The following is a 57,671-nucleotide window of genomic DNA, read 5'->3' as shown; positions in this document are numbered from 1 at the left end:
AGTCTGTTGTTTGCAGCAAAAGATAGCAAACATAATAATGCGGTGGCGTTACAGGCCTATATCGAAAAACAGCTGAAAGGAAACACCAGCAATTAACTGGCTGATATGGCGCGATATTATGCAAAATATGACCAAAAAATAACCTTTACCACCTTGCATATTTTTTGATTGACCACATTTATTAAATAAGTATTTTTAATTATTTGAGGATCTTTTATGCAACAAAAAATGACCGCACGCTTTCAAGAAGCGATTGCCGCTGCGCAGTCTTTAGCAGTCGGCAAAGATCATAATCAAATCGAGCCTGCGCATATCCTGCATGCGCTGCTTAATCAACAAGGTGGCGCGAGCGTTTCTATCTTGCGTCAAGCAGGGGTAGACATCGCGACCTTGCGACAAAAACTTGATGCGTTGATTGCTGATTTGCCGACTGTGGGCAACCCTACTGGACAGGTCAATGCGTCGCCAGAAACGATTCGTTTATTGAACTTATGCGATAAAGCAGCGCAGCAAAACGGCGACAGTTACATTTCATCAGAATTGTTCTTGCTCGCCATGCTTGAGGCCAAAGGGCCGCTAGCGACCGTTTTAAAAGACAGTGGCGCACAAAAAGCCAAGCTCACTGAGGTGATTAATGAATTGCGCGGTGGTGAACCAGTCACCGATGAAAATGCTGAAGATAAACGCGAAGCACTGAAAAAATATACCCTCGATGTTACTCAGCGCGCTGAAGACGGCAAAATCGACCCAGTGATCGGTCGTGACGAGGAAATTCGTCGTGCGATGCAGATTTTGCAGCGTCGCAGCAAGAATAACCCAGTGTTAATTGGTGAGCCTGGCGTGGGTAAAACCGCGATTGTTGAAGGGCTCGCACAGCGCATTGTTAATGGAGAAGTGCCCGAAAGCTTGAAAGGCAAACGTCTGTTGTCATTAGACCTCGCTGCATTACTCGCAGGCACCAAATACCGTGGTGAGTTCGAAGAGCGCTTAAAAGCGGTATTGACCGATATTGAAAAATCCGATGGGCAGATCATTCTGTTCATTGATGAGATTCATATGATGGTTGGTGCGGGTAAAACCGAAGGGTCGATGGATGCCGGCAATATGCTCAAGCCTGCGTTAGCGCGCGGTGAATTGCATTGTATCGGCGCGACGACGCTTGATGAATACCGTCAGCATATGGAAAAAGATGCGGCATTGGAGCGTCGTTTCCAGAAAGTGATCATTGATGAGCCGAGCGTGGAAGATACGATTGCGATCTTGCGTGGTTTGCAGGAGCGTTACGAAGTCCACCACGGGATTAAGATTACCGACCCGGCGTTGGTGGCGGCAGCGGTGTTATCGCATCGCTATATCAGCGACCGTAAATTGCCGGATAAAGCGATTGATTTGATCGATGAGGCGGCGGCGCAAATCCGTATGGAGCTTGATTCTAAGCCGGAGAGCATGGACCGCATCGATCGCCGTTTGATCCAGTTGAAAATGGAGCGTTTGGCGCTCGAGAAAGAATCTGATGATGCGTCGAAAAAACGTTTGGCGGATATTGAAGACGATATCGCCGAACTGGAAAAAGAATACGCGGATTTGGAAGAAATCTGGCAGGCTGAGAAGGCCAATATTCAAGACGGCGCGAGCATTACCGAGGAAATCGATAAGCTGCGCACAGAATTGGAAGCTGCGAAGCGACAAGGCGATTTTGCGCGAATGAGCGAAATCCAATACGGCGAGCTGCCCGCGTTAGAAAAACGGCGCGCAGAAGCAGAAAGCGCTGAAGACGTTCCAGAGAACCAATTGGTGCGCAGTGAAGTAACCGATGAGGAAATCGCCTACATCGTTTCGCGCTGGACGGGCATTCCAGTGAGTAAAATGATGGAAAGCGAACGCGAAAAACTGCTGCAGCTAGAAAGCGTACTCAATCAGCGTGTGATCGGTCAGCAGGCCGCTGTTGAGGCGGTATCGAACGCGATTCGCCGTAGCCGCGCGGGTTTGTCCGACCCGAACCGTCCGATTGGCTCGTTCCTGTTTTTAGGTCCAACTGGCGTCGGTAAAACCGAATTGGCACGCACCTTGGCGCAGTTCCTCTTTGATAGCGACGAAGCGATGATTCGTGTGGATATGAGCGAATTTATGGAAAAACACAGCGTCGCACGTTTGATTGGTGCGCCTCCGGGCTATGTGGGGTATGACCAAGGTGGGTATCTCACCGAAGCGGTGCGCCGTAAGCCGTATTCAGTGATCCTTTTTGATGAGGTGGAAAAAGCGCATGGTGATGTGTTTAACATTCTCTTGCAGGTGCTCGATGATGGCCGCTTGACCGACGGACAAGGGCGCACGGTGGATTTCCGCAATACCGTAATCATCATGACTTCGAATCTTGGTAGTGATCTGATTCAGGCGATGAGTGAGAAATCGTATGAGGAAATGAAGGACGCGGTGATGGAAGTGGTTGGCAGTCATTTCCGTCCGGAATTCATTAACCGTATTGATGAAGCGGTGGTCTTCCACGGATTGGGTAAAGAACATATGGCTGATATTGCGCGCATCCAGTTGGCACACCTTGAGCGCCGCTTACAAGAGCGCGAATTACAGCTCAAGATCAGCGATAACGCGCTCGATGAATTGGTGGAAGTGGGGTATGACCCATTGTTTGGCGCACGACCGCTCAAGCGCGCTATCCAGCAATATTTGGAAAACCCATTGGCGCAGGATATCCTCGCTGGCAAGTTTGCCCCAGGAAGCGAGATCCATATCGACTACAACGCCGATCAAGGCTTCACATTTACTAACTAACCGCGTTTATCAGCACAAAACAAACGCCCCGCAAGGGGCGTTTTTTAGAGATTAACTATTTTATTAAGCAATGTATTAAATGGTATCAAAAGATAAAAATAACAACGCTTGAATCATCTATTTTTTGTGGGTGAGAATAAGCTTGCTATATCACTATAAGTTGACTATAATAACTGCGAATCCGCCCCTCTGGAGTAAGTGCATCGCAAATCAAGATGTAACCGAAACTTGGGGCTTTTTTTTGGATAAAGTGTATGAAAACTGCGGTATTGATAGATGGTGGTTTTTTCCTAAAAAGGTACCAAAAACTCAATAAAGGTTGGATTGAACATACTCCACAACAAGTGGCGAAAAATATATATCATCATGCACTTAAAGATGTAGAGAAACTAAATCAATTAGCCAGAAATAATGGATTCCATAAAAGAGAACTTTACAGGATATTCTTTTATGACTGCCCTCCTGAGACTAAAAAAATATGTCATCCTTTAACGGGCGAACAGATTGATTTAAAAATATCTAAAACAGCTGTATTCCGTTCACAATTACATATTGAACTCAAAAAGAAAAGAAAACTAGCTTTGAGGTTAGGAAAGATTGCATCCTATGGAGAATGGCAATTAGGCGAGAAACAATTAAAGAAACTACTATCTAAAAAAATGACTATTGAACAATTAGAAGCCCGAGACATCAAATACAAAATGACACAAAAAGGTGTTGATATGAGGCTTGGTCTAGATATTTCATCATTAGCATATGAAGGTCATATTGATCAGATAGTACTTATTGCCGGAGACAGTGATTTTGTTCCAGCTGCTAAAATGGCACGCAGAGCAGGGATTGATTTTATTCTTGATCCAATGTGGCATGAAATTAGTAGCGATCTTCATGAACATATTGATGGAATTGTATCGGCAGCTATTAATCCACAGTTAAAACACGACTAAAAGAGTAAGAAATAAGACCAAAAGTGTCGGAGAGAGAGGGATTCGAATCCTCGATACGCTATTAACGTATACACACTTTCCAGGCGTGCGCATTCAACCACTCTGCCATCTCTCCGGTTTAAGAAGGGTGGTGCAAATGCGCCACCCTGTGTTTTATCATAAAGATGATACTAACGTGACAAACAGGCGCTTATGCGTGCCTGTCTGGTTGCTGTTAGCGTTAATGGTTAAAAATTAGTCTTATTTGGCGCAAGACCGCTCAAGCGTGCTACCCAACAGTATTTGGAAAACCCATTGGCGCAGGATATCCTCGCTGGCAAGCCTGCTCCAGGCAGTGAGATCCATATCGACTACAGCGCTGATCAAGGCTTCATGTCTACCAACTAACCGCTTTGATTAGTAGAAAGTAAACACTTTGAGGCGAATCGAACCCCATAAGTCAGACAAAACTTATGGGGTTCATTTTTTTATAGTAAAAGGTTGTTTTTATGTTTATGACAGGCGTAAAGGCCGAGTCTGCATCTTCGATATAAGTAACTAGCAATACCATACTTGCGGCATAGCTCTTTAGCAGGTGCTACTTCTACTTCTTTTTAATCAACAATATTTTTGTCTCAGTTATTCATTTGGCCATTTCAAAACTTCTTATAGGTAATTTAGAAGAAATTCTACAATTGAGTTGTGTTACTTTAGGGGTATGTAAGAGTTATTAGTCACGTTTTCTTTAATACCTTTTAGACTTGCGTTCAAAGAATGGTTTGTTAGAAGGTTGATTTTTATATGCTATTGGTATTCATGTTGTGATATAAGGTAACTTCGGTTTATATATATTAAATTGTTAGCCGTTATAGATTTTAGAAATTAGTGATATTGAGGAGAAATGTAATATGGCAAATGGGAATGCATCTTTTCCAAAAATAGCTGCTGCCAGCTGGTGGAAGCTTAGAGATCTTTTCAAACAGAAAGTACCAGCCATAGTCACTCCTACCTATTTGGTATCAACGCTTTCAATGAGTGAAGCGTCAGCAAAGTCGAACTTGATTGGCCCGTTTAAAAAAATCGGGATAATTGATGGCGATGGTAAGCCCACGGATAGAGCATATGACTGGAGAGATGACCAAAAATATAAAGCGGTATGTGAGAATCTAATTGAGGATTATTATCCTCAGGAAATTAAAGATATATTTCATTCACCCGATACCGATCTACAACAGCTAACAAATTGGTTTATGAGCCATGCTAGGTGTGGTGAGCCTGCTGCGAAAATGTATGCGCGTTTCTATATTTTATTGCTAAAAGCTGATCCTTCAGAAGCAGAAGAGGCAACGGGAAAAAAGAAAACCATAAAAAAAGCATCTGTTAAGCCAAAGCAAAAGGAAGTAAAAACTGTTAAAAAGCTAGAGGCTGAGGTTTCTGAGAGTGATCCTAGTATTCAAACCCCTGTTACACCTATTCCAGCACATGCAGCACAGCCCGTTCAAACAGTTTTAAATAATGCTCCTGAGCTACATATAAACATACAGTTGCATATATCACCAGAGTCTTCAGCAGAACAGATAGACAAAATATTTGAAAGTATGGCGAAGCACTTAAAGGATTTTAATAAATAAGCTTATGTTTTCTTCAAATGACATCAAGGGGTTAGTTTCAGCCATTGAAAAAGACTGTGAAGATACATTACTACCCCCTGAAGGAGGTTTAGAAGCTATTGGGCAGCCCATCATCCCTTTCGAGCTCATAAGAGGAACTCGAGGATATCTAGAGCGTATAACCCATCAGATAAATGGCACTTATATAAATGGATGGTATGACGCTTGTGCGGTAATGATTAGGCGGCTTATTGAAACATTGATCATTGAGTCATTTGAGAATAATAACATTGCTCAAAATATTAAAAACTCTATGGGTGATTTTTTCTATCTCTCAGATTTAATTTCTAAAACTCTCGACGAGAAAATATGGAATCTAAGCAGAAATGCACGACAAGCTCTGCCAAAACTCAAAGATATCGGTGATAAATCCGCTCATAGTAGGAGATTTAACGCTGTCAGAAATGATATCGACAAAATAAATGCTGAAATTAGGGTTGTAGTACAAGAGTTGATGTATTTGGCAGGCTTAAAGTAAAAAGCGTTAACAAGCGCATGTGTTATCGGACTGGTTTTTCGCTGTGCTCTAAACTAGCCTCAAATGCGGGCTTAATCCTTATGATTCATGCGGCATAAAGCTGAACAAGAGGCTAAAAATTTGGACTATAACAATAAAGATTAAGAAAGTAGCTCAACCAGTATTTGCTCATAAATGGTAGTGAGTTTTCCTACTTCATCAATGTTAGCGAACCCAAGTAACTTTTACATAGTGTGTAAGTCACAACTACCCGACAGCAAAAGTGACGCAAAAATAGTATTACGTATCGCTTGGTAGTATTTCACATTCAGCCATTTCGAGCGAAAGTGAAAAGTGGCGGAGAGAGGGGGATTCGAACCCCCGATACGCTATTAACGTATACACACTTTCCAGGCGTGCGCATTCGACCACTCTGCCATCTCTCCGGTTTAAGAAGGGTGGTGCAGACGCGCCACCCTGTGTTTCATCATAAAGATGATGCTAACGTGACAAACAGGCGCTGAGATGCGCCTGTTTGGTTGCTATTAGCGTTAATGGTTGTCTTAGTCTTGTTTGGCTTCTTTGATCGATAAGCGAACGCGACCTTGGCGATCAACTTCAATCAATTTAACCTTAACTTCCTGACCTTCGCTAAGCTCGTCACGCACGTTTTCAACGCGGTAATCAGCGATTTGAGACACGTGTACCAAGCCTTCTTTGCCTGGCAGGAACGCAACAAATGCACCAAAGTCAGTGATTTTAACCACTTTACCGTCGTAAATACGACCAATTTCTGGCTCAGCGGTGATTTCTTCAATGATACGACGTGCTTCATCAGCAGCAGTTTTATCGACAGCGGCAATCTTGATGGTGCCATCGTCTTCGATTTCGATTGTAGCGCCGGTTTCTTCGGTGATCGAACGAATCGTTGCCCCACCTTTACCAATCACATCTTTGATTTTGTCGGTGTCGATACGCATGGTGCTAAAGCGCGGTGCGTATTCAGAAACCTCATCACGATGGTGATCAATCGCTTCGTTCATGATTCCTAAGATATGCAGACGGCCTTCTTTGGCTTGCTCTAGCGCTTGGTTCATGATCTCGCGGGTGATCCCGTTGATCTTGATGTCCATTTGCAGCGCAGTAATGCCATTAGCTGAACCGGCTACTTTGAAGTCCATGTCGCCAAGGTGATCTTCGTCGCCCAGGATGTCGGTTAAGACAGTAAAGCGCTCGCCTTCTTTAACCAGACCCATCGCAATACCCGCTACAGGCGCCTTGGTTGGCACGCCAGCGTCCATTAACGCCAAGCTTGTGCCGCACACAGAGGCCATTGAGCTAGAGCCATTAGATTCGGTGATTTCAGAAACCACACGCATCACATAGGGGAAATCCGCTTCGTCGGGTAACACGGCTTCAATACCACGACGCGCCAAGCGACCGTGACCAATTTCGCGGCGTTTTGGCGAACCAACACGACCGGTCTCACCGACAGAATACGGTGGGAAATTGTAGTGAAGCATGAACGGATCTTTGACTTCGCCACCCAAAGTGTCGAGCAATTGCGCATCGCGGCCTGTGCCTAACGTTGCTGCAACGATCGCTTGTGTTTCACCACGGGTGAATAATGCAGAACCATGTACGCGTGGCAGAATACCGGTGCGTACAGTGATCGGGCGAACGGTTAAGGTGTCGCGGCCATCAATGCGTGGCTCTTTAGCGAGCACACGATCACGCACAGTGCGGTATTCCAAGTCATGCACATAGTTGCCAACTTGTTTGGCGTTCCAGCCACCGTCTTCATCGCTAGCGAGCGCTTCGACCGCATCGCTGTGAATACCGGCGATGGTTGCCTGGCGAACTTGCTTATCAGGGATCTGATATGCTTCAACCAAGCGCTTGCCATAAGCGTCTTTAATTTTCTCATCGAGCGCGCTATCGCGGGCTGGCGCTTGCCAATCCCAAGCAGGTTTCGCTGCTTTATCGGCTAATTCGTTAATCGCGTTAATCACAGCTTGCATTTGCTCATGACCATACATCACAGCGCCAAGCATAACTTCTTCTGAGAGTTGATCGGCTTGCGATTCAACCATCAATACCGCTGATTCAGTCCCAGCAACCACTAAATCCAAATCAGATGCTTTAAGAGCGCTATCAGACGGGTTGAGCAAGTACTCACCCGCTTTATAGCCAACGCGCGCTGCACCAATCGGGCCGCTAAATGGTACGCCAGCGAGTTTTAACGCAGCCGATGCACCAATTAACGCCGGGATATCAGCGCTGACTTCAGGGTTATACGACATGACGGTCGCAATAATCTGAATTTCGTTGAAGAATCCTTCAGGGAATAATGGGCGAATAGGACGGTCGATTAACCGCGAGGTAAGGGTTTCAGCCTCACTAGGACGACCTTCACGCTTGAAAAACCCACCAGGGATTTTGCCCGCTGCGTAGGTTTTTTCTTGATAATCAACGGTTAGCGGGAAAAAGTCTTGTCCTTCCGCGACGTCTCGTTTTGCCACAGCAGTTACTAAAACGACTGTGTCATCCATATTTACCAACACAGCGCCATCAGCTTGACGGGCGATTTCGCCGGTTTCAAGCGTGACGTTGTGTTGTCCGTAAGCGAAAGAGATTGAATGTTTCACGCGATATCCTTAATTCTAATATTAGCGACGCAGACCTAAATCAGCGATCAATTGACGGTAGCCGTCAAAATTGGTGCGCTTGAGGTAGTCGAGAAGGTTACGACGGCTGCTAACCATTTTCAGCAGGCCGCGACGTGAGTGAAAGTCTTTTTTATTGCTTGCAAAATGGTTTTGCAGGTCAGTAATGCGCGCAGTCAATAGCGCGATTTGTACTTCTGGTGAACCAGTATCGCCTTCGGCGCGCTGGTATTTCTTAACAATTTCTTGTTTTTGTTCAAGGGTTAACATGTGTTGTTCTCCAAAATAGTTTACGCAAGCCGATGGCGTTAGGCTGTGGCGAAAGGCGCGAATTGTACGCTGATTTCTCTAAAAAGGCAAGTTTGCCAATAGATTACGCCACAAACAAAGCATCTTGTTCGTGGCGTAATCGGTGAGGTTAAGATTAGGCGGCAGCGCGGTGTTTTTTCCGAAGCTGATGCGCTGCGCTGACCATATGCTCTAAAGCGGCTTTGGTTTCAGGCCAGGCGCGGGTTTTTAGCCCACAATCCGGGTTGACCCATAGGCGCTCAACCGGGATTTTTTCCGCCGCTTTATTAATCAGCGCAACCATAGAATCGACAGTCGGCACATTGGGTGAGTGGATGTCATAAACCCCGGGGCCGATTTCGTTTGGATAATGGAAGTTCTCAAATACCTCGAGTAATTCCATATCCGAACGCGAAGTTTCGATGGTGATTACATCTGCGTCCATCTCGGTGATCGCAGCGATAATGTCGTTGAATTCGCTGTAACACATATGGGTGTGGATTTGCGTTTCGTTACGCACGCCATTCGCGCTTAAGCGGAATGCTTCAACTGCCCAGTCGAGATAAGGCTGCCAATGTTCACGTTTGAGCGGCAGGCCTTCACGTAACGCCGGTTCATCGATTTGGATTACATTTAGCCCGGCGGCTTCTAAATCGAGCACTTCATCACGAATCGCGAGGGCGATTTGTCGACAGGTGTCGGCGCGCGGCTGATCATCGCGCACAAACGACCAGTTGAGAATCGTGACCGGGCCGGTGAGCATCGCTTTCATATGGTGTTTGGTTTGCGCTTGTGCGTAAGCACTCCATGGAACGGTCATCGCTTTTGGCCGCGATACATCGCCGTAGATAATCGGTGGTTTGACGCAGCGTGAACCATACGATTGTACCCAGGCAAAACGGGTGAAGACATAGCCATCAAGCTGCTCGCCAAAATATTCGACCATGTCGTTACGCTCCGCCTCACCATGGACTAAAACATCCAAACCGAGTTCTTCCTGAATGGCGACACATTGATCGATATCAGCATGCATTGCGGCGATGTATTCTGCTTCGCTGATCCGTCCGGCGCGGTAATCGCTGCGGTATTTACGGATTTCTGCGGTTTGCGGGAATGAGCCGATGGTGGTGGTCGGCAGTAGCGGCAGCCGCAGGTGTGCGTGTTGTAATGGGGCGCGTTCGGCATAAGGCAGTTTGCGTGTGCCCATATCGGCATTCACCGCCGCACAGCGTTGCGCTACGGCGCTATTATGAACACGCGTTGAGGCGCGTCGGCTTGCCAGCGCAGCAGTGTTAGCATCAAGCTCATCACGCACGGCTTCACGGCCTTCTTCCAGCGCGACTTTCAGCACATGCAGTTCGCTGAGTTTCTGCTTGGCAAAGGCCAACCAGCTTTTGATTTCCGTATCGAGCGTGTCTTCTTGGCTTAGATCAACTGGCACATGCAGTAATGAGCTTGATGGCGCTAACCATAGGCGATCACCTAGGCGATCAGCAATCGGTTCGAGTTTGTCCAAGGTGGCATTCAGATCGGTTTTCCAGATATTGCGTCCGTCAATCACCCCCAGCGACAACACTTTCGTATCGCACCAATCGATCAAACGAAACACCTCGTGTTCTGCGTGCACGAGGTCCAGGTGAAACCCGTCAACGGGCAGTTCACGCAGGATATCCAAATTCGCGCCCAGATCGCTGAAATAGCTGGCGAGCAAGAGCTTGGGTTTGCTGCGGTGGAGTTGGTGGTAGGCGATATCAAACGCGTGTCGGAAATCGGCATCGAGTGTGGTGACCAAGCACGGCTCATCAATCTGCACCCACTGCGCGCCCGCGTCAGCGAGCTGATTGAGCAGGTCGTCATAAACCGGCAACAACTGTTCCAATAAATCGAGTTTATTGCTGCCGTCCTTTTCTTTACCCAGCCATAGGTAGCTCACCGGGCCAATAATCACCGGCTTGGCGTTAACACCAAGCGCTTGTGCTTCAGCGAGTTGCTCGAGCAGACGCTCTGCGTTCAAGGTGAAGGTGGTCTCGGCACTAAACTCCGGCACAATGTAGTGGTAATTGCTGTTAAACCATTTGGTCATTTCCCCAGCAGCGACGCCACCAGCGCTCTGATCAGCTGGGCTGCGTCCGCGAGCAGTACGGAAAAAAGCATCTAATTCGCTGCCCGGTAACTCGGTGACGCGGCTTGGCAAATTGCCCAAAGTTACGCTCATATCCAGCACTTGATCATAGAGCGAAAAATCACCGACTGGAACAAAATCAAGCACTTTTTGATCTTGCCAGTGGATGCTGCGTAAGCGTTTGGCGGTTTCTTGTAAGCTTTGTTCGCTGCTTTCGCCGCGCCAATAAGCTTCTTGAGCGAATTTAAGTTCGCGCTTTGCGCCAATGCGTGGATAGCCAAGATTGTGGATGGTAATCGTCATGAGATGCTCCTAAGTAAATGGGCGTAGGAGTACTATAGAGTGATCTATTTATGAATGGCAGTGATTGTTTTGCATAAGTATATGATTAATTGTCATGATTTGGGTGCGGTATATGTCTGCCAGACGATAAATTGATAGACGATCTTGTTTTTCTGTCACGCTAATATGAGCAAGATAAGCACGGTTTTTGTTAATTTTACGGCTGACTATTCTTTTCTGTGCTTTTTCTTCGTATCATGGCTCGTTTTACACCAAAAAAGGAGTCCGCGGATGGCAGCATCCCCACAAAATATTGGCATGACCACTGATGCTGAAGGTGTTGTTCCTCGTGGTATTCGCAACGGTTTGCTGACGATAGCGATTGCCGCAGTTTTGTCTTTTGTGTTGTACTGGTTACTGCCTTATGACGAAGCGGCCAATCGTGGTTTGGCGTTATTGCTGTTTGTGGCAATTTTGTGGTTTACCGAGGCAGTACATATTAGTTTAACCGCGTTGATGGTGCCGCTGTTGGGTGTGGCGCTATTTCTTCCTGGTACGGGGCCGGAAAATATGCCCACGTTCTCTATGGCGCAAACGCTCAATAATTTTTCCAACCCGATTATTTTCCTTTTTTTGGTGGATTTGCTTTAGCAACGGCGCTGCAAGTACAGCGTATTGATTACAAAATTGCCCGCCGCATCATTCAATTAAGTGGCTCACACTTACTCTATGCAACCATTGCCTTATGTCTTGTTACGGCATTTCTTTCCATGTGGATTTCGAACACTGCTACTGCCGCGATGATTTTGCCATTGGCGCTGGGTTTGTTGTCGAACATTGACCGTAATGACCACCATACGCGGGTGTTCATGCTTCTGGCGATTGCCTATTCGGCGAGCATCGGTGGGATTGGTACGCTGGTTGGTTCACCGCCAAATGCGATTGCTGCCAAGGCGTTAAACATGCATTTTGTTGATTGGATGCCCTATGGAATACCGATTATGTTGGCAATGCTGCCGCTGATGTTCGTGGTATTGATGCTGGTGTTTCGTCCTAATCTGAACCAACGTGTCAATCTGGCTAACGATGAGCGTTTGCCGTGGACCAGGCCGCGCATCATAACCCTGATTGTGTTCATTACCACCGCCACTCTGTGGATTCTCGGTGCCCAATTGAAAAAACTCGGCATCAGTAGTCCGGATACTTTTGTGGCTATTGCTGCGATTGTCGCAGTGGTTACTTTGGGGTTGGCAAGCTGGAAGGACGTGGTCAATAATACCGATTGGGGCGTGTTATTGCTGTTTGGTGGCGGAATTACGTTGAGCGTTATTTTGCGCGACTCCGGGGCGTCACTGGTTTTGGGTCAACAAATCGCGCAAACCTTTGGCAACATGCATCCATTATTGATTATCTTAATCATCGCCGCGTTCATTATCTTCCTTACCGAATTCACCAGTAACACCGCGTCTGCTGCGTTGCTGGTTCCGGTTTTTGCCACTATCGGTGTTGAGTTGGGGATGCCACAGGAAACGTTGGTGTTGGTGATTGGTATTGGGGCATCATGTGCCTTTATGCTACCGGTCGCTACCCCGCCAAACGCGATTGTCTTTGGTACGGGTGAAATTCGCCAGCGCGATATGATTCGTGGCGGTGTGGTACTCAATATTGCCAGTGTCGCTTTGGTAGCACTTTTTGCCTATTTCTTCATTCACTAAGGCGTGTGTAACGTGGGCGAAATGTTATTTCTCCCACGTTTTAACAGCTCAGTGGTAAGCGCTTTGTAAGGTGGCGAGGCGTTCGGGGGTGCCAACATCCTGCCAATCGCCAATATGGTGTTCGCCGCTGACCGCTCCTTGAGCGACTGCTTGGTGTAACAGCGGTGCTAAGGGGCGAAAACCGGGAGCGCTTCCGGCAAAAAAACGCGGATTAAAGCGGGCAATGCCGGCGTAGGTGAGCGTTTCTCCGGCGATCACTCGTCCACCGGATAAGCCGAAATCGCCGCGTGCTTTCCACACCGGGTTATCGACTAATAAGAGGTGCGCGTCGCTGGTGGTGTCGTTGTGGGCAAAAGTGCGGTAATCCACATCGCACCACACATCAGCGTTGACGCATAAAAACGTATCATTGCCTAATAATGGCAGCGCTTGAATGATGCCACCGGCGGTTTCTAAGCCTTCTTCGGGCTCGCGCGAATAAGCAATGCGCACGCCATGGTCGCGTCCATCACCTAAAGTGGTGCGAATTTGTTCACCATGATAGCCGAGGTTGATCACTAAATCGCTAAAACCATATTGTGCTAAACGCTGGATTTGCCATTCAATCAGGCTATATTGGCCAACGCGCAGTAGTGGTTTTGGCTGATCATCGGTGAGCGCCTGCATGCGTTTGCCGCGACCGGCCGCAAGAATCATTACTTTCATGCAAAATCCTTGAATATGTTTCGTTTGTTCATGAGGCAGCCGCGTCCTCAGCAACGCGTAACCGCTCAGGTAAACGCTGTTGCGCTTCGTTGAGGAGTGAAGCGAGCACAGGGTGATCTGCTTGAAAAAACGCCACTTCAGCGCAGGCATAATCCAGCACGCGTTCAAGATCTTTAAGATAGCCTTGTTTACCATCGCGTACCGCCAAGCGAACAAAAATACCTAATACTTTCACATGCCGCTGCAGCGCGGTTTGTTCGCAGGCCATGCGCCACGCTTCTTCATCCATCGTGGTTGGTGCGTGAGTGCGAAACGCGCTTTCCCAAGCCTGAACGTCGGCCTGTGGGTAGCGAATATAGCAATCGCGGGTCAGTGAAATAAGGTCGTAACACACGCTACCGGTGACCGCATCTTGAAAGTCTAACAGGCCAAGCTGGTTATCACCGCGGTTCATGATGTTGCGGCAGTGAAAGTCGCGATGCACACACACGCTATCGTGGCGCGCAATCGCTTGTGCAAGCGCCTGGTATTCTTCGCTAAGTTGTTTGTGTTGCGCAGCATCTAGTGGCGTGTCGAATATAAATGGTACAAACCAGGTATCAAACAGGGTTAATTCTTTAACGAGCAAGGCCTCGTTATACGCGGGTAGTTGCGGGCATAGATCTTGTTGTTGGCTTTGCCAGTCATGCAGCAGCGCCAGCAGGCGTGGCATGGTGTTTTCTGGTTCGCTATTAAGCGCGTGGGCAATCCAATCATCGCCAAAATCTTCTAATAGCAACAAACCCTGTGCACTGTCTTGTGCGTAGACCTTGGGCACTGGCGCGCCACGTTCGGCAAAATCGCTGGCGAGTTGGGCGAAGCGTTGCGCGGTTTCAGGGTGTGCTTGATCGTCCATCACAATATAGCTGATATCTTGGTCATGAACGCGCCAATAACGCCGTGTGCTGGCATCGCCGGCAAGTGGCGTCATGGTTTTTGCGGGTTGATTGGTGTAGTGATAAAAAAAACGGGCGATGCTTTGTGCTCGCCCGTCTGATACAAAAGGTTGGCTCATGAACTATTCTTTGAGGTTGGCGACATAGTCCAGAATATCAAAAAACCGTGCATCATCACCAGTGTAACGAACATCGTATTGCCCGTTAACGATAAACGCTGGGACGCCGCTCAAGCCTGAATCATTGAATAAACGGATGGCGCGTTCCATATCTTGTTTGACGCCAAACGAATCCCAGGCCTTGTTAACGGCTTCTTTATCAGCGCCTTGGCTAACCAAAAACGCCTTCGCTTTGCCTTCGTCAAAAATAATGCCCGGGTTGTTTTTATTATGCACCTGCGCAAAAGTTTCGGCATTAATATTCATGCCTAATGCTTTTGCGGTGTAGAACAATTGGCCACCAGTTGCCCAACGGCTGCTTGGCATCGCCGGGACAAATTCAAACGCTATGTCGTCAGATTTCTGATTCTCAGTTTTCTGCGTTTCAAGTTTCTGGGTCTGAAGTTTTTGGGTTTCGAGCCTTTTGTCTATGGCCGTACCTAACATTTTTAGGGAGGGGAATAATCGACTATTGATTGCCCAGCGGTTGCTTTGTGTTTCTGACGTGGATTCAACCGGTTGATCGTCCGATTCCTGGGGCCCAAGCCATTGTTCCACGACGGGGTAGACACTATTACAGTGGCCACAGCCGTACCAAAAAAACTCAATCACTTTTGGCGATTGCGCGTCGTCAATAACCGCAGGCAGCGTTTCATAATCATTGCCTGCGATATATTTCATCTGCGCTTGCGCTGTGATCGATAAAGCGGCAAAAATTAGTGCCAGACTACTAAACCATACTTTTTTCATACTCTTCTCCTAAAGATCTGTTGTCGGTGGATTATAAAGGCAACCCCCCCCGATTAAGCGCTTGCCATCTGTTAACCTTCTATTTTGGGCCTAAGAAAAGTTGATATGAAAATGCTACACTACGTCTTTTTGTAAGGGCCTCTCTATGATTCCTTCGATTCAGTTTCCTGCAACGCGTAAACGCCGTTTGCGCGCTGACGATTTCTCTCGTCGCTTGGTACGTGAAACCAGCCTCACCCCTGATGATTTTATTCTGCCGGTTTTTGTCTGTGAAGGCGAAAACCAGCGAGTCGCTGTGCCTTCGATGCCGGGCGTTTATCGCCTAAGTATCGACTTATTACTTGAAGAAGTTGGCGAATTACTCAATTTAGGGATTCGTTGTATCGCGCCGTTCCCTGTGATTGAAGCTGATGCCAAATCGCTCGATGCGGCTGCAGCGTATGATGATAACGGATTGGTTCCGCGCGCGGTGGCGGCAGTGAAAGCGCAATACCCGACTATGGGGGTGATGACCGATGTCGCCTTGGATCCCTATACCACCCACGGTCAGGATGGCATCATCGACGATAAGGGCTATATTCTCAACGATGTAACCGTTGACACTTTGGTTAAACAGGCGCTTTGCCATGCGCGGGCGGGTGCGGATATGGTCGCGCCGTCGGATATGATGGATGGGCGTATTGGTGCGATTCGTGAGGCCTTAGAAGCCCAAGGCATGCCGAATGTGCGGATTGTTGCCTACAGCGCGAAATACGCGAGCAGTTTCTATGGGCCATTCCGTGATGCGGTGGGTTCAGCAGCCAACCTGGGTAAGGCGGATAAACGCAATTATCAAATGGATCCCGGCAATAGCGATGAAGCGCTGCATGAAGTCGCGCTCGATATTAGCGAAGGTGCGGATATTGTGATGATCAAACCGGGCATGCCGTATCTCGATATCGTGCGCCGGGTTAAAGATACCTTTGCTGTGCCAACTGCGGTGTATCAGGTTAGCGGTGAATACGCGATGCTGTGTGCGGCCTTTGAACAAGGCTGGTTGAGTCGTGAGGCGATCATCATCGAGTCGTTGCTTTCATGTAAGCGTGCTGGTGCGGATATTATCCTGACTTATTTCGCCAAAGAAGCTGCACAGTGGCTACAACAGCCGCTATGAGCGCGTGTTGTGCGGTAATTGGTAACCCGGTGGCGCATAGCCGTTCGCCAGATTTGCATCATGGCTTTGCGCAAACCTGCGGTATCCCACTGCACTACGAGAAAATCTTAGCCGAAGAAGATGATTTCGCGCATGTGGTGCAGGCGTTTTTTGCCAGCGGTGGGCGCGGGCTGAATATCACCGTACCGTTTAAACAACGCGCGGCTGAACTAGCCGATCATTGCAGCGAAGAGGTGCGTTTATCAGGGGCTGCGAATACGCTGTGGCACAACGAGCAACAGCAGCTGTGCGCTGATAATACCGATGGTCGCGGCTTGGTTAATGCGCTAACGGCTCATGGTGTGACGCTTAGCGGACAACGCATACTGCTGATTGGCGCTGGTGGGGCGGCGCAAGGGGTGTATCATCCTTTGCTTGCCAGCGGCCCAGCGGTGCTCGATATCGCTAACCGTACGCCAGAAAAAGCGGAAGCGATTATTGCCAACCAAGGCGGTGACGGTCGCGCATTTGGCTTAGACGAGCACGTTGACGAACCGTATGACTTGATTATCAACGCCACATCCAGTGGTTTGGATGATAGCGCGCTTAAGGTGCCGGCAAACTGTCTCGCACCAGGTCATAGCGTATGCTACGACATGGTCTATGGCACGACCACGCCGTTTATGCGTTGGGCTGAAGAACAACAAGCTGCAGCGATTTATGATGGTTATTCGATGCTGATTGAGCAAGCACGACTCAGCTTTTCACAATGGTTTGGCGTACTGCCACCCGTTCAATCTTATAACGATAGAGGTTAATTTATGGACGCATTTATTCAGGCGGTCAGCGCCTATCATGACCCGGTTCTTGATTGCCATCCGTTTGCCCATAAAGGCGCCGTCGCGCTGAATGATGGTGTTTTAGCGCTTAATACGCTTTTTCCGTGTGCCCTTGAAGTGGCGCGCTATCAGCAAGCGCTAAATAGTTTGGCGGATGAGCATGGTGTGAGCCTAAACGCAGTCGAGATTACCGCGAGCATCAGCTCACATGAAGTGCAAGGTGGGCTGAAACCGCTACGTGGGGTAAAAAACATCATCGCCGTAGCCTCAGGTAAAGGTGGGGTCGGTAAATCGACGCTAACGGTCAATCTGGCGGTCGCTTTACAGCAACAAGGCGCTGAAGTAGGCATACTTGACGCCGATATTTACGGACCCAGCCAGGCGATGTTGCTTGGTGGTGCGGAAAAGCCGCATTCCTCTGATGGTAAAAGTATGGAGCCGGTGCTACGCCATGGTCTGCAAACGATGTCGATTGGTGATTTGATCGAAGAAGATACCGCGATGATTTGGCGCGGGCCGATGGTCACGCGGACCTTAATCCAACTACTGCAGGAAACGCGTTGGAAAGATTTAGACTATCTGATTATCGATTTGCCACCAGGCACCGGCGATACCCAGCTCACATTATCGCAACAGATTCCGGTCAGCGGCGCGGTATTGATCACCACACCACAAGATATCGCGCTGCTTGATGCGAAAAAAGGTAAAGCGATGTTTGATAAAGTCTCTATTCCGACGCTCGGGCTGGTAGAAAACATGAGCTATTACTGCTGTCCACAATGTGGCCATGAAGATGCGATTTTTGGTGAGGGTGGCGGCCGAGCGTTGGCCAAGCAATATGAGATCAGTCTGCTTGGACAAATCCCGCTACACAGCGAAATTCGCGCGCACAGCGATGATGGTACACCGATTGTTAGCGGCGAACCTGAGGGCGAACTTGCGGGCATCTATCAACGCATTGCCGCAAAATTAACCGCGGAATTATCCACCAAACGTAAAAATTTCACCCAAGCTTTCCCAAAAATTGTTGTAGAATCGTGAGCCTTTATTCTTGGAGCGCAGCATGAGTATTAAGAACGACCGCTGGATTCGCCGTATGGCGCAAGAACACGGCATGATTGAGCCGTTTTCTGAGCAACTGATTAGTCGTAATGAGCGTGATGAACGTATTGTTTCTTATGGTACGTCAAGCTATGGCTATGACGTGCGCTGTGCGCCAGAATTTAAAGTATTCACCAACATCAATTCGGCGATCGTTGATCCAAAATCATTCGACCCCAATGGTTTTGTCGATATTGAGAGCGATGTGTGCATTATCCCGCCAAACTCGTTTGCGCTTGCCCGGACTGTCGAATATTTTCGTATTCCGCGTGATGTGCTCACCATTTGCTTGGGTAAATCGACCTATGCGCGCTGTGGGATTATCGTTAACGTCACACCACTTGAGCCGGAATGGGAAGGGCATGTGACGCTCGAGTTTTCTAACACCACCACCTTGCCGGCGAAAATTTACGCTAACGAAGGGGTGGCGCAGATGCTCTTTTTGCAATCTGATGAAGCGTGTGAGACGTCGTATAAAGACCGTGGCGGTAAATATCAAGGACAGCGCGGCGTTACCCTACCGCGCACCTAAGCAGTTGTACCTTAGCGCTTGGGGTCGGTAAAAATAGCGACAACGAGTAAGACGAAAAATAGCGCAATCGACCAGGTTGGGATGGTAAGGCCCATAAACAGATCGCGGGTCGCGCAATCGCCGGTACCTTGCATCGATTGCCATAGGCCGCTTAAAAAGCCGTTTTGTTCGATGACCCCGTAAAAATCGAGTCCGCAAGCAGGGGTTTGCCCAGCTGGCAGGTTTTGGATTTGAATATGGCGCGCGGCGAGTCCAATGCCAAAGAAAATACTTAAGTATTTGAGCGTTTTCATCACCACCAGTTGTGCGCCACTTTTTGGCCACCACAGAGCGTGTAAGAAAAACATCAACCCGACCACAGCAAACGCCAAACGTTGCATCATGCACAGTGGGCATGGGTTGAGGTAGAGTGTTTTTTCCAAATAAAAGTAGGCAAAAGCAATCATTAGCCAGCAAATCACTGCGGCGGCTAAAAGCGTCAGTCGTTTCGTTTTATCGTGCATGAGGATCCTTAGAGCAAGTCATCATAAGTAAGGATGAGCGGTGCATGATCTGAAAGCTGCTCATCGGTGTAAATGGCGGCATTTTTGACCATTGGTATGAGGTTGTCACTGACGATGTGGTAATCAATCCGCCAACCCACGTTATTCGCGCGTGCTTGACCGCGTTGTGACCACCAGGTGTATTGGTGATCTTCTTGGTTGATTAGACGAAAAGCATCCGTGTAGCCGCTGCTGAATAATTCGCTTAGCCATTCGCGTTCATGCGGCAAAAAACCTGAATTTTTTAAATTACCACGCCAGTTTTTAATATCTTTTTCGGTATGGGCGATATTAATATCGCCACAAACGATCACCCGCTGGCCGTTGGCGGCTTTTTCTTGTAGATACGGTAAAAATTTGGCCATAAAAGCTTCTTTTTTAACCTGACGGTGATCACCACTGGTGCCAGAATGCATATAAAGCGAGATCAGGCTTAAATCGCCATAGCGCGCCTCGATATAACGGCCTTCCTCGTCAATTTCTGGCCAACCGATGCCTTTGATCACCTCATCGGGCTGATGCTTGAGGTACAATGCCGTACCGCTATAGCCTTTTTTGACCGCGTCATGATAATAATTGTGCGCCAACGGGGAGAAAACTGGGTTGGCGCTTAACTGGTGTTCCTGAGCTTTGGTCTCTTGAATGCACACCGCATCAGCGTCCTGCGCAGCCAACCAATCAAAAAAGCCTTTGCGCTCAGCAGCGCGAATGCCATTGGCATTAAACGAAATGATTTTAAACATACCGACAATCTGGATTAAAACAATATGCTCGCAGTATATCAAAAAGACTTTATCAACACGGCGATCCGCGTCCAGGCGCTGAAGTTTGGCGAATTTAACCTGAAATCAGGACGCATTAGTCCATATTTCTTTAATGCTGGTGCGTTTGCTGATGGTGATGCGTTGTGGGCGATCGCGCGCGCTTATGCGAGCAGAATTGTGGCTATGCTCGAGCAAGGGATGGCGATTGAGGTGTTATTCGGGCCGGCCTACAAAGGGATTCCTTTGGTGGCGGCAACCAGTGTGATCTTAGCGCAGAGCCATGGGATCAATTTGCCGTGGGCGTTTAACCGCAAAGAAGCGAAAGATCACGGCGAAGGCGGTGTGTTAGTTGGCGCGTCGGTGACAGATAAGCAGGTGCTTATTTTGGATGATGTGCTCACTGCAGGTACAGCTATTCGCGAATCATTAGCCTTATTAGCGCAGCATCAGGCCAGGCCGTGCGCGGTATTGGTGGCGCTCGATCGGCAAGAGTGCTTGAGTGACAATGATCCGCGTTCAGCGCTACAAGCGGTCGGTGAGGATAGCGCATTGCCTACCGATGCCGTTTTGTCGTTAAGCGATTTGATGCGTTTTATCAGTGAGGATGAGTCGCTTAAACAATACCTGCCTGCGATGGATGCGTATCGCCAGCGTTATGGCAGCGCGTAAGATACTCACCCAAGACTGCTAGAGGATGTCTAGCAGCATTTTCCGGTGGTTACAGTGAGGCGGGTCAGAAATTGTAGCGCGCGCGAGCATAAATATTGCTGTTATCCTTAAATTGCCCCCACTGGGTATGCTGATGCTTGCCGCCAAAAATGTTTGCACCCAGTTCATATTGCCAATGGTCGTTCTGTCGGTAGCTCATTTTTGGCTTGAGGTAGAAATCTTCGCTATCAGGCGAATAAAATGCAAACAATGATAGATTCAGCTTTTGCTGCATGGCTGTCCAGGTTAGGCGCGTGGTGAGTGTATGGTGCCACTCATCTGGTAAATGCGCTGGGTTTGGTGTTGCCGCATAAGTATTATCGTAATTTTGCATTTTTTGTATCATCCATTGACCACCAAGGGTTAGGTTGGTGGCTATTTCGCGTTCGTAGCCTAAAAGCATATTCCACTGATCATTTGGCACGAGTGGATTGGTTCCATCGTGTTCGTCCAAATAATTCCAATAGGCCACCTCAGCATTGGCAATCCCACCCCATAGCGGTCGACGTATACTGCTACCAAAACTGTTTAAACGTGGGTAGATGTTGAGCCCAGCGATGGGATCAAAACCTTGAGGCTGGGTATGGAATCCATGATAGCCATAGAGTGCGTACTCGACGCCATCAATGGTTTTTGCTAATCGCAGAGCAAACTGGCCATTATTGAGTTTTTTATCGGGTTTACGCGCGTTAATTCGTGGTTCAGACACAACGCCGCCAGCCATAGGATTGAAGTAAACGAAGCGTTCACCGCTAATGATTTCATCTTCAGCAAATACGGGTGTCCATACTGCATTGACGTTGGCTAATGGGGTATACCAATTAAGGCGAATAGCGGCTTGTGAGGCTTTGAGATAACTATCTTCACGTCCAGAAAGCATCGATTGCCAATCTTTAGCAAAGAAATCGTTTAGAAACAGATAGTCGCCGGTTCCCCAGGTTAATACTTGCTGACCTGCTCGGATATTTAGATTGTCACTAAGCTTCAAATCGGCGTAGAGCTCGCGCACCTTGATCTGCCATTGATCATCGTCGAGATCATCAGCGAGACCTTCAATTTTGAGGTTAACAAAATGTGGGCCGAGGTAGCGGTTAGCGCCGAATTGCCCACGCAGCTCCATTAAGCTGGCAGTTTTATCGAGCGCATTGTTTCGGGTAAAGCTGCCGATACCTGCTTCGATAAAACCTGTCGTTTGCCATGCGCTAGTGCTATCAGCCAGCTCAGCGGCGTTATCATCATCCCATAGATAAATGTCTTCTGCTGCCGCGTTTTGGACCAATAGGGAGGCAGTGCCAAGCACTGCCCATAAACCAAGTGTGAACTGTTTGATCATTTTAACCACTCGCTAGGCGGCATACGCAATGAACGCTCACTAAATATGTCTGCTGGGATACCCACATCGTATTTAATGCCGCGCATTTGGTTGAGGGTATAGCTACCATCGCGCAGATTCTCTGCCTTCATTTGAGTGATGGTTGGATAGCCTTGAATCGTTTCAATTTTGCTCGCACTAATGCGACGATAGGCTTCCCCACTGTTATCGTAATAGGTTGCTTCTACAGGCAAGTAGTTGTTTTTATCAATTTTTACGGTGAAATATGCAAATTCCACTGCATTTTTTGCTTTAGGAACGGCTTTGAGCAACCAACTATCGCCACTATCTTGCTCGATACTATAGCTGTCAGCAGCCGTGTCACGACCTGAGATGTCTTCGTAGAAGAAGGTTGAGCCAACGAAGCTGGTCCGTTTATCGCCTGCGGTAATACGTTTAACTAAATCCAGCCCCGGCAGATATAACCAACGATCGTCGTCACGGCCGGGATGTTTGTTAACAAGAAAGGTGGTTCTTGCGACATCGGCAGGTTGACTAAACACGACAAGATATTGTTGGTCGCCCCCTTTGCTGACATTGCGGCGCAGGATGTGAAACTGGCGCATTTGTTTGCGCCCTTGGCCATCAACAATCATCATTCTTGCTTCAGTACGGCCATCATCGCCTGGATAAACCGCAGCTAAGTTGGCTTTTTTGATGATCTCATCAGCACTTTGTGCCCATAGCGAAGCGCTGAGGCCCAACAGAGCGATAGCGCTCAATAATTTTTTAGTTTGAAACATGACTTTCTCCTTCATTTTTGAATAACCAGCCGCGCAACTGATAGACCAGCGCGGGTAATACCACCAAAGTAGTGACGCACGAAATAATCATGATCGACGCCATAAAGATGCCGACTGTTTGATAAGGGACCAATGGTGCGAGTAAGAGTGGGGTAAATCCGAGCGCAATAACAATTGCGTTGCGGCTAATCGCTCGTCCGGGCTCTTCATAGACCTCACGCAGACCTTGGCGCCAATTTTTAGGGTCGCTGACCAGTTTGCTTCGTTCAATAAAATGGATGGCAAAGTCGACACTCATGCCCAAGGTGAGCGCAGATAGCACAGCTACAGGCATGTCATAGTTTTTACCGATCAGGCCAATCAAGCCATAGATAAAGGTAATGGTTACAGTGAGCGGTATCATTGCGATCAGCCCCCAGGTGAACGAGCGGAATAGGAAGATCATCATCAACGCAACGATGACAAAAGAAGCTGCTAAGCTACTTAACATCCCGCTTACCATCGCATCTTGCCAAACCATATTGATGTAGGTTAGGCCGCTCCATTGTCGTTCTATACCTTGTGGCACAGGATGCTCGGCAAACCACATATCCATATAATCGATCACTTTGCTCATATCTTGGTTATCACCAGAAGTGAGCTGTAGCCAGATCACCGCAGATTGATAATCTGGTGTAACCATATGCCACACATCATTTGGCTTATGCGAACTTTGTAAGGTTAGAACTGCTTGCGCACCAGCTGCGGCACTTTCAGGCAGGCGATAATCTTGTTCCTCGCCGCTGATAAGCTCGCGGTTGACTGTTTTCAATAAATCAACGACCGAAGATGCTTTGCCTACATAGCCAGAGTCGATCAACGCCTGTTGTACTTGCTCTAAATACGCCAATTGATTGGGCTGGAGGAAGGTTTTTTGTTGGTCGGTGTACTGTCCCACGGCTGCACTCAAAGCCTCCCAGTCCGCTTGTTGGTCTGTCTCACTCATAAAAGCCTCATCAACTAATGCGTTGTTGAGCGCGCAAACATCGAGCTTACCTTCGTCGGTATGCTCTGTGAGTAACTCCTGCCAACGCTCACGTACTGGCTGTGAAACGGCTGCTAGCGGCATATTTACGGCTTTGACAAGTGCATTCTGATCTTGATCGCTAGCTTTGAAGCTCAAAAAGGCTTCATAAGTACCAGCAAAATGCTCGTTAAGCACTTTGTCTGCCTGACGAATAGGGTGCGACGACTCAAACCAATTGATCGGGTTGTCGTTGATGACAATGCGGCTGATGCCCCACGCACTGATACCTAACGAGACCACCATAACGATTAAAATCAACCGGCTATGACGAATGATAGGTGCTGATAGCGTGCGCAGAAAATGTGCCAGTAGCGAGCCTGATTCATCGCTTTTTTGAGCGCGCTCAGCCATTTTGTTTAGTCGCTGATCTGACAGACTCGCAATATAAGCGGGGATAAACGTGATGGTTAATAAAAAGGCGACCGCAATACCGATACCGACAAAGCTACCAAAGACACGTACTGGTGGAATATTGGCGGTGTTGAGCGAAACAAAGCCGACCAATGACGTGATAGAGGTGAATAGCATCGGGCGGAATAAGCGGCGTACGCCATCGCTAATCAGCCTTACTTTATCTACACCACTACGGTAATGATCGCTAAAATCAGAAAGCATATGCACGGCGTCTACTACCGCGATCGGCATCAAAAAGATCGGGATCATCGATGACATGATGTGCACAGGAAAGCCTAAGCCAATCATCAATCCCATGGTGATGATCACGGTAGCCATAGCGACGATCATCGGTGCAGCAACCAGTACAGCGCTACGGAAAAACCACAACATCAGCGCAAAGATTAATGCTGCGGCAGCAGGTGCGGAAATCGCCATTTGGGTGAACATTTCCACACCAAAGGTATCTTCAGCAACCGGCAAACCCGTCACATAATAATCGTCTCCGTTATCGGGCAATAGCGCAATCTGCTCCTGTAATTGCTGATAAATTTGGTAGCTTTGGTCTTTGGCAGTGATCGGAATATAAATCCCTGCCACTTTATGGTCGCCGGAAACCAACGTGTTTTGAATCATTGGTAGACGATCAACCCAACCTTGAATCAAATCAGCCTGTGCTTGATCGGTTGGGGCAGGGTTCATCATCCAGTGAAAAGAGATCGTATTGGTATCAGTCTGGGTGATATTATCGCTTGTTGCCAAGCTCATTAAATCATCCGCTACTACGCCATCAATGGTAGCGATCTCATCAGATAATGTTTTGAGATTTTGTAAGGTTTGCGGGTTATAAACCCCGTTGGCATGATCATTGTTCACCAAGCCGACCACAATCATGTCGGATAAATTAAAGCGCTGTTTGATTTCATCATGGATAACGCGTGCAGGATGGTCGTGTGGCAGCATGTTCTCTGGATCGGTATCAACACTGACGCGTAGCATTAGCAATAAAGAAACCACACACAGCACGGCGGTTAGGGCAAATATCTGTCGAGGGTGGCTGGTTGAAAAGCGGATGAGAGATTGTTTCACGGCAGTATCTTTTATTAATTCATATATTTCTAATATAAATAAAATATTATTTTTGTCAACGGATTCTTAGCGCTTAACAGGCTGTGTTGGGTAATAAACAGTTAGCTAATGAGCTGACTAGAGAAGCTGTCTATGGTTTATCAATTAACTTATGATGGACTAGTGCACATTTATCAAAGATGCTGGTTTTTTATCTTCAAAAAAAACGCTTTACGCTATGATGGTGGTTTGAGCTTTTTATTGTGGTTTCTATGAGCATCATCACTACTCTTGGCGAACAAGCCCAACGCAGCGCACGCAGTCTGGCAATCCTTGGTAATGCGCGTAAACGCGAAGCGCTAGAAGCGATGGCGGGTGCGATAGATTCGGCGCGGGCAAACATTCAATCAGCCAATCAACAAGATGTTGCTGCTGGCCAAGAAAAAGGGTTATCTGAAGCCTTACTTGATCGATTAACGCTGACTGATGCGCGGATCGATGCAATGATCGACGGCATTCGGCAAATTGCCGGCCTGCCTGATCCGGTGGGGGAGATCAGCGGGATGCGCACAAATGATAAAGGGCTACAGATTGGACGGATGCGCGTGCCGCTCGGGGTGATTGGAATTATTTACGAATCGCGGCCGAATGTGACCGCTGATGCAGCGGCCTTGTGTCTCAAATCAGGCAATGCAGCGATCCTGCGTGGTGGTTCAGAGGCGATTCATAGCAACCGAGCGATTATGGCAGCCATTCAAGAAGGCTTAAGCGAGGCTGAACTTTCACCGCATGCCATTCAATTAGTGCCAGATACCGATCGCGCGTTAGTCAGCGAGCTGCTCAATGCCGCGCAATACATTGATGTCGTCATTCCACGCGGTGGTAAAGGCTTGGTACAACTGGTTAGTGAGCAGGCGAAAATGCCGGTGATCAAACACCTTGATGGCCTGTGTCATACCTATATTGACGTGGCGGCAGATCTTGAAAAAGCACTCAGGGTTGCTGATAACGCGAAAACGTATCGCTACGGTATTTGTGGGGCGACAGAAACGTTACTCGTTCACCAAAATATCGCGGCAGATTTTTTACCTAAAATTGCTGAGATTTATCGCAAAAAAGGCGTTGAGATGCGTGGCTGCTCGCAAACCCAGGCGTTGATTAACGAGGCACACGCAGCAAACGAAGACGACTGGAGCACAGAATACTTAGCGCCAATCATCGCGATTAAAATAGTGCTAGATTATGAGGCAGCTTGTGCGCATATTGCACGCTACGGATCGCGCCATACCGAATGTATCGTCACCGAACAACTCGATACCGCGCAGCGCTTTTTGCGTGAAGTCGATGCCGCTTCGGTGATGGTCAATACCCCGACGTGTTTTTCAGACGGCTACGAATACGGATTAGGTGCGGAAATCGGCATCAGCACCGATAAAATCCATTGGCGCGGGCCGGTGGGTGTTGAAGGGCTTACCTGTCAAAAATTTATTGTGCTCAGCGATGGGGTGACTCGCTAGCCCCAGCGGCAGCTCTATGACGACTAGATGCCGTATCGCGCGTTTACGCCCTTTTCATCTCCTTGCGCCTTCTAATAATTGGTTTAAAAACAAGAGATAACCGGGGCTATTTATGCTACCGAGTATGAATGATGCTGCGGCAGCAGAAAATGCTAGATAACGCTTTCTTTATCAGCTTTGTTAAATTATGATATCAATAGACCTGATAAAGCTTAGGAGTTCGTTATGGCAAATGCTTCCCTTGCTGCGATGGCAGTCGATAATATCCGTACCTTGGCCTTGGTTGGCGCGAGTGGTGTCGGAAAAACGACTTTAGCAGAAGCTTTATTAACCCAAGCTGGGGCGATTGCCAGCGCGGGTTCGGTAGCGCGAGGTTCAACGGTCAGCGATTTTGATGCCCAGGAAATCGCTCAGCAACATTCTTTGCATACTGCCTTATTGCATTATCATTATCAGGATGCGCGCGTGCATTTGCTCGATACACCCGGCATGCTTGATTTTATCGGCCACAGTATGGCGGCTCTTGAAGCGGTGGAAACAGCGGCGATTGTGGTTAATGCGGCAATTGGTGTTGATCCACTGGCGCAACGCATGATGCGTTATGCCGCTGATCGACAGATGGATCGCATGGTGATTGTCAATAAAATGGATAGTCATGAGGCGGATCTGCCGGCGTTGCTCGCAGAAATCCAAGAAGTATTTGGTCGTGAGTGTTTGCCGGTTAATTTACCGGTCGATGGCGCTCGTGATGTAGTGGATTGCTTTTTTAACCGCAAAGGGCAAAGCGATTTTGGTGATGTTAGCGCCGCACATAATGCCTTGGTAGAACAAGTGGTGGATGTTGATGAGGCGTTTTTAGAGCGCTATCTCGAGGATGGCGATATTCCAGCCACTGAACTGCACGCACCGCTTGAGCAAGCTTTAGCAGAAGGCCATTTGATTCCGGTGTGTTTTGTTTCGGCTGAAACAGGCGCGGGGGTGGACGCGCTGCTTGAGGTAATCGATAAACTGTTGCCGAGTCCGTGTGAGAGCAATCCGGCCACCTTTTTACAAGGTGAGGAAGAGGACGCTGTGCCATTACTTGCTGACCCCGATCCGGCCGCGCATGTGCTGGCGCATGTGTTTAATATCCGCATCGATCCCTATGTTGGCAAAATTGCTGCGGTTCGGGTGCACCAAGGGACGATTCGCCCGGGCAGTCAGCTCTATATTGGTGATGCGCGCAAGCCGTTTAAAGTCGCCCATCTATATGTGCAACAAGGCAAACAGCAAATCAACTTAGAAGCCGCTGTTCCAGGTGATATTTGTAGTCTGGTTAAGGTGGAAGATTTAGCGTTTGATGCGGTGTTACACGACGCCCCGGAAGATGTTCATATTCGCCTGAAACCGCTGAATTTCCCGATGCCAATGCATGGTCTAGCACTGACGCCACAGCAGCAAAGCGATGAACAGCGGCTGTGGGAAGTACTCAATAAAATGGTCGCTGAAGACCCTTGCTTGCGCTTAACCCATATTGCCAGCACCAATGAGACAGTCCTTTATGGTTTGGGTGATTTACATCTGCGTTCGCTGCTTGAGCGGCTACGCAGCCAGCATCAGTTTGAAGTCGACACCGCGCCACCACAAATTGAGTACCGCGAAACGATTACCCAAGCAGCAGAAGGGCAATACCGTCATAAAAAACAAAGCGGTGGTGCTGGGCAGTTTGGTGAGGTACACCTGCGTATTGAGCCGTTAGCGCGCGGAGAAGGCTTTGAATTTATTGATGCGGTCAAAGGCGGCGTCATCCCGGGGCAATTTATCCCGGCTGTAGAGAAAGGCATTCGTGAAGTGCTTTCTGAAGGCGCGATCGCGGGTTATCCGGTGGTTGATGTGCGGGTAACGGTTTATGACGGCAAACATCATAGCGTTGATAGTAAAGAAGTCGCGTTTGTCAGCGCCGGTAAAAAAGGCCTTTCAGCGCGCGATTCGTGCGGCAGAACCTCAAGTTCTAGAGCCGATTGCGCGCCTGAACATTCGTTGCTCGGAAGAGGCGATTGGTCATATTACCGGTGATCTCGCCGGCCGACGTGGCATGGTCAGCGGCACAGACAGCCACAGTCGCGGCGGGATGAGTATTACCGCGAATGCGCCGATGGCTGAATTGGCCGATTATCAAACCCGTCTTCATGCGCTAACCGCCGGACAAGGCCGTTACACCTTAGCCTTGTCGCATTATGAAGCGGTACCACATGCTATGCAGCAAAGCTTGATGGCTGCCTATCAACAGGTGCCAGAAGAAGAATAGCGCGCATAAAAAACTCGGCAGTGATGCCGAGTTTTTTTGATTAAGATAGTGCTTAGATGCGCTCGTTATAAGTTGCGCTGAGAATATCTTCCAGGTTGCTAATCAAGAAATAGTAGTAGTTTTCCTCGAACTCATCGGGGTTGTAGCCGAATTGCACGTGATAATTGGCTTCAGCAACCATCGTTTCTTCGTCGAGCATAAATAATTTCGGGGTTTTGGTATCTCGATTCCATTCGTTCGCGTATTCAATGAGGTCATCATAACGACTTGGTTTGGTGGAAAATTGTGCGAAAATGCGTAAATTCCAAACCATACCATCGTTCACTTCTTCGGCGATAACGTACAGAGAACCGCCTGAATCCGAAAGCTCGAGAGGGATTTCAATATCGCCATCGACGTCGATTTCATAGCGAACCTGCATTTTATCTAAGGTTGCTTCAACCGCTTTGCGGCTAGGAACATAGAGTTCGCTGTCGTCGAGTTTCTCGATTGAGGGGAGATTCATGGCACTCGCTGTGCCAATCAAACTGAGGCACGCGATTACAAGTAGCAGGAAGCGTTTCATAAGTCCTTCTTATGTAAGGTGAATAATCAGTAACACTTTAGCGCCTTCCTTAAAGTTAATCAAGCACTAAAATTAGCGCCGAACAACATTAAAAAATGTTATCATATCCTTTTAGCATAATTAGGAGGTCGCAATGGCTAAATCACCCAATAGCAAGGCAAACAAAAGTAACGCTAAAATGCCTGAAGATGCATTAGAAGCCATCAACAAACCGGCTGATCCTAATGTAGAAACTCATGAAACAGAGAGCAAGACCGAACGCGCGATTCGTCGCAAAGAAGTCGCGCTCCGTGAACTTATTGAGCGCGATATGAAAGCGGGAAAAGTGAGTGAGGTGGTGGGGCATTTAGATGCTATTTTTGAAGGCGCATCACCGGATGATTTGGAAATTTTGCATAAATTGTTTGTGAAGCATTCGCTAGCCAATGTGGCGCAAACCGGCGTCAAGTCCGATGATGAATTGGTCGATAACTGGCGCGAAGGGGTGTATCCGTATAAAAATCGCATGCGTCGTAAGACCTATGAAAAGCAGAAATATCATTTACAGGTTGAGCTGTTAAAGCTGCAAAAATGGGTCAAAGAAACTGGCCAGAAGGTGGTGATTCTCTTTGAAGGGCGTGATGCGGCTGGTAAAGGCGGTACAATTAAGCGCATGATGGAGCATCTTAATCCTCGTGGTGCGCGGGTTGTGGCGCTAGAGAAACCGACCGAGCAGGAACAAGGCCAGTGGTATTTTCAGCGTTATGTTCAGCATTTGCCGACTAAAGGCGAAATCGTGCTTTTTGACCGTTCTTGGTATAACCGCGCCGGCGTTGAGCGGGTGATGGGGTTCTGTAGCGATGATCAATACAATGAATTTATGCGCCAAGTGCCCGATTTTGAGCGTAACCTCATTCGCAGCGGAATTTTTGTGATTAAATTCTGGTTTTCAGTGAGCCGTGATGAGCAGCGCCGCCGCTTTGCTTCCCGCGAGCAGCACCCACTGAAACAATGGAAACTCAGCCCGATTGATAAAGCCTCATTAGATAAGTGGGAAGACTATACCGAGGCAAAAGAAGCGATGTTCTTCCATACCGATACTGCGGAATCTCCGTGGATTGTGGTGAAATCCGATTGTAAAAAACGTGCGCGCTTAAATGCGATTCGCTATGTGCTGCATAAGTTGCCTTATGACAGTAAAGACGAAGAGCAGATTAGCGCGATTGATCCATTGTTGGTTGGCCGCGCTGGCGCACTCTATGAAATCAGCGAAGGTAAAATTAAAGCCGCTGTGGATATTGCGCCTAAGGTTAAAAGCAAAAAGAAATCAGATTAAGCCCCGATGCGTTTGTTAATTCATGATAATTTCGCATAAGTTCATGCGAAAGGGTTATTGTTGTGCATGAATCTTTGGGTTATGCTGAAGGTTTAACCCAACGATGAGGCCTCTCCATGAAATTTGCAACGACTGCTATCCACGCCGGTTATCAAGGCGACCCCACCACAAAATCCGCTGCGGTGCCAATCTATCAAACCACCTCCTACACGTTTGATGATACGCAACACGGTGCGGATCTCTTTGATCTTAAGGTGCAAGGCAATATCTATACACGGATCATGAATCCGACCAATGCTGTGTTAGAAGAGCGTGTTGCTGCGCTTGAAGGTGGTATTGCTGGATTGGCTGTTGCTTCTGGTATGGCCGCGATAACCTATGCGATTCAAGCCATCGCCAATGTGGGTAGTAATATTATTTCCACCGCGCAACTTTATGGCGGCACATACAATCTTTTTGCCCACTCTTTTCCAAATCAAGGCATTGAAGTGCGCATGGTTGCCCATGATGACTACGATAAGATTGAAGCCTCAATCGATGATAAGACCAAAGCGCTTTATTGTGAGTCGATCGGTAACCCAGCAGGGAATGTGGTCGATATTGCGCGCTGGGCTGAGATTGCTAATGCGCACGGTATCCCGCTGATCGTTGATAACACCGTGGCAACCCCTTATCTCTGTCGCCCGTTTGAGCATGGCGCGCATATTGTCGTTCATGCACTGACCAAATATATTGGTGGGCATGGTACAACCATCGGCGGCATGATTGTCGATTCAGGCACCTTCCCTTGGCAAAAACACGCCGAGCGTTTCCCGATGCTCAATGAACCCGATCCGTCTTATCATGGGGTGGTTTATACCGAAGCTTTAGGAGAGGCGGCGTATATCGGGCGTTGCCGCGTGGTGCCACTGCGCAATACGGGTTCGGCCCTATCGCCATTTAACGCGTTTCAAATCATGCAAGGTTTGGAAACCTTAGCGCTACGCATGGATCGCCACTGTGAGAATGCGGAAAAGATTGCCCAGTGGTTAGTGAAGCAGCCTAAGGTCAGCAAAGTACACTACGCAACACTTGAGGGTAGCCCGTATCGTGCGACTGCAGATAAAATCTGTGGAGGCAAGGCCTCAAGCATCTTAAGCTTTGAATTAGAAGGTGGTGTTGAGGCTGGTGGGCGCTTTATTGATGCGCTCGAGCTGATTTATCGACTGGTTAATATCGGCGATACCAAAACTCTGGCGTGTCATCCAGCAAGCACGACCCACCGCCAGCTCAATGCCGAAGAATTGGCGAGCGCGGGTGTGAGTGAAGGTTTGGTGCGCCTGTCAATCGGGATTGAAGACGTCGAGGACATTATTGCTGACATTGAGCAGGCCTTAGCAAAGGTTTAAATCACAGATAGCGAGCGGCCTTTCTGATAAACTGGCGCGTAAACTAACGATATGGAGTTTTTATGTTAAAGAAAAATCCTTTTGCGTTTATCGCCAGTCAAATTGAGGCTCATTTACCGGAATCAGTGCGCCCGCTTAATGATGAAGCCAAGCAGATGGTGCGACAAACGATTAGCGAAAAATTGGCGCAGTTTGATTTAGTGCCACGCGAAGAGTTTGCCCAGCAAGAGCGTTTGCTCGCTCAGGCTGAAGCGCGCGTTGCTGAGCTCGAACGTCGGATTAATGAACTTGAGGCGAAGCAGTCTTAATCGGTCTCTTCGCCGTAATATTTAACCCCGATTTTAATTTTATCGCGGCCTTGCGAGAGGCGGTGAGCGTTGCTGTCACGTAGCGAATACACGCAACCGCAATACTCTTGCATATAAAACTGCTCACGTTTGCTGATCTCGATCATTCGCTGCGAACCGCCTTTTTTGCGCCAGTTGAACGTCCAGTACTGCACATCGGGATACGGCTCGGCTGCGCGCTCACCGCTCTCATTGATTTGTTTCATATTCTTCCAACGAGAAATCCCTAACGAGCTGGTGATGATCGGGAAGCCGTTTTCATGGGCGTATAGCGCGGTGCGCTCAAAACGCATGTCAAAACACATTGTGCAGCGGATACCGCGCTCAGGCTCAAATTCCATCCCTTTAGCGCGCTCAAACCAGTTATCGGTGTCGTAATCACAATCAATAAATGGCACGTTGAATTTCTCAGCAAAGGCAATATTTTCATCCTTACGCAGCAGATATTCTTTGCGCGGATGAATATTGGGGTTGTAGAAAAAAATCGTGTAATCAATCCCGCTGGCAAGCATCGCTTCCATCACTTCACCTGAGCAAGGCGCACAGCATGAATGAAGCAGGACTTTCTTATGTCCGCCTGGTGGGATTAATGGTTCGCGTTGGTAGGTATCGCTCATAATGATGAATCAGTTTGTTCTAAAGGTTCTTGTGCTTGATTATAGTATTGGGGATGCGCCTCAATCGGCGTCATTGTATCAAAAATCTCAGCCGGGATCGGACACGGCGATTTATCACTGAAAATATACGTGCCCCCACGATAAATGATCGCGCCACTACACGGTGAGGCGCTCGGGAACGTCATTGCGGGTTGTTCTGCTACTTCATCGGGGTTGATTACCCGATAATGTGGTGCGCGAATTTGCTCACAACGCGAGAGGCCGGGGCGGTTATGATCATCAACGAATACATATTGTCCGCGCTCAAGGCAGCGATAAATCCCTCGCTGAACCAGTTGGCGCTCGCCTTCCGCCTCGTCTGCCATTTGTTGAGTACTGTCTTCTTGTTGGTTCTCAGTCGCTTGATTCTCTGCTTCGATAACCTCAGTTTCTACACGGCTATCTTGTGCCTGCGCGGTGAAGCACAGACACAAGCTAAGCAAAAAATATGGGCGAATGAGCGTTCGCATCACACGCGTGAGAAAATCAACGAAGCGTTTGTGCCACCAAAGCCGAAGCTGTTAGACATCACAGCGTTCAAGCGTTTTTTGGTGTTTTCGCGCACAATCGGTAACGCTTTGGCTTTTTCGTCCAATTCGAAAATATTGGCTGAGGCACAGACAAAATCGTTGAGTAACATCAGCAGCGAATAGATTGCTTCATTTGAACCAGCTGCGCCAAGCGCGTGGCCAGATAAGGATTTGGTTGAGTTGACCAGCGGCAATTCTTTGCCGGCAAAAGCTTCACTGATCGCTTCAAGCTCTCGGGTATCGCCAATCGGGGTAGATGTACCGTGGGCGTTGATATAATCAATCTCACCACTGTGGGTTTCCATCGCCATTTGCATGCAGCGAACCGCGCCCTCACCAGAAGGCTGTACCATGTCGTAGCCATCAGAGGTTGCGCCATAACCGGTTAATTCAGCAAGAATTTCAGCGCCACGTGCTTTGGCGTGCTCGTATTCTTCCAAAACTAAGATGCTGCCACCACCAGAAATCACAAAACCATCGCGCGCGGTATCGTAGGCGCGCGAGGCGATTTCAGGCTGGTCGTTATATTTGGTTGATAAGGCGCCCATGGCGTCAAATAGCATCGTCATCGTCCAATGAACGTCTTCACCGCCGCCAGCAAACACCACGTCTTGTTTGCCCATTTGGATAAGTTCGGCAGCGTGACCAATACAGTGTGCACTGGTCGAACACGCAGAGCTTAAAGAGTAATTAACCCCTTTAATACCAAATGGCGTGGCAAGGCACGCTGATGTGGTCGAGGCCATGGTTTTGGTGACCCCATATGGGCCGATGCGTTTTACGCCTTTCTCACGCAAAATATCAGCCGCTTCAACCTGAGTGGCCGGCGCCGCACCGCCACTACCGATCACAATACCGGTGCGTGGGTGTGAGACTTGCTCTTTAACGAGTTTAGCCTGTTCGATCGCTTCTTGCATCGCGATATAACAGTAAGCGGCAGCGTTACTCATAAAACGGAATACTTTACGGTCGATTAGCGCTTTAGCATCAATCTTGATATCACCATGAACGTGTGAGCGAAGCCCAAGCTCTTGATAAATAGAAGAAAAAGAAATGCCGGATTTGAGTTGTTGCAAAGACTGCAACACCTCTTTGGTATTGTTACCCAGGCTGGAGACAATCCCCATTCCAGTCACGACAACGCGTTTCATAAAAAATCCTCATGTTTTTTTGGTGGTGTAATAATTAGTGGTGTTAAAAGCCATCGGTGTTGGTAAATAAACCAACGCGCAAATCTTTCCCCTCATAAATCACTTGGTCATCAACGAGCATCGTTGCATCAGCAATACCAAGGACCAATTTGCGCATGATAACCCGTTTAATATTGATTTTATAGGTTATTTTCTTATGAGTAGGTAATACTTGACCGGTAAATTTCACTTCGCCACAGCCCAGCGCGCGTCCGCGCCCTTTGCCGCCACTCCAGCCAAGATAAAAACCAACCAGCTGCCACATCGCATCAAGACCTAAGCAACCAGGCATCACGGGGTCGCCCTCAAAATGGCAGGCGAAGAACCACAGGTCAGGATTGATATCGAGTTCGGCAATAATCTCACCCTTGCCATAGCTGCCGCCATCGCTATTGATATTCACAATGCGATCGACCATCAGCATATTGGGTAGAGGTAATTGCGCGTTGCCTTCGCCAAACAGGCGGCTTTGCGCGCAGTCGAGTAAGTCTTGTTTGCTGTATTGGTTTTTTGGTGTAAATGTATTTGTCATAAATCGTTCTATATTTTTGGTGGTTAAAAAGCGACGCTGAGCGCGTCTTGGTATTGTTTGAGGAGTGCGCTATCTAAATCATAGACATCCGCTGCTGATTGGATTTGTCCGTCAGGGGTGCTCCACATCGTCCAATATACCAAATAAATCGGGGTTTCTTGTGGTGTATTTACCCAGCGTTCGCTCGATCTTTGCGTCGCGCTCTTGATGCTGTCTGGTGTCCATTCGGTATTGGCCAGTAAAATATTAGCAAAATCGAGCGGATCCTGAATACGTATGCAGCCGGAGCTATAGGCGCGGTTTTCGCGGTTAAATAAGCCTTTGCTTGGCGTATCGTGTAAATAAATCGCGTGTTTATTTGGGAATAAGAATTTTACCCGACCAAGCGCATTATGAGGCCCAGGTTTCTGCTGTAAGGTGTAGCCGTTTGTACCACTCGACCAATTAACTGAGCTGGGGCGGAGACGTTTACCATTTGGCGCAATTGCGTCGTAGCTACCGTCAAAGGCACCTGGATTGCGGCGCAGTTGTGGCAGCTTGTCTTTCTGCATAATCGTTGTCGGTACAGTCCAGGTTGGGCTCATGACAACATGGCGAATGCGATCGACAAAGGCCGGGGTTGGGCGTGATTTTCGGCCAACCACCGCGCGAGTGTTGTACATCGATTGGTCGTTATTAAACATTTGCACCTGGTAACTCGGGATATTAACCAACACATACACAGGGCCTAAGCTTTGCGGCAGCCAGCGTTGTCGCTCAAGGTTAATACGCAGTTTATCGAGTTGTGAGGCACGATTTTGATTGAGCTGGTTGCGGGTGCTCGGTCCGATCACGCCATCTGCGCTCAAGCCATTATTGCGCTGAAAATCCATCACCGCCGTTTTTAATGCGCTATCGTAGGTGTTGCCCTGACCGATCACGGATAATTTTTCTCTGAGTAGTGGCACCTGAGGATGGGTTATACCAGGCTTCAAGCTTGCGGTAATCGGTGGCGTGGCATCGCTGGCATCGGCTGGCTCATTGACTAAACTATTGTATAAAGCGCGCATTTGCTGGTAGCGCGCATTTTCGGCATTGAGGTTGGCCAATGGAGCAGCCAAATCGCCACTGACGGCAGCTTCGGATAACAGTTGCCCTAATTCTTGTGCACTGACTTTGGGCGCATTCCATTCAGGGTGCGTGACTGTAGGGTCGACCAGCCCATTGGCTAGGTGGTCAGCTAATGACAGGTAGGCGTCGCTAAGCAATAATTCATAGGCAATAATATCGCTATAGTCTTGCTCAGGCTTGAGTGCGGCAATAAGGTTTAGATGATAATACTGCGGATTTAGCGCATCTTGTTCGGCTTGGGGGAGCAACTGCTGTAAGGCTGGTAATAGGCCAGTAAATTGCTGTTCCTGTGTCCAGATAGTGGGGTATTGTTGTGAACGGTAGGCTTCAGCGACTAACTGAGGACGGTGCAGCTTAACGATCTGCCCGTTAATGTTTACGCTGGAGACAGGCTGTTGTAAAACTTCCATCAGCTTAATACGCATGCTGTTAAATGGCTGCATGGTATTGCTCACCGGGATAGCTGGCGCTGCGTCATTATTGATAGCTAGCGGAATCATCCCAACTTCTTCTAAGGCTTCCTGGGTGACGCCGGGTGGGAGGTTGTCGGCAATATTGGGCGGTGCTTCGTCAAAGACGTTTTCTACAGCGCTGACCTCCGCTGTTTCAACCGATTCAGCGACAGTTTGCTGCGCATAGACATAAGGCAGCAGTGAACCGTATATAACTGTTGCAAGTAAACAACAAGCTCTCAGCACTTTCATCGAAAACCTCGGTAAAAATGAAAAAATATCGCCTCATTTTACGTGCAAAAAGAAGATTTTGCCAGTAATGGCTGTGTTTTTGTGGCAAAAAAACTACAAATACTGGCTACTTTACCGATGATGCACGCATAAAAATCTCAATCAGGCGGCGGCTTATTTAATAGACTGAGACGGGTTAGAAAAGCGGTGGTTAACCGCTAATAATCAGTGAACCACCTAAATAGCCAAGCGCCAGTCAGCAAGGATAATATCGTGATCAGAAAGCGCCTCTCCGTGCGCATCAAGCGCGGGAATGATTTCGCTGGACTGCGCATCGATGCCTTTGGCGACAAACCAATCGAGTTTGGCGCTGCGCTCGGGACGAAGGGTGAGGCGTGAGGGGCGTGTGGTTGTGCCTTCTGGATTCGCACGCCAATGAAAACCTCTTTCGCCGGCGGTATGAAACAGCGTTTCGGCGCGGTGATCAAGGTTGTTGACTAAATGGTTTCCGGTGTTCAAATCACCACCAATAATAATAGGCGTGTGACTGCCAGCAAATGCTTCAGCGGCCGTGGTTAGATCAAACATCTGTCGGTCGCGAGTGTGAATATCCGCGTTACTTTCAAAATGGGTACTGACCACGCATACTTTACCGAGCTCGGCATGACGCACTAAAGCAAGCAACGCCATCCGTCCACCGACACGAGGCTGACCAAAGCTGCTGCCCACTTGCTGTCCAGCAAACCAATGTCCGTGATCATCAAAGCGCACTAAGGCAATCTGGTCAAAAGGGACGCGGCTTAATATCGCGTTGCCATGAAACCCTTTTTTGTTGCTGTCGTCTTGCGCAAGGTCTCGCTCGATATCGCTGCCTAAATCGAGTTCAAGAAATTCTACGCCGTAGAGATAATACATCCCTAGACGCTTGGCGAGTTGCTTGGTGGTGTGTTTTTGCGCGCTCCGCGCCATCCCATTATCCATCTCAGAAAGCAAGACAATATCAGGCTGGTGACGCTCGATGAGCGCCGCACTTTCTTTAACGTCTAAACAGCGTTCGGCATTCCATGCCAGCACACGAAAAGGGCTGTCGAGCGCTTCAGAACTGCCTTCGCCGGCGCACTCTATAGCGTTAAAACAAGGTAAATCTTGCAGTAGTGTGCGGTGGGTGGCCTCGTCTTTGTCACCGGACAGTATTGCCTCACGCGCGTGCGGCTTCACACGCTCAAGTTTGGTTGTGGTACGGGTGATGATATTCATATTATTGGCGGTGTTGGGTGATGTTGGCTTCAGTTTTAGGATCAAAGAGGTACAAGTGGGCTAAGGGCATCACAGCGTATCGCGTATCGCCTTCTCGGATGTTTTCCTGCTCACTGACGATTAATAACGGTTGTTTGCCAAGGCGAGCATGTATCACCCGCTGGGCCCCCAGATCTTCGACAATATCTATCGAAATCGGCAGGCTCGGTGCATCATTACGCGCACTTGGGCTTAGCTGAATACATTCTGGACGAATACCAACTTTAAGCAGTTTGCGTTGCTGGCTATCCGGCAGGTCAAAATCAGTGTCAATGCTTTGTCCACTGGTGAAATTCAAACGACCTTGGTCAAGGGTCGCATCGAGGATATTCATGGCCGGTGAGCCAATAAAAGTGGCGACAAACAGGTTGGCCGGCTGATGATAGATCGCCTGTGGTGAGCCAACTTGTTCTACCTTGCCTGCGTTGAGGATGACGATTTTATCGGCCATCGTCATCGCTTCAACTTGATCGTGGGTGACATAAATCGCGGTCGTATTGAGACGACGTTGCAGCGCTTTAATTTCCAAGCGCATGGTGTTGCGTAATTTGGCGTCTAAATTTGACAGCGGTTCGTCGAATAAAAACAACTTAGGTTCACGAACAATGGCGCGGCCCATCGCCACGCGCTGGCGTTGGCCGCCAGAAAGTTCACGCGGTTTACTCTCCAAATATTCAGCCAGCTGTAGCATTTCGGCCGTCTCGCGCACGCGCTTATCGATTTCTGCTTTAGGAAATTTACGGTTCACTAGGCCATAAGCGAGGTTTTTATACACACTCATATGCGGATAAAGCGCATAGTTTTGAAAAACCATCGCGATATCTCGTTTGGCCGGTTCAAGGTTGTTGATCGTGGTATCGGCTAAGACAATCTCCCCTTCGCTAATCGTTTCTAAGCCGGCAATCATGCGCAATAACGTCGATTTGCCACAACCAGAAGGGCCAACAAAGACGACAAATTCGCCGGATTCAATCTCCAAGTTAGCGTTTTTGATCGCTTTGGTGCCGTTGGGGTAGGTTTTACAAACTTGCTGTAGGCTGAGTGTGGACATAATAATGATGCGCTCTTTTATACAATAATAATGACGTTAATGTGCTGCATGGGTGGTTATTTTTCTGTTTCAACCAGCCCTTTGATAAACCATTTTTGGAAGATAATCACGATTAGTACTGGTGGAATGATCGAGACAATCGCCAGTGCGAACACACGGTTGTACGCAGGAATTTTCCCTTCTTCCAACACGTTGATAATGTCTTTGATCCCAAGAAGTAAGGTTTTGAACTGTTCGTCGGTGGTCATCAAAATCGGCCATAGATACTGATTCCAGCCAACCACAAACATGATGATAAAAATAGCGGCGATCATCGTTTTTGATAGCGGCAATAAAATATCGAGGAAAAAGCGAACAGGTCCGGCGTTGTCAAGTTGCGCGGCCTCAACCAGCTCTTCAGGCACCGATAGATAGAATTGGCGGAAGAAGAAGGTTGCCGTTGCTGAGGCAATCAGCGGCAGAATCAACCCACTATAGGTATTCACCAACCCCAATTGCGCAACGATTTCGTAGGAGGGAATAATGCGCACTTCCAGCGGTAATAACAGCGAAGAAAAAATAATCCAAAACAGCAGTGAGCCCAATGGAAAGCGAAAATAGACGATGGCATAGGCGGCCATCATCGACAAAACGATTTTACCAATCGCAAAACCCAGCCCCAGAATCATGGAGTTTTTCAACATCGTTAATCCGCTGGCGCCTTGGATTGACGAGGTATCGCCGTTTAAGAAAATGCTAGAAGCACCGGAGAGCAGGTTTTTATAGGTGCTGAAAAATTCATCGCCAAACCAGAACTGCACACCATTTTTAGCGATATATTCAGGGGCATGGGTCGATGAGGCAAGCGCAATCCATAACGGCAGCAAGAGAAACAGTGCGCCAATAATTAAAATCGCGTGATCGATGATTTGCTGTTTTTTCATGGTGGCGCCTTAATAATGGATTTTCTTTTCGATAAAGCGGAATTGGATGACGGTTAAAATCATCACAAAGACCATCAAAATCACCGATTGTGCTGAGCTGCCGCCTAAATCCGCACCAAGGAACCCATCTTGATAGACTTTATACACCAGGGTGGTGGTTTCGCCACCAGGACGACCGCGCGTAAGTGTGTCGATGATGGCAAAGGTTTCAAAAAAAGCGTAGGTAATGTTGATCACCAACAGGAAAAAGGTGGTTGGTGCGAGCAGCGGGAAGGTGATTGTCCAAAAGCGCTTGAAGCCGCTTTGACAGTCGATGGTTGAAGCCTCTTTAACTGCTTGCGGAATACTCTGTAGTCCTGCCATAAAATAAACAAAATTAACGCTAACCTGTTTCCAAACTGCGACGAGAATAACTGCCAGTGAGGCGTCAAACGGGTCAAGCTTGTGATCAAATGCCCACAATTGATTAAACAGCGCATAAAGCGGGCCGACGTGTGAATCAAATAAAAATACCGCGAGTAAACCAGCCACCGCAGGTGCTACCGCATACGGCCAGATGATCAGGATTTTGTATGTACTGCGCGCGCGAATGATGTTATCGGCTTTCACAGCGAGTAAAAGGGCGATGGCGAGCGAGAAAAATGTCACTAAGGTTGAAAAAATCGCGGTAAAACGCACGGAACGATAGTAAAAATCGTTGGTTAAGGTTTCGCGATAATTTTGTAAGCCAACAAAGGTTGAGCTTAGGCCAAACGGGTCTTCGAGGTAGAAACTTAAATTAACCGATTGAATCGCTGGCCAGACAAAAAATACCGCAATAATCACCATCTGTGGGGCAATCAGAAGATAGGGCAATGGGGAATGTTTGAAGGTATTTTTTTTCATGTTAATCGGCAGCAATAAGCAACAAAAAACCTTTATCCCTCAAATAAATGGTTCGAGGGATAAAGGGTGTGACGAAATAGGCAAGGTTTATTCTTTAACCGTTTGCGCAAAACGCGCTAATAATTTGTCACTTTCGCTTTCAATAGTGGCAAATGCGTCATCGACACTGACATCACCATTAAAGAATTTGGTGAACTCACGGCGCATCACTTCACGAATTTGTGGGTAGAAGCCGAGACGATAGCCTTTAGTCCACTCACCACCAGATTGGTTGAGCTGGAGGATGCCGGTTTCCGCAGCAGGCTCCTCGTCGTAATAACCTTCGGATTTAACCAGATCGTATGCTGCGTTAGTAATTGGCACATAACCGGTTTCTTTATGCCAGAATGCTTGGGTATCAGATTGGCTTAAGAATTTGAAGAATGATGCGGTACACGCATTTTGCTCTTTCCCATAACCATTAAAGGCGAACAATGCCGCGCCGCCGATAAAGGTATTGTATTCCTTGCCATCATTGATGCTATTCCAATACGGCAGGTAGGTGGTACCAAAATCAAATTCAGCCTTTTCTTTAACGCCACCAAATGAACCAGAAGAGCCTAGCCACATCGCCACTTCGCCTTTTTCAAATGGTGTTTGGTTGTCGCCCCAACCCTCGCCGTAGTAGCCATAGTAGCCGTTATCTTTCCACTCTTTCAGCTTGCTGAAATGCATTTTCATATCCGGATTGTTGTAGAGGATATGGGTGGCTGGTGCGTCGTAACCGTTGGCTTCATCAGCAAGCTGCAGATTGTGACGAGAGTGGAAGTTTTCGGCGAAAATCCACGGGGTATGAGATTGTGAAAATCCGATATAACCGGCTTCTTTGAGCTTAGGGGCGATGGTTTCAAAATCTTCCCATGTTTTTGGTGGCTCAACGCCGGCTTCTGCTAGTGCGTCTTTATTGTAGTAAAGAATCGGCGTGGATGAGTTAAATGGCATACCAATCATTTTACCGTCGCTATCGGCGTAAAAATTACGTACACCGGCAATATAATCATCTTCATCAAAGGCAACATCAGCCTCAGCGAAGAGGTCAGTTACTGGAATAACCGCACCTTTGGCGTTGATAATGGTGGCAGCACCGGCATCGTATACTTGGATGATGTTTGGCGCCTGCTTGGCACGAAATGCGGCAACGCCACTGGTCAGCAATTCTTCGTATGAGCCTTTATACACAGGCTCGATGGTGCATGCTTCTTGAGCCGCGTTAAAATCGCTAGAGATTTTATTAACGGTATCGCCAAGTTGGCCGCCCATCGCATGCCACCAAGTGATATTAGTGGCGGCAATACTGGCACCGCTAACTGCCATTGTGATACTCAAAGCCAGAAATTTACGCATAACTATTCCTTAATTAGAGGGTTAAATATCGGGTGTCATCATAGGGAGGTTATGTTGCCGTAATGTTTCATCTTCAAAAGTCATGAAGGCGCTTCATGCTACTGATTTTGAATCTTTCCATCAGCTAGGATGTGCCATTGTCCGTTTATAGTGGCGCTACAACGTGGATAGCGTGAGAAGGTTAGAGCCGGTGGTAGAGCAATTTCATTGGGGCAGTATTGGTAGGAAAAAGGCAGCTCAAGACGCGGCTTTAAAGCATAAAAGGGTAGTTCGGGATATGTCTCGCGTAGGGTTTTGAGCGCCGTATTATCACGTGCTTTATCGCTGGTGAGTATCACCGCACGAAGTTGCGCGCGATGTTTGCGAATCTCTGGCAGGATATAACGCATAACATCATCACGACCGCGCGCGTGTCGATAGCCGCTATTAATCAGGTAGGCGTCGCGACCGAGCGTAATCAGCGCAACATGATCATTGTGAGGCAGTCGATAAACCTCATTCCCAGAAGGTACGAGATAGCTAAACAAGAGAATAATAGCCGCGACTAAGGCGATGATCTTTTGCTTGCCTCGAGCAAATAGTACACATAAAACGCCGATAAAGCCTGTAAATGCAACCCAATAGCCCGGTTGCCACGATGGAATAACATACGCCCAACTCGGCTCGGCAAAGGCGGCAATCACGCGTAAATACGCAGCAAGACAGTGTGCGGCCAGTTCGGCAAGTGGCGCGTAGATGACCCCTAGTGCGCTGATTACCCATAATGGGGCAAGCCACGGGATGACCAATAAATTGACCATGATACTGCTGATACTGATGCCGCCAAATATGGCCCAAATAGGCAATAAAAGCGCCAAGGTAATCGCTGCCTGTAATAACAACCAAAAACGCCACAGCGGTTTTTGCGCCCATTGCTGGTAAGCGAGTAATACCACGGCTGTGGCCATAAACGACAGCCACGCACCGATGTGATGAATATTTGCTGGCTGGTAGGCGAGCATCAATATACCAGCCCAAGCGAGACCGTGTAAGCCATTGCGTAAATAAGGGATAAACCACGCGGCGGCGATAGCGCAAAAGAGTAACCATGCGCGGATCACTGGTGGTTGTGCGCCAGTGAGTAAAACAAAAAATCCTGCTATGGTTAAGGTGCCAATCAAGGCTAAAGAGCGGGGTTCGGCTAAAGCACTGATAGATCGCGATTGAGCAAAGCTGAATTTCAATATGACATAAGCGATTAAGCTCACTAACCCTAAATGCAGGCCAGAGATAGCGAGTAAATGTGAGGTGCCGCTGCGGCGCAGCAGCATTTTATCATCAGCGGTGAGGCCACTGCGGTTACCGATTAACAGCGCATTGAGCCAACGTGCACTATCTGCGCCATAATGCGCGTTAATATGTTCGCTAATAGTGGCGCGCCAGCGGACACGCCATGGGGCGAGGGTTTGTGTATATTGGCTGTGGTTTAAGGTGGCGCTTAAGCGCCCGTTGTCGCGTTGTTTAAGGCGAAGTTGACCACTTTGAACGACTTTAAGGTCGAATTTAAGTGCGCGGTAATAGCGCAAATCTAGAGACAGCCCAGTGAGCTGTGGGCATTGCGAGCTTTCGATAATCGTGGCGGGGAGGATATGCGTGCGTGGTGGGTAGCTGCGTGGGAAGTCGTTAGCGTGAAATAAAACTGTGCATTGAACGGGTTCGCTGAGGGTGAGGGTTGGTGTGGGTTTATCGGGCTCTGTGAACCACCAGCTTGAAACACACAGTAGCGCGAGAAGATGCCAGGGACCAAACCATCGCAGGTAGCGCCACATAACAAACCGCTATGTGGCACAGGGATTAGTTAAACGAGACTTCCGGCACACTTTGTTCAGCTTCGCTGGCTTCAAAGGTTGGGCGTACTTCGGCTTCAGGATACAAGAAGCTTGCAACCCAGCGTCCAGGGATAGTGCGCAGTTCGGTGTTATATGCGCGAACGGCGGCGATGTAGTCACGGCGCGCTACAGCAATGCGGTTTTCTGTGCCTTCAAGTTGCGCTTGTAAATCCCGAAAATTCTCATTGGCTTTAAGGTCAGGGTAGTCTTCAGCCACAGCAATCAAACGCCCTAATGATGAGGAAAGTGCTTGTTGTGCGTCGTTGAATTGCTTCAGCTGTTGAGGGTTATCAATCATGCTCGCATCGACATTGATTTGCCCGACTTTGGTGCGCGCTTCAGTAACTTGATTGAGCGTTTCCTGCTCGTGTTCGGCGTAGGCTTTGACGGTCTCCACTAAGTTAGGAATCAAATCCGCACGGCGCTTGTATTGATTTTGCACCTGTGACCATTGCTCCTTAACCACCTCATCAAGCTTCGGCACACTGTTAATATGTGGCGCAACAAAGGCAAGAAGCGCAATAACCGCGACCAAAACAACCAATAATCCTTTTTTCATCCCATACTCCTTAATCGATTATGGGTTTGATTATAGCGGAAAAAGTATGATCAGCGCAGTTTGGCGTTATGAGATGGTTTATTTCTGTCAGGAACTTGTCGATTGTCACGGATCATCGCAATTGTGCTGCGAATGATGCTGGGAATATAGCGTCGGTAGGCTTGATTATCCTGATGATTGGCTGTGTTTCTGATGATGCCGGCCATCATCGTACCGATTTGAAAAATCGCCCACTGCACATCGATATCTTGAGGGGTTTCATGTTGTGCCTGACTGTGGCGGATAGCCGAGGTGAGTAGCGTATTCCAGCTTGTTTCAAAACGCGTAAAAATCGCTTGGCTATCGGGATGTTGCGCTTCTTGTTGTAATAACAAACAAAACTGCCGGTGGGGCGGGTTGTCGTACATATTTTCGCTTAGACGAATCAAACGCTCAATCAGCACATCCCAAGTCTTCTCATGATCGCCAGAAGGCTCAATGGCGGCAAATAATTCCTGCGTATGTGCTTCGCTGAGTGCGTTGAGCATGTCGGCTTTATTTTTGAAATGCCAATAAATCGCGCCACGGGTTGTGCCTGCGGTGCGTGCGATTTCTGCCAAAGAGGTGCTTTCGTAGCCTTGTTCGCTAAATAGGGCTAACGCGGCATCCAATAAGGATTGGCGGGTCTGCTCGGCTTCGGCTTTGGTTCGTCTCATGAGTTACAGATTCTTCGCTATATAAGGCCTGGCAGTGTGTTCAGGATACAAAAAGTGACTCGCCTCATTGGCAAGTCACTTGCTAATGTAACACGCAAATCTTGCTGAAGGGGCGCTTATTTATAGCGCCCCATCGGTATCGGGTTGGCGCGTATCAGAGCTGGTTGTCGTATCGATACCCTCTGAAGGATCTTCATGATCACTTTTAGTGCCCTGTTTGGTTTGCGTCGAAGGTAGTGGCTTAACATCGTTGTGCAGCATACGAATATTCGCCGCTGGCGTGTCGCCAGATTTCTGCATACCAAAATACAATGTGGTATGCGGGAATGGAATTTCGATACCAGCACGATCAAAATAAATCTTCACTAGGCGGTTGTAAGCGCGTCCCACGGCCCATTGATCCCCAGGGGTGGTTTTGATGACCACCCGGATATTGACTGAGCTATCAGCTAAAGCAACTACACCAGCCACATTGAGCGGCTCAAGAATTTTACGTTTGTGTTCGCCTTGAGCGAGTTCTTCAAACGCCGCTTCGAGTTGCTCAACAGCCAGATCAATATCATCACCATAACCGATACCGTATTCGCCAACGTGACAACCGTAGCCACGCATGTAATTCGATACTGTGGTGACGTTAGAAAACGGAATAATGTGGAAGGTGCCGGATAGGTCACGAATCGAGACGGTGCGGATACTGATGCGTTCCGCGGTACCAGTAATACCGTCAACAGTCACCACATCACCAGCGTTCATGGCATTTTCGATTTGGATGAAGATACCGGTAATGATGTCTTGCACCAGTTTTTGTGACCCAAAACCGATCGCTAAGCCGAGCACCCCGGCACCAGCAATCAACGGGCCAATATTCACGCCGATCTCAGATAGCACCATCATCAAGGTAATCGCGCCAATCGCAATCGCTAGCGCGGTTTTAAATAGAGATAATAATGTTTCGCTTCGTGCGCTAATTTTGCCGCCACTCTCAGATGGATTGAGACGGTGCTCAATCAAGCTAGAGAGGAATAACCACACCAGTGCAGCCACGATAAGGATCATCAAAACGTTACCCACCTGACTAACCAAACTTTGGCCGGAGTCAGAGCTAAACCACGCACGCAAATCGATGATGTCCCAAGCCGATAAAGTGGCGAAGAAGACCAACACCATCAAGGTGAAACGAATCACGCGCAAAAAGAGCGGGATATAGGCGTTGATACGCCGTTCCAAACCCGGAATACGTTGTGACCAGGCGTGCGGGATGGTGATGCGTTTGCCAATAATCTGCGTCAACACGGTTGAGATCAGTAGACCAGCGCCAATAATTACAATCGTTTTTAGCGTACCTTGCATAATATAAGGCAAGGCTTTTTCACCGCGCAGCAACATGGCAACTAACAGTGTAAGGAAATACAACAACGCCAAGAAATGCCACACGCGGGCAAGGATGGTTAAAAAGAATGTGGCCAGCGCGCCTTGTGTATGATCGCGCAGGGTGATGATGCTATCGCGTACCCGTTTGCGGTTGCGCAACACAACTATCACGCCATAAACAAAAGCAAATAGAGCTAATACAGTGCCTAAGGCTTGGCTAAGCGTCAGGGAAAGGTATTGCGAGACCAGAGGTACAGCAATCAAAAAACCATAACCAACGATATTTACTATCGTAGCAATCCAGTGATACCAATAACGTGCAGTAGCATTGTCACCAGGGAGGAAGCGAAGCTCTTGATAACGCGGATAAAAGATTACGCGCAGCCCAATTTTAATCAGCTCCACCACCACAAATGCATTAATAAACAACGACGCCTGGGTGCTCATTGACGCTTGGCTACCGACAAAGAACATGGCCACCCCGGTAGCGGCTAAATACGCCAGTGCGATGAATACAAGATCTTTAACTGCCACCAATAAAATACCGAGGAAGCGTCGTACCACGGGTTGATAGCGCTGACTGCGGTTAACCCAGATATTTAGGCGCCGTTTGAGTGGACGGGCGATAAAACGCAGGCCATGAAATACGCCGAGTGCGGTTACGACAACCAATAATAAATTCTTCAGCGCTTGCGCGAAATAGCCCCAGTCTACTTGTTGAAAACGGGTGTCTTTGCCGGTGAATAACTGCTTCAAAGCGCGCCAATTTTGCGCTAATTTGCTACCCACTTCTTCAGCAACATCAGCGCTTTCTTCGGCAATACGTTTAGGCAGGGCAACCGCAGTGCTCACTGCCGCCTTTGTGCCATCAGTTAGGCGCGAAACACCTTCATTTTCTTGAGGTTTGCTCGCTTGTTCGCTGGCTGATGCATCCGACGAACTTTGTTGGTCTGAGCTAGCCGGGGTATCGCTGAGTTCGCGTAACTGCTTGATGAGTGTTTCACGTTGTTCGGGGTTATCGAGCACATCAGCGAGGGCACTATAAGCTTGTTGGTCGCTGCTAGGTGATGCTTGAGTGTTATCTTGAGCCATGGCCAAGCCAGCAAAAAACAGCATGATCAGGCAACAAAATTTTGATAAATCAAGGCGAAAAAACGTCATGAATCCTCTCAAGAGTTGGCTAGTTATGGTTGGCGCGAAACGTGATGTTCGTAGCATCATAAGCACTTAATCAACGCTAGCCCACTACGTGAAAAACTAAAAGAGTGGGCGCTATCGCTAAGATCGCGCGCTAAAGGGTCGATCCGATCGTTTCGACGCTAAAGGTCGCGTAGTTTAGCACAGCACATTATTGATAGGTTTACAATGCGTAAATTTTTTAATGCCTTACAGGCGGTGGGTTTGTGGGGTGATACCTCGAGCGCGATAAGCGGCAAAACGTGCGCGGGTGGCAGAAAGCACTTCCTGATGAGCGCTGACAAGTTCAAAAATACGCTGGCAATCGCGTGGAATATCTGGTTGCGGCTCAAGACTTAAGTTGATTAATACATCCGCACGGTTGGCGCGCTCAGGCGGCGCAGCCAGCCAAATTTTGGCATGGCGGGCTAATTCGTCGTCTAGGCGGCAGTGCGGAAGAAAACTCTCTTGTTTGAAACGCCAGAGTCGCTCATCGAGGGTGTCCAGCATGTCTTGATCGGCACAAAGCACAAATGCAGATAATCCCTCTTGCGCGGATCGCTCAACCAGGCGGCAGGCAAAAGCCAACCGCTGATCGAGATCCGCCTCATCAGGCAAAACATAAAAGCGCGTGATTAGCTCAGGCGTTCGCATTGAGGTTTGTGACGCGATCAATGTAGGCTTGGCGCAAAGCTAAAGTGCGTGCGCCGGGTTTGCCGTCGGCAAGAACGTGTTTATCGATCGCGACAACCGGCATCACCATGCCGCCAGCCGAGGTCACAAACGCTTCATCGGCAGCTTGCGCTTCTTCAACGCTAAAGCAACGCTCTTCCAGGGTTAGCCCGTGTTCGCCTAACACCTCAATCAGCGTGCGACGGGTGATGCCGTTAAGGATGTCATGGCTTGCTGGGCGTGTGACCGCTTTATCACCTTGGATAATCCACGCGTTACTACTGCTGCCTTCGGTAATCTGTCCTGCATCATCGACCATCCACGCATCGTCATAGCCGTTATTTTTTGCCATCATTTTAGCTAATGATTGCGCAAGTAGTTGGGTGGTTTTAATGTCTCGACGCTGCCAGCGGATGTCTTGTTGCGTCATCACCCGCAGCCCTTTGTGCACCATTGGGTCGTTGAGCAGGTTTTTTGCTTGGGTAAAAAGCACGACGTTTTGTTGCATATTAGGATCAAATACAAAATCGCGATCTGCGCTGCCACGCGTCACTTGTAGATAAACAACGCCCTCTTTGAGTCGATTATCGGCAATGAGCGCTTCTTGAATGTTGATGAGCGCTTTCGCCGACATCGGCATTGTCATATTGAGTTCTGTGAGTGAGCGCTCAAGGCGTGCAAGGTGGGCTTCGTTATCGAGCATGGCGCCGTTGAGCACAGCGCTCACCTCATACACCGCATCGGCCATTAAAAAACCGCGGTCAAAAATTGAAATTTTTGCCTCGTTTTCGGCAACGAACTCGCCATTTACGTAGACGGTGCGTAATTTAGTCATTATCGCGCCCCTTCGCCGCGCCAATTCTCAAGCGCAGTGCGTTGAGTTTAATGAAGCCTTCGGCATCTTTATGATTATAGGCGGCTTCGTCATCGAAGCTGGCAATCGCGTTGTCAAAGAGGGTGTCCTCTGAGCTACGACCGAGCACGGTCACATTGCCTTTATACAGTGCTAAACGTACTTCGCCGTTAACCGACTGTTGGCTTTCATCAATCAAGCCTTGTAAGAGTTTGCGCTCAGGCGCCCACCAGTAGCCGTTGTAAATCATTTCGGCGTATTTTGGCATGAGAGAATCTTTCAAATGTGCCACTTCGCGGTCCAAGGTAATCGACTCAATCGCGCGGTGTGCTTTGAGCATGATGGTGCCGCCAGGGGTTTCGTAGCAGCCGCGGCTTTTCATGCCAACATAGCGATTTTCAACGATATCAATTCGCCCAATGCCATTGGCACCTGCTAAAGTATTAAGTGCTGCGAGCATTTTTGCAGGGCTTAAGCGCTCACCATTGAGTGCTACCGGATCACCGTGTTCGTAAGTGAGGGTGATTTCAGTGACTTCATCAGGGGCGTTTTGTGGCGACACACTGCGTAACCACATATCTTCCCCTGGCGCGGTATCAGTTTCTTCCAGCTCATTGCCTTCATAAGAAATGTGCAACAAGTTAGCGTCCATCGAATACGGTGCTTTGCCTTTTTTCGCAGAAATATCGATACCATGAGCGGCTGCATAGTTAAGCAGTTTTTCACGGGTGAGCAAATCCCACTCGCGCCAAGGCGCGATAATCGTCACTTCTGGCATCAGAGCATACGCGCCTAGTTCAAAGCGCACTTGGTCGTTGCCTTTACCAGTCGCGCCATGCGAGATCGCATCCGCCCCGGTTTCTTTAGCGATTTCCACTAAACGTTTAGCGATTAACGGACGGGCAATTGATGTGCCGAGTAAATATTCGCCTTCGTAGATGGTGTTGGCGCGAAACATCGGGAAAATATAGTCGCGGGCAAAGGTTTCGGTGAGGTCTTCGATATAGATTTCCTTAACCCCAAGCGCTTGTGCCTTAGTGCGCGCCTGCTCCACTTCTTCACCCTGACCAATGTCGGCGGTAAAGGTCACCACTTCGCATTGATATTCATCCTGCAACCATTTCAAAATCACCGAGGTATCTAAGCCACCGGAATACGCGAGCACGACTTTTTGAACCGACATGGTTTTTCTCCTATTGAAAAAACGAAAGCGAATATTTTAGCGCATTGTACTTATTCCGACCACTGCGCATAAGGTAGCGCTGTGCCGTAACGTAGGCGCTGCCAAAGATGCCCCAGTTGTGCACTACGATCGCTGGAGGAAAAAGCGCGTGGCGCGGCTTCTGGGAAAACAGGCTGTGGTTCGGCGTTCGCATCGTCTTGTGCGATCGTGAAACGGAAAAAGCTCTGCCCTCCATAGCCCATGCGCTCATCGATGAGTATCCATGCGCCATGTTCGTGGCGCACATCCACCCAGCCGTCGCTAAACCACGACAGACGTTGATAATTGGGATTATCGGCCATTTTTGCATTGAGCGCACGATGATAAGCCATCTCGCGCCATTGCGGCGGATGATCATCAAGCAGGCCGCTGACCAGTTCATAGCGGCGGTTTTGATCGTCTTCGGCAAGCACGCGCCAAAGCAGGGTAGTCAGCGGCATGGGAATCGATTTTAGGCGCGTTAGGGTGATGTCGTGTGCGGCAAACGTCGCACGGGCGCGGTTTTCACTTATTTGTTTGGCCACTAGGGAAAACGCCAAGTATGCACAGGTAAAACATAAGGCAAACCACGCCAACTGATTTACTCGCCGACGGTAGCCAAAGAGTAGACCTAAAAGGGTAGCGAGCAAAAGGGGAAGCGTAAAAATCGGGTCGATGATAAATACTGATGACCAACTCTCAGGTGTGCGCTCAAGCGGCCAGAAGAGCTGCGTGCCATACACGGTAAAGCTATCGAGAATCGGATGGGTGACTAACACCAACCACAGGGTGATGAATAAGCGTTGCTGAGAGTAACCGCGCTGTGCAGCTGGTCGGTATTTGTCGATTAACCAGCTGAGTAGGGCGGCAAATGTGGTGAGGACAAAAATCGAATGCGAAAAGCCACGATGGGTGGTCATTGCGGTGATCGGGTTTGCGTAGCGGATGAATACATCCAGATCAGGCACTGTGGCGAGTGCTGCACCATAGAGGTAGGCTTTACGACCTTGGTATTTGCCGAGAGAAGTGCCTTGAATACTTGCGCCAAGTACGGCTTGAGTGACTGAATCCATAGACTAATTGCAAAAACACCCATCATACGCGATTAAGAACAATCATCCAGCGATAAAAGGGGGTGCAGAAGCGCTGATTGATTAATACAGAGAATCGCTTTTTTGTTACGTATTTCCTCGCTATCATGGGCGTTTTATCGGGGTTTAAGGAAGTGTTATGACAGTTTCATGGTTTGCAGATGCACATGCTTGTTTGCCACTGCGTGGAGAGAGCAATATGGATCAGCTGCGTAGACATTACGACAGCGGCGTGCGCTATGTGTCGATTAATGTCGGGATGGATATGAATCCGCTGGCGCAGGTGATGACCACGATTGCTGGATTTCGTCGCCAAATTGCTGAGCGCGATTGGCTGATGCTGGCGAGCACTCATCAAGATATTCTCGATGCGGCTACGAATGATCAATTGGCGGTGTCTTTTGATTTAGAAGGGGCGCTACCGCTATTGGAATCAGTCGATATGATCGCGCTTTATCACCAGCTTGGGGTGCGGCAAATCCATTTGGCGTATAACCGCAACAACTCGGCCGCTGGTGGTGCGCACGATGTGGTACAAGGGCTCACCCCACTTGGGGAGCAGATGGTTGAGGCGATTCATGCACACGGCATTTTAATGGATCTGAGTCATTCACAGGAGCGTACAGCGCTCGATATTTGTGAGCTCAGTGGCGATCGGCCGGTGTTATTTAGTCATGCGAATCCACATGCGTTGGTTGAGCATGGGCGCAATATCAGTGACGCAGCGATTAAAGCCTGCGCCGGGACTGGTGGAATCATCGCGCTTAATGGAGTTGGGCGTTTTATTGGTGATGAGGCGTTGCAACCCGAGTCTTTATTGCCGCATATTGATTATGTGGTGCAAATGGTTGGCATAGAACATACCGCCATTGGTCCAGATTATTGCTACGATGATGGCATCAGCGACCGTCCTGAAGGCTTGGATCCCGGGTATTGGTGGCCGAAAGAGGCGGGTTATGATCCGATCCGTGGGTTAACCGGTAAATACGTTGCCCCTGAAGGGTTGCCGCGTATTGCAGAAGGGTTGGCCAAGATGGGTTATAAAGACACTGATATTGCTGCGATTATGCGTGATAATTTATTGGGCTTGATTAAGCGTGTGTGGGGATAGGCGCAAAATCGTGACCCTATGACGTGCTTGCGCTAAGATAGAATGCACCTATTTAAGAAACACGAATTGCTACGGAGAAAACCATGCCATCGATTTGGGCTTTATTATTGCCTTTCTGTCTGATCAGTACAGGGTGTGTGCGCGTCAATACGTACACGCTTCCGGATCCGAAAGACGATGTGGCGGTTGAGGCGCAAGAATACCGTAATTTTGATGCGTGGTTGGGGGCGTTTCGTGCGCGCGCTTTAGCAGAAGGCGTACCACCGCTGGTTATCGAAACGCTATCGCAGCAAATGCATTATCAACCAAGCATTGCCAAACTCGATCAAAAGCAGCCTGAATTTAGCAAAATGATTTGGTCGTATCTTGATAGCGCAGTCAGCGATGCACGGGTGAATCAAGGCCGTAAATGCGCCGCTGAACAGAGCGCCTTATTGCAGCGTTTAGGTCAGGAATATGGCGTGCCGGCAGAGGTGATCGTTGCTATTTGGGGGTTAGAAACTTCGTATGGGGTGGATACTGGTAATACAGAATTATTCCCAGCGTTGGCAACTTTGGCCTATCAAGGGCGACGTCGTGCATTTGCCGAAAATCAGCTGATTGCTTTGATGAAGCTGATGAACGCAGGGGATGTGACGCAGAATCCGGTGCATGGTTCGTGGGCTGGCGGTATGGGACAAACGCAGTTTATCCCCACTACATATGCTCGCTATGCGGTCGATGGCAACTATGATGGCCGGCGTGATTTATGGTCGACGGCTGATGCGCTCGCTTCAACTGCAAACTACCTGAGCGCTTCAGGATGGCAGCAAGGTGTGCCCTGGGGTTGTGAGGTCGCGTTGCCAGCAAATATCAGCGATAACTATGTTGAACAAACGATGAGTATGGCACAATGGAACGCGCTTGGCGTTTCTTGTATCACACAAAGTGTACCGGCGAATGCCAATATGAGCTTATGGCTCCCAGGTGGGCGTAATGGTCCTGCGTTATTGCGTAGTGATAATTTTGAGGTAATCAAAGTGTATAACAATGCCTCAAGTTATGCGCTGGCCGTTGGTTTGCTCAGTGATGCGATTGCCGGTAAACCAGCGCTGCAAGGACAATGGCCGCGCGAGTATGGCGCGCTGGCAACCACCCAAGTACGTACGATTCAACAGCGCTTAAGTGAGCTGGGCTTTGACCCAGGAGCGGTCGATGGCATCTTAGGCGGCAATACCCGCAAGGCTTTCCGTGAATGGCAACGTAGCCAAGGCGTATTCGCTGATGGTTTTATCTCACAACATAGCGCACAAGGACTACTGATCCCATGAGCATACTCACTGTTAACTTACCTGCTGGCAAATCACGAAGCTATCCTATTTTGATCGAAGCTGGATTGCTAGCACGCACTGAGGCTATACGCGAGCATCTACCAGCGCAGCAAATTTGTATCGTTACAAACGACACCATCGCACCGCTCTATTCAGACACGCTTAAACGTGCGCTCGGCGATAAAACAGTGATTGAGGTTATCCTCAAAGATGGTGAAGCGTATAAAAATTTAGCTGCTGTGAGCAGCATTTTTGATGCGTTGATCACTGCGCGATTTAATCGAGACGCGTTGATTGTTGCGCTTGGCGGCGGTGTGGTTGGCGACATTGCCGGCTATGCGGCAGCCAGCTATCAGCGCGGTATTGCCTGTGTGCAGATACCAACCACCGTACTCTCGCAAGTTGATTCTTCAGTAGGTGGCAAAACCGGGGTCAATCATCCGCAGGGCAAGAATATGATAGGTGCTTTTCATCAGCCACAAGCGGTACTGATTGATATTAATGTTTTAGAAACTTTGCCAGCGCGTGAATTCAGCGCCGGTCTTGCTGAGGTTATCAAATACGGGTTGATTAATGATGCGCCGTTTTTTGCGTGGCTAGAGAATCATCTTGACAAAATTATGGCTAAAGACGCTGATACTTTGCGTGAGATGATTGCCCATTGTTGCCAAAATAAAGCTGATGTAGTGGCCGCTGATGAACGTGAAAGCGGGCAACGTGCGCTGCTAAATTTAGGCCATACCTTCGGTCACGCTATCGAGTCACTCACCGGCTATAAGCGCTATCTTCATGGGGAGGCAGTTTCCATCGGTATGGTGATGGCAGCACTACTTTCTGAGCAGCTCGGGCATATCGAAGTAGCTGATACACAACGTATTATCGACTTACTAGATCGCGCAAACCTTCCCATAGTGCTCGATGCCGATCTGAGTCCTGATGCGATCTATCAAGCGATGTTGCTAGATAAGAAAGTCGCGCAAGGCCAGTTACGTCTCATCATTATGCAGCACTTTGGCCAATGCGTGATCGCAGGTGCCTCACAGGCTGAAATCCTCAAAGCGATTGCGATTGCGAGTGTGAATGCTGCTTAAGTACAGCGATTAATTACCTAGATTACGCTTAAAGTCATTTAGCAAGCAAAGAAATTGGCGCGTTGGTGTTGGCGTTCGATGAACGCGCACATCGCGACTAATGACTTATCCTGTTCTGGAAGAACTTCTTGTGTTTCACGCCACATATGACATGCCTTTGAGAGCAAGCGCATGCGCAGTGCTAGGGGGAGTATGTGCTCATGGCGACGAAAGTCATCAAGCAGCATGGCATAAGCACAGCGCAACGACCATAATGCTTGAGAAAAGACCGCTTCATCCAAGGCTTGTTTTGCATCAGTTAAAAAAGACTGCAATTTGCGCATTACTTCTGCACATTCTTCGTCGCTGGCGCATATAGGGCAAATGTTGGGGCTGCGGCTAGTTGTTGCTATCATAGAACACCTCATCAATGAGTATTATGCGGATCTTCAATATGAGAAGATGCTCACATTGAAGATGCGCTATTATTTAATGATAATCATTGACATTTGTCAACAAAAAAACACTTCATTCGCACCTTCCGGCACAATATCTCGTACTGAAAGGTGTTATCGATGACTATATATAGTGTTATCAGGTGAGTGCCAAACAAACAGTTGCGATGCTATTTGTTTGGCTTGGACGAGATTCGATTTATAAGCGCGCAATCGCGTCATGCACTCGGATATAAGGCAGATTTTGCGCCTCGGCAACGGCCTGATAGACAATATTTCCTTGGCAGACGTTCAGTCCGTTACGTAAATGCTCATCGTCTTGTAAGGCTTGCTTGATCCCTTTGTTGGCGATGGCCAGCACAAACGGCAATGTGGCGTTATTCAGCGCATAAGTAGAGGTTTTAGGAACACCACCAGGCATATTAGCCACACAATAATGCACCACATCATCAACAATATAGGTTGGTTCTTGGTGGGTGGTAGCTCTACTGGTTTCTGTACAGCCACCTTGATCAATCGCGACATCAACAATCACTGCGCCTTTTTTCATCTTTGATAATAGAGTTTTAGTGACCAATTTTGGTGCATTAGACCCCGGGATCAAGACGGTACCGATCACAACATCGGCATCAACCACATAATCTTCAACGCTTTGCGTCGTAGAGTAGACGGTATGTGCTTGTGTGCCAAAAATATCAGCTAAATAGCGCAGGCGCTCGATGTTACGATCAAGAATGGTCACATCTGCGCCCATACCGATGGCAATTTTCGCCGCATTTGTGCCCGCGACGCCACCACCTAAAATCGCTACCTTACTCGGCGCAACACCAGGCACACCACCAAGCAGCATGCCCTCG

Annotated in this window: 49 protein-coding genes, 2 tRNA genes and 3 pseudogenes (2 of these 54 only partly in view); 20 read left to right on the top strand and 34 right to left on the bottom strand. The window is 48.4% G+C overall.

Annotated features, from left to right (window positions below):
• From L0B52_RS05985 to L0B52_RS05975, 3 genes are all read left to right on the top strand, one after another.
• A protein-coding gene (locus tag L0B52_RS05985) for a DUF488 domain-containing protein (protein ID WP_235063827.1) crosses the window boundary here: on the top strand, positions 1–96 show its final stretch. The gene continues 273 nt to the left of window position 1, outside the view; only the last 96 of its 369 coding nucleotides appear in the window; its start codon lies beyond the left edge, outside the window; its stop codon occupies positions 94–96.
• Between the two features lie 120 nt (positions 97–216).
• Entirely contained in the window at positions 217–2,790 is a 2,574-nt protein-coding gene (clpB, locus tag L0B52_RS05980) for an ATP-dependent chaperone ClpB (protein WP_235063826.1), read from the top strand.
• Between the two features lie 254 nt (positions 2,791–3,044).
• On the top strand, positions 3,045–3,737 hold the full coding sequence (locus tag L0B52_RS05975; protein ID WP_235063825.1) for an NYN domain-containing protein: 693 nt from the start codon (positions 3,045–3,047) through the stop codon (positions 3,735–3,737).
• A gap of 27 nt (positions 3,738–3,764) precedes the next feature.
• Here L0B52_RS05975 and L0B52_RS05970 read toward each other — a convergent pair.
• A tRNA-Ser gene (locus tag L0B52_RS05970) sits at positions 3,765–3,852 on the bottom strand.
• A 125-nt stretch (positions 3,853–3,977) separates the two neighbouring features.
• Between L0B52_RS05970 and L0B52_RS09705 the strand changes: the two are divergent.
• From L0B52_RS09705 to L0B52_RS05960, 3 genes and pseudogenes are all read left to right on the top strand, one after another.
• Positions 3,978–4,124, top strand: a pseudogene (locus L0B52_RS09705) (hypothetical protein); the annotation flags it as partial.
• 500 nt (positions 4,125–4,624) lie between these two features.
• Positions 4,625–5,347: a DUF5343 domain-containing protein gene (locus L0B52_RS05965; protein ID WP_235063824.1), complete on the top strand. Its 723-nt coding sequence runs from the start codon at positions 4,625–4,627 to the stop codon at positions 5,345–5,347.
• Between the two features lie 4 nt (positions 5,348–5,351).
• Positions 5,352–5,864 carry a hypothetical protein gene (locus L0B52_RS05960; protein ID WP_235063823.1) on the top strand — a complete coding sequence of 171 codons (513 nt, stop codon included), beginning with the start codon at positions 5,352–5,354 and terminating at the stop codon, positions 5,862–5,864.
• A 334-nt stretch (positions 5,865–6,198) separates the two neighbouring features.
• Here L0B52_RS05960 and L0B52_RS05955 read toward each other — a convergent pair.
• The 4 genes from L0B52_RS05955 to metE all read right to left on the bottom strand — a co-directional run bounded on the left by L0B52_RS05955 (position 6,199) and on the right by metE (position 11,222).
• A tRNA-Ser gene (locus L0B52_RS05955) sits at positions 6,199–6,289 on the bottom strand.
• Between the two features lie 117 nt (positions 6,290–6,406).
• Positions 6,407–8,491, bottom strand: coding sequence for a polyribonucleotide nucleotidyltransferase (pnp, locus tag L0B52_RS05950; RefSeq protein ID WP_235063822.1), 2,085 nt, complete (start codon positions 8,489–8,491; stop codon positions 6,407–6,409).
• A 21-nt stretch (positions 8,492–8,512) separates the two neighbouring features.
• Positions 8,513–8,779: a 30S ribosomal protein S15 gene (rpsO, locus tag L0B52_RS05945; RefSeq protein ID WP_235063821.1), complete on the bottom strand. Its 267-nt coding sequence runs from the start codon at positions 8,777–8,779 to the stop codon at positions 8,513–8,515.
• 154 nt (positions 8,780–8,933) lie between these two features.
• Positions 8,934–11,222: a 5-methyltetrahydropteroyltriglutamate--homocysteine S-methyltransferase gene (gene metE, locus L0B52_RS05940; RefSeq protein ID WP_235063820.1), complete on the bottom strand. Its 2,289-nt coding sequence runs from the start codon at positions 11,220–11,222 to the stop codon at positions 8,934–8,936.
• Between the two features lie 297 nt (positions 11,223–11,519).
• Between metE and L0B52_RS05930 the strand changes: the two are divergent.
• A pseudogene (locus L0B52_RS05930) lies at positions 11,520–12,916 on the top strand (SLC13 family permease).
• A 48-nt stretch (positions 12,917–12,964) separates the two neighbouring features.
• Here the strand turns inward: L0B52_RS05930 and murU are convergent.
• Genes murU through L0B52_RS05915 form a run of 3 tightly spaced genes read right to left on the bottom strand, consistent with a single transcriptional unit; the run spans position 12,965 to position 15,464 of the window.
• Positions 12,965–13,621, bottom strand: a complete 657-nt coding sequence (murU, locus tag L0B52_RS05925; RefSeq protein ID WP_235063818.1) for an N-acetylmuramate alpha-1-phosphate uridylyltransferase MurU — start codon at positions 13,619–13,621, stop codon at positions 12,965–12,967.
• Positions 13,622–13,649: 28 nt separating this feature from the next.
• Complete coding sequence (locus L0B52_RS05920) at positions 13,650–14,675, bottom strand: aminoglycoside phosphotransferase family protein (RefSeq protein WP_235063817.1); 1,026 nt, start codon at positions 14,673–14,675, stop codon at positions 13,650–13,652.
• A 3-nt stretch (positions 14,676–14,678) separates the two neighbouring features.
• Positions 14,679–15,464 (bottom strand): thiol:disulfide interchange protein DsbA/DsbL, encoded by a 786-nt coding sequence (locus tag L0B52_RS05915; RefSeq protein WP_235063816.1) that lies wholly within the window; start codon positions 15,462–15,464, stop codon positions 14,679–14,681.
• A gap of 145 nt (positions 15,465–15,609) precedes the next feature.
• Between L0B52_RS05915 and hemB the strand changes: the two genes are divergently transcribed.
• The 4 genes from hemB to dcd are packed head-to-tail and all read left to right on the top strand — an operon-like array spanning position 15,610 to position 19,068.
• Entirely contained in the window at positions 15,610–16,617 is a 1,008-nt protein-coding gene (gene hemB, locus L0B52_RS05910; protein ID WP_235063815.1) for a porphobilinogen synthase, read from the top strand.
• Complete coding sequence (gene aroE / locus L0B52_RS05905; RefSeq protein ID WP_235063814.1) at positions 16,614–17,414, top strand: shikimate dehydrogenase; 801 nt, start codon at positions 16,614–16,616, stop codon at positions 17,412–17,414. The genes hemB and aroE overlap by 4 nt, the downstream gene beginning before the upstream one ends.
• Before the next feature lie 3 nt (positions 17,415–17,417).
• Positions 17,418–18,476 carry an iron-sulfur cluster carrier protein ApbC gene (gene apbC / locus L0B52_RS05900; protein WP_235063813.1) on the top strand — a complete coding sequence of 353 codons (1,059 nt, stop codon included), beginning with the start codon at positions 17,418–17,420 and terminating at the stop codon, positions 18,474–18,476.
• Positions 18,477–18,498: 22 nt separating this feature from the next.
• Positions 18,499–19,068: a dCTP deaminase gene (gene dcd / locus L0B52_RS05895; RefSeq protein ID WP_235063812.1), complete on the top strand. Its 570-nt coding sequence runs from the start codon at positions 18,499–18,501 to the stop codon at positions 19,066–19,068.
• An 11-nt stretch (positions 19,069–19,079) separates the two neighbouring features.
• Here dcd and L0B52_RS05890 read toward each other — a convergent pair whose 3' ends face one another.
• Both L0B52_RS05890 and L0B52_RS05885 read right to left on the bottom strand, forming a co-directional pair.
• The gene (locus L0B52_RS05890) at positions 19,080–19,571 is read right to left on the bottom strand and encodes a disulfide bond formation protein B (RefSeq protein ID WP_235063811.1); all 492 of its coding nucleotides are present in this window, start codon (positions 19,569–19,571) and stop codon (positions 19,080–19,082) included.
• 8 nt (positions 19,572–19,579) lie between these two features.
• Positions 19,580–20,353, bottom strand: coding sequence for an exodeoxyribonuclease III (locus L0B52_RS05885; RefSeq protein ID WP_235063810.1), 774 nt, complete (start codon positions 20,351–20,353; stop codon positions 19,580–19,582).
• 24 nt (positions 20,354–20,377) lie between these two features.
• On the opposite strand from L0B52_RS05885, the gene pyrE reads away from it, so the two are divergent.
• Positions 20,378–21,043: an orotate phosphoribosyltransferase gene (gene pyrE / locus L0B52_RS05880; RefSeq protein ID WP_235063809.1), complete on the top strand. Its 666-nt coding sequence runs from the start codon at positions 20,378–20,380 to the stop codon at positions 21,041–21,043.
• Between the two features lie 64 nt (positions 21,044–21,107).
• Here pyrE and L0B52_RS05875 read toward each other — a convergent pair whose 3' ends face one another.
• The 3 genes from L0B52_RS05875 to L0B52_RS05865 are packed head-to-tail and all read right to left on the bottom strand — an operon-like array spanning position 21,108 to position 25,745.
• Positions 21,108–22,415: a DUF1302 family protein gene (locus L0B52_RS05875; RefSeq protein ID WP_235063808.1), complete on the bottom strand. Its 1,308-nt coding sequence runs from the start codon at positions 22,413–22,415 to the stop codon at positions 21,108–21,110.
• Positions 22,412–23,197, bottom strand: a complete 786-nt coding sequence (locus tag L0B52_RS05870; RefSeq protein ID WP_235063807.1) for an outer membrane lipoprotein-sorting protein — start codon at positions 23,195–23,197, stop codon at positions 22,412–22,414. The genes L0B52_RS05875 and L0B52_RS05870 overlap by 4 nt, the downstream gene beginning before the upstream one ends.
• Positions 23,184–25,745 (bottom strand): RND family transporter, encoded by a 2,562-nt coding sequence (locus tag L0B52_RS05865; RefSeq protein ID WP_235063806.1) that lies wholly within the window; start codon positions 25,743–25,745, stop codon positions 23,184–23,186. The genes L0B52_RS05870 and L0B52_RS05865 overlap by 14 nt, the downstream gene beginning before the upstream one ends.
• A 251-nt stretch (positions 25,746–25,996) precedes the next feature.
• Between L0B52_RS05865 and L0B52_RS05860 the strand changes: the two genes are divergently transcribed.
• Positions 25,997–27,241 (top strand): glutamate-5-semialdehyde dehydrogenase, encoded by a 1,245-nt coding sequence (locus L0B52_RS05860; protein ID WP_235063805.1) that lies wholly within the window; start codon positions 25,997–25,999, stop codon positions 27,239–27,241.
• A 225-nt stretch (positions 27,242–27,466) separates the two neighbouring features.
• Positions 27,467–29,528: pseudogene (gene fusA, locus L0B52_RS05855) on the top strand (elongation factor G).
• A gap of 52 nt (positions 29,529–29,580) precedes the next feature.
• Here the strand turns inward: fusA and L0B52_RS05845 are convergent.
• Entirely contained in the window at positions 29,581–30,033 is a 453-nt protein-coding gene (locus L0B52_RS05845; protein ID WP_235063803.1) for a YbjN domain-containing protein, read from the bottom strand.
• A 193-nt stretch (positions 30,034–30,226) separates the two neighbouring features.
• Between L0B52_RS05845 and ppk2 the strand changes: the two genes are divergently transcribed.
• The 3 genes from ppk2 to L0B52_RS05830 all read left to right on the top strand — a co-directional run bounded on the left by ppk2 (position 30,227) and on the right by L0B52_RS05830 (position 33,104).
• On the top strand, positions 30,227–31,408 hold the full coding sequence (ppk2, locus tag L0B52_RS05840; RefSeq protein ID WP_235063802.1) for a polyphosphate kinase 2: 1,182 nt from the start codon (positions 30,227–30,229) through the stop codon (positions 31,406–31,408).
• Positions 31,409–31,524: 116 nt separating this feature from the next.
• Complete coding sequence (locus L0B52_RS05835) at positions 31,525–32,796, top strand: O-acetylhomoserine aminocarboxypropyltransferase/cysteine synthase family protein (protein WP_235063801.1); 1,272 nt, start codon at positions 31,525–31,527, stop codon at positions 32,794–32,796.
• A gap of 62 nt (positions 32,797–32,858) precedes the next feature.
• The gene (locus L0B52_RS05830) at positions 32,859–33,104 is read left to right on the top strand and encodes an accessory factor UbiK family protein (RefSeq protein WP_235063800.1); all 246 of its coding nucleotides are present in this window, start codon (positions 32,859–32,861) and stop codon (positions 33,102–33,104) included.
• Here the strand turns inward: L0B52_RS05830 and L0B52_RS05825 are convergent.
• The 18 genes from L0B52_RS05825 to L0B52_RS05740 form a co-directional block, all read right to left on the bottom strand.
• Positions 33,101–33,760, bottom strand: a complete 660-nt coding sequence (locus L0B52_RS05825) for an epoxyqueuosine reductase QueH (RefSeq protein ID WP_235063799.1) — start codon at positions 33,758–33,760, stop codon at positions 33,101–33,103. The genes L0B52_RS05830 and L0B52_RS05825 overlap by 4 nt on opposite strands.
• On the bottom strand, positions 33,757–34,269 hold the full coding sequence (locus tag L0B52_RS05820; RefSeq protein WP_235063798.1) for a hypothetical protein: 513 nt from the start codon (positions 34,267–34,269) through the stop codon (positions 33,757–33,759). Before L0B52_RS05820 ends, L0B52_RS05825 begins: the two co-directional genes overlap by 4 nt.
• Positions 34,269–35,480 carry a beta-ketoacyl-ACP synthase I gene (gene fabB, locus L0B52_RS05815; protein WP_235063797.1) on the bottom strand — a complete coding sequence of 404 codons (1,212 nt, stop codon included), beginning with the start codon at positions 35,478–35,480 and terminating at the stop codon, positions 34,269–34,271. Before fabB ends, L0B52_RS05820 begins: the two co-directional genes overlap by 1 nt.
• A gap of 43 nt (positions 35,481–35,523) precedes the next feature.
• The gene (gene fabA, locus L0B52_RS05810) at positions 35,524–36,051 is read right to left on the bottom strand and encodes a bifunctional 3-hydroxydecanoyl-ACP dehydratase/trans-2-decenoyl-ACP isomerase (protein WP_235063796.1); all 528 of its coding nucleotides are present in this window, start codon (positions 36,049–36,051) and stop codon (positions 35,524–35,526) included.
• Between the two features lie 23 nt (positions 36,052–36,074).
• Positions 36,075–37,865: a murein L,D-transpeptidase gene (locus tag L0B52_RS05805; protein ID WP_235063795.1), complete on the bottom strand. Its 1,791-nt coding sequence runs from the start codon at positions 37,863–37,865 to the stop codon at positions 36,075–36,077.
• A 216-nt stretch (positions 37,866–38,081) separates the two neighbouring features.
• Positions 38,082–39,101, bottom strand: a complete 1,020-nt coding sequence (locus L0B52_RS05800; protein ID WP_235063794.1) for an endonuclease/exonuclease/phosphatase family protein — start codon at positions 39,099–39,101, stop codon at positions 38,082–38,084.
• 1 nt (position 39,102) lies between these two features.
• Entirely contained in the window at positions 39,103–40,191 is a 1,089-nt protein-coding gene (locus L0B52_RS05795) for an ABC transporter ATP-binding protein (protein WP_235063793.1), read from the bottom strand.
• Between the two features lie 56 nt (positions 40,192–40,247).
• Positions 40,248–41,114: an ABC transporter permease subunit gene (locus L0B52_RS05790; RefSeq protein ID WP_235063792.1), complete on the bottom strand. Its 867-nt coding sequence runs from the start codon at positions 41,112–41,114 to the stop codon at positions 40,248–40,250.
• A gap of 9 nt (positions 41,115–41,123) precedes the next feature.
• On the bottom strand, positions 41,124–41,999 hold the full coding sequence (locus L0B52_RS05785) for an ABC transporter permease subunit (protein WP_235063791.1): 876 nt from the start codon (positions 41,997–41,999) through the stop codon (positions 41,124–41,126).
• Positions 42,000–42,086: 87 nt separating this feature from the next.
• A complete protein-coding gene (locus L0B52_RS05780; RefSeq protein ID WP_235063790.1) occupies positions 42,087–43,382 on the bottom strand; it encodes an extracellular solute-binding protein in 1,296 nt (431 codons plus the stop codon).
• A gap of 98 nt (positions 43,383–43,480) precedes the next feature.
• Positions 43,481–45,190, bottom strand: coding sequence for a ComEC/Rec2 family competence protein (locus tag L0B52_RS05775; RefSeq protein ID WP_235063789.1), 1,710 nt, complete (start codon positions 45,188–45,190; stop codon positions 43,481–43,483).
• 25 nt (positions 45,191–45,215) lie between these two features.
• Positions 45,216–45,809, bottom strand: a complete 594-nt coding sequence (locus L0B52_RS05770) for a LemA family protein (RefSeq protein WP_235063788.1) — start codon at positions 45,807–45,809, stop codon at positions 45,216–45,218.
• Positions 45,810–45,859: 50 nt separating this feature from the next.
• On the bottom strand, positions 45,860–46,504 hold the full coding sequence (locus tag L0B52_RS09645; RefSeq protein WP_311195329.1) for a TetR family transcriptional regulator: 645 nt from the start codon (positions 46,502–46,504) through the stop codon (positions 45,860–45,862).
• Positions 46,505–46,624: 120 nt separating this feature from the next.
• A complete protein-coding gene (locus L0B52_RS05760; RefSeq protein WP_235063787.1) occupies positions 46,625–49,036 on the bottom strand; it encodes a mechanosensitive ion channel domain-containing protein in 2,412 nt (803 codons plus the stop codon).
• A gap of 225 nt (positions 49,037–49,261) precedes the next feature.
• Positions 49,262–49,705: a DNA polymerase III subunit chi gene (locus L0B52_RS05755; RefSeq protein WP_235063786.1), complete on the bottom strand. Its 444-nt coding sequence runs from the start codon at positions 49,703–49,705 to the stop codon at positions 49,262–49,264.
• Positions 49,692–50,558: a D-amino-acid transaminase gene (locus L0B52_RS05750; protein ID WP_235063785.1), complete on the bottom strand. Its 867-nt coding sequence runs from the start codon at positions 50,556–50,558 to the stop codon at positions 49,692–49,694. The genes L0B52_RS05755 and L0B52_RS05750 overlap by 14 nt, the downstream gene beginning before the upstream one ends.
• On the bottom strand, positions 50,551–51,759 hold the full coding sequence (locus L0B52_RS05745) for an argininosuccinate synthase (protein ID WP_235063784.1): 1,209 nt from the start codon (positions 51,757–51,759) through the stop codon (positions 50,551–50,553). The genes L0B52_RS05750 and L0B52_RS05745 overlap by 8 nt, the downstream gene beginning before the upstream one ends.
• Before the next feature lie 50 nt (positions 51,760–51,809).
• Complete coding sequence (locus L0B52_RS05740) at positions 51,810–52,850, bottom strand: metal-dependent hydrolase (protein ID WP_235063783.1); 1,041 nt, start codon at positions 52,848–52,850, stop codon at positions 51,810–51,812.
• Between the two features lie 157 nt (positions 52,851–53,007).
• Between L0B52_RS05740 and L0B52_RS05735 the strand changes: the two genes are divergently transcribed.
• The 3 genes from L0B52_RS05735 (at position 53,008) to aroB (ending at position 56,380) form a co-directional block, all read left to right on the top strand.
• Complete coding sequence (locus tag L0B52_RS05735; RefSeq protein ID WP_235063782.1) at positions 53,008–53,979, top strand: dipeptidase; 972 nt, start codon at positions 53,008–53,010, stop codon at positions 53,977–53,979.
• Between the two features lie 83 nt (positions 53,980–54,062).
• Positions 54,063–55,289, top strand: coding sequence for a lytic murein transglycosylase (locus L0B52_RS05730; protein ID WP_235063781.1), 1,227 nt, complete (start codon positions 54,063–54,065; stop codon positions 55,287–55,289).
• Positions 55,286–56,380 carry a 3-dehydroquinate synthase gene (gene aroB / locus L0B52_RS05725; RefSeq protein WP_235063780.1) on the top strand — a complete coding sequence of 365 codons (1,095 nt, stop codon included), beginning with the start codon at positions 55,286–55,288 and terminating at the stop codon, positions 56,378–56,380. The genes L0B52_RS05730 and aroB overlap by 4 nt, the downstream gene beginning before the upstream one ends.
• A gap of 38 nt (positions 56,381–56,418) precedes the next feature.
• On the opposite strand, the gene L0B52_RS05720 is transcribed toward aroB, so the two are convergent.
• Complete coding sequence (locus L0B52_RS05720) at positions 56,419–56,703, bottom strand: hypothetical protein (protein WP_235063779.1); 285 nt, start codon at positions 56,701–56,703, stop codon at positions 56,419–56,421.
• A gap of 310 nt (positions 56,704–57,013) precedes the next feature.
• Positions 57,014–57,671 carry the 3' portion of an alanine dehydrogenase gene (ald, locus tag L0B52_RS05715; protein WP_235063778.1) on the bottom strand. Its footprint extends 464 nt past the window's final position, so the window shows 658 of its 1,122 coding nt (coding positions 465–1,122); the start codon falls outside the window, past its right edge; it ends in the stop codon at positions 57,014–57,016.

The organism is Suttonella sp. R2A3 (assembly GCF_021513215.1).
GTDB lineage: Bacteria > Pseudomonadota > Gammaproteobacteria > Cardiobacteriales > Cardiobacteriaceae > JAHUUI01.
The sequence above is the reverse complement of the archived record's forward strand: the minus strand, read 5'-3'. Positions and strand labels throughout refer to the sequence as shown.

Excerpts from the sequence above, each read along its gene's own strand:
- ppk2 (WP_235063802.1), top strand. The coding sequence starts at position 30,227 with ATGGCTAAATCACCCAATAGCAAGGCAAACAAAAGTAACGCTAAAATG.
- L0B52_RS05780 (WP_235063790.1), bottom strand. The coding sequence starts at position 43,382 with ATGCGTAAATTTCTGGCTTTGAGTATCACAATGGCAGTTAGCGGTGCC.
- L0B52_RS05730 (WP_235063781.1), top strand. The coding sequence starts at position 54,063 with ATGCCATCGATTTGGGCTTTATTATTGCCTTTCTGTCTGATCAGTACA.
- L0B52_RS05795 (WP_235063793.1), bottom strand. The coding sequence starts at position 40,191 with ATGTCCACACTCAGCCTACAGCAAGTTTGTAAAACCTACCCCAACGGC.
- aroE (WP_235063814.1), top strand. The coding sequence starts at position 16,614 with ATGAGCGCGTGTTGTGCGGTAATTGGTAACCCGGTGGCGCATAGCCGT.
- L0B52_RS05805 (WP_235063795.1), bottom strand. The coding sequence starts at position 37,865 with ATGAAAGTGCTGAGAGCTTGTTGTTTACTTGCAACAGTTATATACGGT.
- pyrE (WP_235063809.1), top strand. The coding sequence starts at position 20,378 with ATGCTCGCAGTATATCAAAAAGACTTTATCAACACGGCGATCCGCGTC.
- L0B52_RS05860 (WP_235063805.1), top strand. The coding sequence starts at position 25,997 with ATGAGCATCATCACTACTCTTGGCGAACAAGCCCAACGCAGCGCACGC.
- dcd (WP_235063812.1), top strand. The coding sequence starts at position 18,499 with ATGAGTATTAAGAACGACCGCTGGATTCGCCGTATGGCGCAAGAACAC.
- rpsO (WP_235063821.1), bottom strand. The coding sequence starts at position 8,779 with ATGTTAACCCTTGAACAAAAACAAGAAATTGTTAAGAAATACCAGCGC.
- aroB (WP_235063780.1), top strand. The coding sequence starts at position 55,286 with ATGAGCATACTCACTGTTAACTTACCTGCTGGCAAATCACGAAGCTAT.
- metE (WP_235063820.1), bottom strand. The coding sequence starts at position 11,222 with ATGACGATTACCATCCACAATCTTGGCTATCCACGCATTGGCGCAAAG.
- L0B52_RS05885 (WP_235063810.1), bottom strand. The coding sequence starts at position 20,353 with ATGTTTAAAATCATTTCGTTTAATGCCAATGGCATTCGCGCTGCTGAG.
- L0B52_RS05745 (WP_235063784.1), bottom strand. The coding sequence starts at position 51,759 with ATGTCGGTTCAAAAAGTCGTGCTCGCGTATTCCGGTGGCTTAGATACC.
- L0B52_RS05870 (WP_235063807.1), bottom strand. The coding sequence starts at position 23,197 with ATGTTTCAAACTAAAAAATTATTGAGCGCTATCGCTCTGTTGGGCCTC.
- L0B52_RS05965 (WP_235063824.1), top strand. The coding sequence starts at position 4,625 with ATGGCAAATGGGAATGCATCTTTTCCAAAAATAGCTGCTGCCAGCTGG.
- L0B52_RS05825 (WP_235063799.1), bottom strand. The coding sequence starts at position 33,760 with ATGAGCGATACCTACCAACGCGAACCATTAATCCCACCAGGCGGACAT.
- L0B52_RS05890 (WP_235063811.1), bottom strand. The coding sequence starts at position 19,571 with ATGCACGATAAAACGAAACGACTGACGCTTTTAGCCGCCGCAGTGATT.
- L0B52_RS05835 (WP_235063801.1), top strand. The coding sequence starts at position 31,525 with ATGAAATTTGCAACGACTGCTATCCACGCCGGTTATCAAGGCGACCCC.
- clpB (WP_235063826.1), top strand. The coding sequence starts at position 217 with ATGCAACAAAAAATGACCGCACGCTTTCAAGAAGCGATTGCCGCTGCG.
- L0B52_RS05975 (WP_235063825.1), top strand. The coding sequence starts at position 3,045 with ATGAAAACTGCGGTATTGATAGATGGTGGTTTTTTCCTAAAAAGGTAC.
- L0B52_RS05790 (WP_235063792.1), bottom strand. The coding sequence starts at position 41,114 with ATGAAAAAACAGCAAATCATCGATCACGCGATTTTAATTATTGGCGCA.
- L0B52_RS05845 (WP_235063803.1), bottom strand. The coding sequence starts at position 30,033 with ATGAATCTCCCCTCAATCGAGAAACTCGACGACAGCGAACTCTATGTT.
- hemB (WP_235063815.1), top strand. The coding sequence starts at position 15,610 with ATGATTCCTTCGATTCAGTTTCCTGCAACGCGTAAACGCCGTTTGCGC.
- L0B52_RS05770 (WP_235063788.1), bottom strand. The coding sequence starts at position 45,809 with ATGAAAAAAGGATTATTGGTTGTTTTGGTCGCGGTTATTGCGCTTCTT.
- L0B52_RS05875 (WP_235063808.1), bottom strand. The coding sequence starts at position 22,415 with ATGATCAAACAGTTCACACTTGGTTTATGGGCAGTGCTTGGCACTGCC.
- L0B52_RS05920 (WP_235063817.1), bottom strand. The coding sequence starts at position 14,675 with ATGAGCCAACCTTTTGTATCAGACGGGCGAGCACAAAGCATCGCCCGT.
- L0B52_RS05735 (WP_235063782.1), top strand. The coding sequence starts at position 53,008 with ATGACAGTTTCATGGTTTGCAGATGCACATGCTTGTTTGCCACTGCGT.
- L0B52_RS05740 (WP_235063783.1), bottom strand. The coding sequence starts at position 52,850 with ATGGATTCAGTCACTCAAGCCGTACTTGGCGCAAGTATTCAAGGCACT.
- L0B52_RS05775 (WP_235063789.1), bottom strand. The coding sequence starts at position 45,190 with ATGTGGCGCTACCTGCGATGGTTTGGTCCCTGGCATCTTCTCGCGCTA.
- L0B52_RS05820 (WP_235063798.1), bottom strand. The coding sequence starts at position 34,269 with ATGCGAACGCTCATTCGCCCATATTTTTTGCTTAGCTTGTGTCTGTGC.
- L0B52_RS05915 (WP_235063816.1), bottom strand. The coding sequence starts at position 15,464 with ATGAAAAAAGTATGGTTTAGTAGTCTGGCACTAATTTTTGCCGCTTTA.
- L0B52_RS05755 (WP_235063786.1), bottom strand. The coding sequence starts at position 49,705 with ATGCGAACGCCTGAGCTAATCACGCGCTTTTATGTTTTGCCTGATGAG.
- murU (WP_235063818.1), bottom strand. The coding sequence starts at position 13,621 with ATGAAAGTAATGATTCTTGCGGCCGGTCGCGGCAAACGCATGCAGGCG.
- fabA (WP_235063796.1), bottom strand. The coding sequence starts at position 36,051 with ATGACAAATACATTTACACCAAAAAACCAATACAGCAAACAAGACTTA.
- fabB (WP_235063797.1), bottom strand. The coding sequence starts at position 35,480 with ATGAAACGCGTTGTCGTGACTGGAATGGGGATTGTCTCCAGCCTGGGT.
- L0B52_RS05830 (WP_235063800.1), top strand. The coding sequence starts at position 32,859 with ATGTTAAAGAAAAATCCTTTTGCGTTTATCGCCAGTCAAATTGAGGCT.
- L0B52_RS09645 (WP_311195329.1), bottom strand. The coding sequence starts at position 46,504 with ATGAGACGAACCAAAGCCGAAGCCGAGCAGACCCGCCAATCCTTATTG.
- apbC (WP_235063813.1), top strand. The coding sequence starts at position 17,418 with ATGGACGCATTTATTCAGGCGGTCAGCGCCTATCATGACCCGGTTCTT.
- L0B52_RS05720 (WP_235063779.1), bottom strand. The coding sequence starts at position 56,703 with ATGCGCAAATTGCAGTCTTTTTTAACTGATGCAAAACAAGCCTTGGAT.
- L0B52_RS05760 (WP_235063787.1), bottom strand. The coding sequence starts at position 49,036 with ATGACGTTTTTTCGCCTTGATTTATCAAAATTTTGTTGCCTGATCATG.
- L0B52_RS05750 (WP_235063785.1), bottom strand. The coding sequence starts at position 50,558 with ATGACTAAATTACGCACCGTCTACGTAAATGGCGAGTTCGTTGCCGAA.
- L0B52_RS05800 (WP_235063794.1), bottom strand. The coding sequence starts at position 39,101 with ATGAATATCATCACCCGTACCACAACCAAACTTGAGCGTGTGAAGCCG.
- L0B52_RS05785 (WP_235063791.1), bottom strand. The coding sequence starts at position 41,999 with ATGAAAAAAAATACCTTCAAACATTCCCCATTGCCCTATCTTCTGATT.
- L0B52_RS05960 (WP_235063823.1), top strand. The coding sequence starts at position 5,352 with ATGTTTTCTTCAAATGACATCAAGGGGTTAGTTTCAGCCATTGAAAAA.